We start from the raw sequence: 55,645 nt of genomic DNA, 5'->3' as shown, positions 1-55,645 counted from the left end.
CAAGCATTAGCCAGTGCAACAACATACCTATCACGGGTATAATCGCAATACAATTAACAATGGCACCAATCAATGGGATTAGAACCATTGGGCGAATGGCGCTCTGTTTATCGAAAATAAGAATGAGCACCATAATAACATAGATAGCTATATTAAATGCTAATGGTTGCCAACCTAGCGCTATGACATACCAACCCCCTAAAAAAGGAAAGCCGGCAATGAACTCTGATATCAATGCAATTAAAGTTAGTGTGATTAATGAATTTTTTATTTTTTTGGTCATATATGCACCTCTTATTATAGGAAGAATAAACTCATGGCTTTTTTCTATTATAATCAATTTGATAAGAAAGAACAAAAGGAAGCAGTAAGATTAAAAAAATGATATAAATGGTTGAACTCATTGCTTATATACAGTAAAATGACATGGTATGTAATTAGACATAAAAATTTGCAAGAACGGGTTGCCAAATCGCACTTTTTCTTGTAAAATGTCTAATGTTGGACTTTTTAATGCGATGAAGCGAAAGGTTACTGACACACCCGGCCGCTTTGCCATGGCATTGTGCCAGATAGTTTTCGTGGAGAAGTCTATCACTTTTATGAAGACGAATTAAGGAGGGTAAATAATGGCAAAACAAAAAATCAGAATCAGATTAAAAGCTTATGACCACCGTGTCATCGATCAATCAGCAGAAAAGATTGTTGAAACTGCTAAACGTTCTGGAGCGGATGTATCAGGTCCAATTCCATTACCAACTGAGAAATCAGTATACACAATCATTCGTGCGGTACATAAGTACAAAGATTCACGTGAACAATTCGAACAACGTACACACAAACGTTTAATCGACATTGTTAACCCTACACCAAAAACAGTTGACGCTTTAATGGGCTTAAACTTACCATCAGGTGTAGACATCGAAATCAAATTATAATTAAAATTTAGGAGGTGGACTTTCGATGACCAAAGGAATCTTAGGAAGAAAAATTGGTATGACTCAAGTATTCGGTGAAAATGGAGACTTAATTCCTGTAACAGTAATCGAAGCGAAAGAAAATGTAGTATTACAAAAGAAAACTGAAGAAGTTGATGGCTACAATGCGGTCCAAATCGGTTTTGAAAACAAAGAAGCATATAAAAAAGGTAGCAAAACGAATAAATATGCAAACAAGCCAGCTGAAGGTCACGCTAAAAAAGCGGGCACAGCACCTAAGCGCTTCATTCGTGAATTCAGAAACATCAATGTTGACGAATACGAAGTAGGTCAAGAAGTCTCAGTAGATACATTCGAAGTAGGCGACGTAATTGACGTAACAGGAACTTCAAAAGGTAAAGGTTTCCAAGGTGCGATCAAGCGTCACAATCAATCACGTGGACCAATGTCACACGGTTCTCATTTCCACAGAGCACCTGGTTCAATTGGTATGGCGTCAGATGCATCACGTGTATTCAAAGGACAAAAATTACCAGGTCGTATGGGTGGTAATACAGTAACTGTTCAAAACTTAGAAGTTGTTCAAGTAGATACGGAAAACAGCGTAATTTTAGTAAAAGGTAATGTACCTGGTCCTAAAAAAGGTTTTGTACAAATCCAATCAGCAATCAAAGCTAATAAATAATTAGAAGTGAAAGGAGGAAATGCATAATGGCAAGTTATGATGTTTTAAAAGTTGACGGAACTAAAGCAGGTTCAGTTGAACTTAGCGATGCGGTATTCGCAATCGAACCAAACAATGCGGTTTTATTTGAAGCAATTCAATTACAACGTGCGTCATTACGCCAAGGAACACATGCGGTTAAGAACCGTTCTGCAGTTCGTGGTGGTGGACGTAAACCATGGAGACAAAAAGGTACAGGTCGTGCGCGTCAAGGTACTATCCGTGCTCCACAATGGCGTGGTGGTGGTGTTGTATTCGGACCAACACCAAGAAGCTATGCATACAAAATGCCTAAGAAAATGCGTCGTTTAGCATTAAAATCAGCACTTTCATTCAAAGTACAAGAAAATGAATTCAAAATTGTTGACAGCTTCAACTTAGAGGCGCCAAAAACAAAAGAATTCAAAACAACATTAGCTAACTTAGAATTACCTAAGAAAGTTTTAGTTGTAACACTTGAGGATGTTAATGTTGAATTATCAGCACGCAACATTCCAGGCGTTCAAATCACAACACCTGAAGGCTTAAATGTATTAGATTTAACACATGCTGACAGTGTTTTAATCACTGAAGAAGCAGCTAAAAAAGTTGAGGAGGTGCTCGCATAATGGAAGCAAGAGACATTTTAAAGCGCCCCGTAATCACTGAGAAATCATCTGAAGCAATGGCTGAAGATAAATACACTTTTGACGTTGATGTTCGTGCAAACAAAACACAAGTCAAAACAGCTGTAGAAGAAATTTTTGATGTAAAAGTTGCAAAAGTCAACATCATCAACTACAAACCTAAGAAAAAACGTATGGGCCGTTACCAAGGCTATACAAACAAACGCCGTAAAGCGATTGTTACATTAAAAGAAGGTCAAATCGACTTATTCAACTAAAATTTAATTACCATTAAGGAGGTAAACGACAATGGCGCTTAAACATTATAAGCCAATTACTAATGGTCGTCGTAATATGACTACATTAGATTTCTCTGAGATTACAGAGTCAAAACCTGAAAAGTCATTATTACAACCGCTACCGAAAAAAGCGGGTCGTAACAACCAAGGTAAATTGACAGTACGCCATCACGGTGGTGGACATAAACGTCAATACCGTGTGATTGATTTCAAACGTAATAAAGACGGAATCGCTGGTAAAGTAGATTCTATTCAATATGATCCAAACAGATCAGCAAACATTGCTTTAATCGTATATGCAGATGGTGAAAAACGTTACATCATCGCACCTAAAGGATTACAAGTAGGTCAAATTATTGAAAGTGGTTCAGAAGCTGACATCAAAGTTGGTAATGCACTTCAATTAAAAGACATCCCTGTAGGTACAGTAATTCATAATATCGAATTAAAACCTGGCCGTGGTGGTCAAATCGCACGTTCTGCTGGTGCAAGTGCGCAAGTATTAGGTAAAGAAGGTAAATATGTACTTGTAAGACTTCGTTCTGGTGAAGTACGTATGATTCTTTCAACTTGCCGTGCAACAGTTGGACAAGTTGGTAACCTCCAACACGAACTTGTTAACATCGGTAAAGCTGGTAAATCAAGATGGTTAGGTAAGAGACCAACAGTTCGTGGTTCTGTAATGAACCCTAACGATCACCCACATGGTGGTGGTGAAGGTCGTGCCCCTATCGGTCGCCCATCTCCAATGTCACCATGGGGTAAACCAACGCTTGGTAAGAAAACACGTCGTGGTAAGAAACGTTCAGACAAACTTATCGTACGTGGACGTAAGAAAAAATAAAAATAGCTTATTTGGGTGTGCGGCGTAATCGCTGCACGCACATAATAAGAAAGGAGGCGCCATTATGGCTCGTAGTATTAAAAAGGGACCTTTCGTCGATGAGCATTTAATGAAAAAAGTTGAAGCTCAAGGTGATAGCCAAAAGAAACAAGTAATTAAAACTTGGTCACGTCGTTCAACAATTTTCCCAAATTTTATCGGACACACATTCGCTGTCTACGATGGACGTAAACATGTACCTGTATATGTAACTGAAGATATGGTTGGTCACAAATTAGGTGAATTTGCTCCAACTCGTACTTTCAAAGGACATGCTGCAGACGATAAGAAAACAAGAAGATAAATCATTTCTAGTAAGTAGAGGAGGAAATACGAATGGAAGCAAAAGCGGTTGCTAGAACTATCAGAATCGCACCTCGTAAAGTTCGATTAGTATTAGACCTAATCCGAGGTAAAGACGTAAGAGAAGCAGTAGCTATTTTAAAATTAACAAATAAAGCTTCTTCTCCAGTAGTAGAAAAATTATTAATGTCCGCTTTAGCTAACGCTGAACACAACTATGGTATGAACACAGACGAATTAGTTGTTAAAGAAGCTTATGCTAACGAAGGACCAACATTAAAACGTTTCCGTCCACGTGCTCAAGGACGCGCAAGTGCTATTAACAAAAGAACAAGCCATATTACTATCGTAGTAAGTGATGGTAAAGAAGAAGCTCAAGAAGCTTAATCAAATCATTAAGGAGGGAACATTGTGGGTCAAAAAATTAATCCAATCGGACTTCGTGTTGGTGTAATTCGTGACTGGGAAGCTAAATGGTATGCTGAAAAAGACTTCGCATCACTTTTACACGAAGACTTAAAAATTCGTAAATTTATTGATAAAGCATTGAAAGACGCATCAGTATCTCACGTTGAGATTGAGCGTGCTGCTAACCGCATCAACATTGCAATTCACACTGGTAAACCAGGTATGGTAATTGGTAAAGGCGGTTCAGAAATCGAAAAACTTCGCAACAAATTAAACCAATTGACTGATAAAAAAGTTCACATCAACGTAGTTGAAATCAAGAAAGTTGATCTTGATGCACGCTTAGTTGCTGAAAACATTGCACGTCAATTAGAAAACCGTGCATCATTCCGTCGTGTTCAAAAACAAGCAATTAGCAGAGCAATGAAACTTGGTGCTAAAGGTATCAAAACTCAAGTTTCAGGTCGTTTAGGTGGCGCTGATATCGCGCGTGCTGAACAATATTCAGAAGGAACTGTACCACTTCATACGTTACGTGCTGACATTGATTATGCACATGCAGAAGCAGACACTACTTATGGTAAGTTAGGTGTTAAAGTATGGATCTATCGTGGTGAAGTTCTTCCTACTAAGAAAAATAGTGAAGGAGGAAAATAATTATGTTACTACCAAAGCGTGTAAAATATCGTCGTCAACATCGTCCTGATACAAAAGGTCGTTCAAAAGGCGGTAACTTTGTAACATTTGGTGAGTTTGGTCTTCAAGCAACTACAACTTCTTGGATTACATCTCGTCAAATCGAATCAGCTCGTATCGCTATGACACGTTACATGAAACGTGGCGGGAAAGTTTGGATTAAAATCTTCCCTCATACACCATATACACAAAAACCTTTAGAAGTACGTATGGGTGCTGGTAAAGGTGCGGTTGAAGGCTGGATCGCAGTTGTTAAACCAGGTAGAGTATTATTTGAAGTTGCAGGCGTATCTGAAGAAGTTGCGCGTGAAGCACTACGTTTAGCAAGCCACAAACTTCCAGTTAAAACGAAGTTTGTAAAACGTGAAGAATTGGGTGGTGAATTAAATGAAAGCTAAGGAAATTAGAGACTTAATCACTTCAGAAATCGAAGAACAAATCAAAGCTTCAAAAGAAGAGCTTTTTAACCTACGCTTTCAATTAGCTACAGGTCAATTAGAAGAGACAGCACGCATCAAAACAGTAAGAAAAACGATCGCGCGTCTAAAAACTGTTGCACGTGAAAGAGAATTAGAACAAGGTAAAGCAAACCAATAATAGTTGAAAGAGGAGGTTACTAAAGTGAGCGAAAGAAATGATCGTAAAGTTTACGTTGGTAAAGTTGTTTCAGATAAAATGGATAAAACAATCACTGTTTTAGTTGAAACTTACAAAACACACAAACTATATGGTAAACGTGTTAAATACTCAAAAAAATATAAAACACATGATGAAAACAATTCAGCTAAATTAGGAGATATTGTTAAAATTCAAGAAACGCGTCCTTTATCAGCAACAAAACGTTTCCGTTTAGTAGAAATTGTCGAAGAATCAGTAATCATTTAATGACTATTTAAAGATAAGGGAGGTATAATCATGATCCAACAAGAAACACGCTTAAAAGTAGCAGACAACTCTGGTGCTCGTGAAGTTCTTACAATCAAAGTATTAGGTGGATCTGGCCGTAAAACAGCTAACATCGGTGATGTCATCGTAGCAACTGTTAAAAATGCTACACCTGGTGGCGTTGTTAAGAAGGGTGATGTTGTTAAAGCTGTTGTAGTACGTACTAAATCTGGCGTACGTCGTAAAGACGGTTCATACATCAAATTTGACGAAAATGCATGTGTTGTAATCCGTGATGACAAAGGGCCACGTGGTACACGTATCTTTGGACCTGTTGCACGTGAATTACGTGATGGAAACTTTATGAAAATCGTTTCCCTTGCACCAGAAGTACTTTAATTAGTAATCATTTATAAACAAATTCAAGGAGGTGCCCACATGCATATTAAAAAAGGTGATAATGTTATCGTTATTGCAGGAAAAGATAAAGGTAAAACAGGGAAAGTTGTAGAAACTCAACCTAAAAAAGACCGTGTAGTTGTTGAAGGTGTGAACATGATTAAAAAGCACCAAAAACCAACACAATTCAATCCTGAAGGTGGAATCTTAGAAACAGAAGCTGCTATTCATGTTTCTAACGTACAAGTATTAGACCCTAAAACAAACGAACCTACTCGTGTAGGCTACAAATTTGTTGACGGTAAAAAAGTTCGTATCGCAAAAAAATCTGGCGAAGAAATTAAGTCTAATAATTAATAACAGGTGAAAGGAGGATCCACTTTGAATCGTTTGAAAGAAAAGTTTAACTCAGAAGTTACAGAGAACTTAGTTAAAAAATTCAATTACAGTTCAGTAATGCAAGTACCTAAAATTGACAAAATCGTTGTGAACATGGGTGTTGGTGACGCTGTTCAAAACTCAAAAGTATTGGACACAGCTGTTGAAGAATTAACAGCAATCACTGGTCAAAAACCATTAATCACAAAAGCTAAAAAATCAGTTGCGACATTCCGCTTACGTGAAGGTATGCCAATTGGTGCCAAAGTAACATTACGTGGTGAAAGAATGTATGAATTCTTAGATAAATTAATTTCTGTATCACTTCCACGTGTACGTGACTTCCGCGGTGTATCTAAAAATGCATTTGACGGTCGTGGTAACTACACATTAGGTGTTAAAGAACAATTAATTTTCCCTGAGATTGACTATGATAAAGTATCAAAAGTACGTGGAATGGATATCGTTATCGTAACAACTGCTAACACTGACGAGGAAGCTCGTGAATTGTTAACACAATTCGGTATGCCATTTCAAAAATAATCTCTGAAGGAGGCTAATTAAGTGGCTAAAAAATCAATGGTTGCAAAGCAACAACGTAAACAAAAGTTCCAAGTCCGTGAATATACACGCTGTGAACGCTGTGGTCGTCCGCACTCAGTATATCGTAAATTCAAACTTTGCCGTATTTGTTTCCGTGAATTAGCTTACAAAGGTCAAATTCCTGGCGTTCGTAAAGCTAGCTGGTAAAAATTTAACTCTTGAAAGGAGGCAACAAACTATGACATTGTCAGATCCAATTGCAGATATGCTAACTCGTGTAAGAAATGCAAACATGGTGCGCCATGAAAAATTAGAGTTACCTGCATCAAACATTAAAAAAGAAATTGCTGAAATCCTTAAAAGTGAAGGTTTCATCAAAAATGTAGAATATATCGAAGATGATAAACAAGGTGTTATCCGTATCTTCTTGAAATATGGTTCAAACAATGAGCGTGTTATTACAGGCTTAAAACGTATTTCTAAACCAGGTTTACGTGTTTATGCTAAAGCAAGCGAAATGCCTAAAGTATTAAATGGTCTTGGTATTGCATTAGTATCTACTTCTGAAGGTGTAATCACTGACAGAGAAGCTAGAAAACGTAACGTTGGTGGAGAAGTATTAGCATACATTTGGTAAGATTAAATAAATAAGGAGGTGCCATAACATGAGCCGTGTTGGTAAAAAAATTATTGAGATCCCTAGCGATGTAACTGTTACTATCGAAGGTAGTACAGTTTCTGTTAAAGGACCAAAAGGTGAATTATCACGTACTTTAAACCCAGAAATGACTTATAAACAAGAAGAAAACACACTTGAAGTTGTAAGACCATCAGATTCTAAAGAGCACAGAACTGTTCATGGTACAACTCGTGCGTTAATCAATAATATGGTACAAGGTGTATCTAAAGGATACGAAAAAACTTTAGAACTTATCGGTGTAGGTTACCGTGCACAAGTTCAAGGTTCTAAGCTTGTATTAAATGTTGGTTATTCTCATCCAGTTGAAATGGAAGCTGCTGAAGGTATTACTTTCTCAGTAGAAAAAAATACGACTGTCAAAGTTGAAGGTATCGATAAAGAATTAGTAGGTGCAACTGCATCAAAAATTCGTGACGTTCGTCCACCAGAACCTTACAAAGGTAAAGGTATCCGTTACCAAGGTGAATATGTTCGCCGTAAAGAAGGTAAAACTGGTAAATAATAAATAAACTCTATAGAAAGGAGTATTGACATGATCAGCAAAATTGATAAAAACAAAGTACGTTTAAAAAGACATGCACGTGTTCGTACGAAATTGTCAGGTACTAGCGAAAGACCACGTCTTAACGTATATCGTTCAAATAAACACATCTATGCACAAATCATTGATGACTCAAAAGGCATTACATTAGCGCAAGCATCAACTAAAGATAGTGGCGTAGACGCATCAGCGACAAAAGTTGAAATGGCAACTAAAGTTGGTGAAGCAATCGCTAAAAAGGCGAATGAAAAAGGCATCGAAGCAGTTGTATTTGATCGTGGAGGATACTTATTCCACGGACGTGTGAAAGCATTAGCAGATGCAGCTCGCGAAAATGGACTTCAATTTTAATTTAAAGGAGGGACAACTCAATGGCTCGTAGAGAAGAAGAAGTTAAAGAATTTGAAGAACGCGTTGTTACGATTAACCGTGTTGCGAAAGTTGTTAAAGGTGGACGTCGTTTCCGTTTCACAGCATTAGTAGTAGTAGGTGACAAAAATGGTCGCGTTGGTTTCGGTACTGGTAAAGCACAAGAGGTACCTGAAGCTATCAAAAAAGCAGTTGAAGCTGCGAAAAAAGAACTTATCACTGTTCATCGTGTTGACGGAACAACTCCTCACACAATTACTGGACGTTTCGGTTCAGGAAGTGTTTTAATGAAACCAGCAGCACCTGGTACTGGTGTTATTGCAGGTGGACCAGTTCGTGCCGTGCTTGAGCTTGCAGGTATCACTGATATCTTAAGTAAATCATTAGGTTCTAACACACCTATTAACATGGTTCGTGCGACTATCGACGGTTTACAAAACTTAAAAAATGCTGAAGAAGTTGCCCGTTTACGTGGTAAATCAGTAGAAGAATTATACAATTAAGGAGGGAAACAGATAAATGGCTAAAATTCAAATCACCCTCACTCGAAGCGTTATTGGTCGTCCAGAGACACAACGTAAAACTGTAGAAGCTTTAGGTCTTAAAAAAATGCATTCTTCAGTAGTTGTTGAAGACAATGATGCAATTCGTGGACAAATTAACAAAGTAAGTCACTTAGTAACAGTAGAAGAAAAATAATTAAGGAGGTGCCGAAATGAAATTACATGAATTAAAACCATCAGAAGGTTCACGTAAAGTACGTAACCGTGTCGGCCGTGGTGCGGGTACTGGTAACGGTAAAACAAGTGGTCGCGGTCAAAAAGGTCAAAAAGCACGTTCAGGTGGTAGTGTAAGACCAGGTTTCGAAGGTGGTCAATTACCATTATTCCGTCGTATACCAAAACGCGGTTTCACAAACATTAACCGTAAAGAATATGCGATTGTTAATTTAGATCAACTTAACAAATTTGAAGATGGTACTGAGGTAACACCTGAATTATTAATCGAAACAGGCGTTGTTAAAACCGAAAAATCTGGCATTAAAGTTTTAGGTAATGGTTCATTAGAAAAGAAATTAACTGTTAAAGCACATAAATTCTCAGCTGCAGCCAAAGAAGCAATTGAAGCGAAAGGCGGAGCACACGAGGTGATCTAATGTTTCATACGCTTGTTAACTTCTTCAAAACGAAAGAAGTAAGAAACAAGATACTTTTTACTCTTGCAATGTTAATAATTTTCAAAATAGGTACGTATATTCCAGCACCTGGTGTTGATCCAGCAGCTTTTGATAATCAACGAGGTTCTCAAGGCGTCACTGACTTGTTAAACACATTTGGTGGCGGTGCCTTGAAGAACTTTTCCATCTTTGCAATGGGAATTATGCCTTATATCACAGCTTCCATTGTTATGCAATTGCTTCAAATGGATATAGTACCTAAGTTTACTGAATGGGCAAAACAAGGCGAAACAGGACGTAAAAAACTGAGCACTTTTACACGGTATTTTACGATTATCCTTGCCTTCATTCAATCAATAGGTATGTCATTCCAGTTTAATACTTATCTGGATGGGGCATTAATTAAGAACCAAAATGTTTGGTCATATTTATTAATTGCAATTGTTTTAACTACAGGAACTGCATTTTTAATGTGGTTGGGTGAACAAATTACGCAATTTGGTGTTGGTAATGGTATTTCAATCATTATCTTTGCAGGTATTTTATCATCTTTACCATCAGCGTTGATTCAATTCTATCAACAAGAGTTTATTGGTCAAGATGATGTAACATTAGCTTGGTTGAAAGTCGCAGGACTCGTTATCGGTATGATACTTCTTACTGTAGGAGCCGTGTACGTTTTACAAGCGATTCGTAAAATACCGATTCAATATGCAAAGAAACAATCCAAGATGCAATTAGGTTCACAAGCAACGTATTTACCTTTAAAAGTAAACTCTGCAGGTGTTATTCCTGTCATTTTTGCAATGGCATTTTTCTTGCTTCCAAGAACTTTGACATTGTTCTTCCCTAAAGCAGATTGGGCGAAGGCGATTGGAACTTACGCAAACCCTTCTCATAATGTGGGAATGATTGTGTATGTTGTCTTGATCATTGCATTCACTTATTTTTATGCGTTTGTTCAAGTTAATCCAGAGAAGATGGCAGAAAACCTAAAGAAACAAGGTAGTTATGTACCGGGAATTAGACCGGGCATTAATACTAAAAAATATATTACTAAAGTCCTTTATCGATTGACGTTTGTAGGTTCAATCTTTTTAGCAGTTATTGCGATTTTGCCAATTATTGCGACGAAGTTTATGAACTTACCACAGTCCATTCAAGTAGGTGGTACAAGCTTGCTTATCGTTATCGGTGTTGCAATTGAGACGATGAAGAGTTTGGAAGCCCAAGTGAATGAAAAAGAATATAGAGGTTTTGGTAGACGATAATTTTTAGGAGGGCATATATGAACATTATCTTAATGGGATTACCTGGTGCTGGTAAAGGAACTCAAGCGAGTGAGATTGTAAAAAAATACCCAATCCCTCACATTTCAACAGGGGATATGTTCAGAAAAGCGATTAAAGAGCAAACTGAACTAGGTAAAGAAGCAAAATCTTACATGGATCGCGGAGAACTTGTACCGGATGAAGTTACAGTAGGAATTGTAAAAGAACGTATCTCAGAAGATGACGCAAAAAAAGGATTCTTGTTAGACGGATTTCCTCGAACAATTGATCAAGCTGAAGCGCTTAATTCAATTCTAAAAGAGTTAGGCAGAGAAATCGACGCTGTGGTTAATATCGAGGTTCCAGAAGAGGAATTGATGAATCGTCTTACAGGACGTCGCATTTGCGAAACTTGTGGGACAACATATCATCTTGTTTTCAATCCTCCAAAGGTTGAAGGTGTTTGTGATCTTGATGGTGGTAAGCTATATCAACGTGAAGATGATAACCCAGAAACAGTTGCTAATCGCTTGAATGTTAACATCAAGCAATCTAAACCAATTTTAGACTTCTACAGTCAAGAAGGGGTTTTGAAAAATATTGATGGTTCAAAAGAGATAAATGCTGTTTCAGAGGATGTAATTCAAATTTTAGAATCACTCAAATAGAGCGACTTGGATGTGGTTCGCTTTTCATAAAGTCGTTAATATTGAGTTTGTCTGTAATAAAATTTGTGACATTAATGATAATGATGATTTTGAAGTGAGATCCAGGCTACTATGATCGAGTTGATGTTCTATAATCCTTACAACTGAAAAGGAGGAGTTAATCAATGGCGAAACAAGATGTAATCGAACTTGAAGGTACAGTACTTGATACTTTACCTAATGCAATGTTTAAAGTAGAATTAGAAAATGGTCATGAGATTTTAGCGCACGTTAGTGGTAAAATTCGTATGAACTATATTCGCATTCTACCAGGCGATAAAGTAACAGTTGAAATGTCTCCGTACGATTTGACACGCGGCAGAATCACATATCGTTATAAATAATTGTCACTCCAACATTGAAGGAGGTATAAAAATGAAAGTCAGACCATCTGTGAAACCAATTTGCGAAAAATGCAAAGTCATTAAACGTAAAGGTAAAGTAATGGTAATTTGTGAAAATCCTAAGCACAAACAAAAACAAGGTTAATTAAAAGAGAGGTGTAAATATAATGGCACGTATTGCAGGAATTGATATCCCACGTGATAAGCGCGTAGTAATTTCATTAACTTATATCTACGGTATCGGTAAAGCAACAGCACAAAAAATTCTTTCAGAAGCGAACGTTTCAGAAGACACACGTGTAAAAGATTTAACTGATGATGAGTTAGGTCGTATTCGTGAAGTTGTTGATGGCTATAAAGTTGAAGGTGACTTACGCCGTGAAACTAACTTAAACATCAAACGCTTAATGGAAATCTCATCATACCGTGGTATTCGTCACCGTCGTGGCTTACCAGTAAATGGTCAAAAAACAAAAAACAATGCGCGTACGCGTAAAGGCCCAGTTAAAACTGTTGCTAACAAGAAAAAATAATAGGTAAAGGAGGCAAATACTACTATGGCACGTAAACAAGTATCACGTAAACGTAGAGTGAAAAAGAATATTGAAAACGGTGTTGCACATATCCGTTCTACATTCAACAATACAATTGTAACTATTACAGATGAGTTTGGTAATGCTTTATCATGGTCATCAGCAGGTGCGCTTGGTTTTAAAGGTTCTAAAAAATCTACACCATTCGCAGCACAAATGGCTTCAGAAACAGCTTCAAAAGCTGCTATGGAACATGGTTTGAAATCAGTTGAAGTAACTGTAAAAGGTCCTGGTCCAGGTCGTGAATCAGCGATCCGTGCGTTACAATCAGCAGGTTTAGAAGTAACAGCGATCAAAGACGTTACTCCAGTACCACATAATGGTTGCCGTCCGCCAAAACGTCGTCGCGTATAATTTTAAATTTTTTCTTTGTCACATGTAAATAAATTTATAGTTTATGCAAATCGACGTATTTAAGGAGGATATGTAAATGATTGAAATTGAAAAACCTAGAATTGAAACAATTGAAGTTAGTGATGATGCTAAGTTCGGTAAGTTCGTTGTTGAACCACTTGAACGTGGTTACGGTACTACACTAGGAAACTCCTTACGTCGTATCCTACTATCATCATTACCAGGTGCGGCTGTTAAATATATTGAAATCGAGGGTGTTTTACACGAATTCTCTGCGATTGACAATGTTGTAGAAGATGTTTCTACTATCGTTATGAATATCAAAAAGCTTGCGCTTAAGATTTATTCAGAAGAAGATAAAACACTAGAAATCGATGTTAAAGAAGAAGGCGAAGTTACTGCAAGAGATATTACACATGACAGTGATGTTGAAATCTTAAATCCAGACCTTAAAATTGCTACAGTATCTAAGGGTGGTCATTTTAAACTACGTTTAGTTGCAAACACAGGTCGCGGTTATGCTTTAGCGGATCAAAACAATTCAAGTGATATGCCAATCGGTGTAATTCCTGTTGATTCTCTATACTCACCAGTTGAACGTGTGAATTATACAGTTGAAAACACACGTGTTGGTCAAAGTTCAGACTTTGATAAGTTAACATTAGATGTTTGGACAGATGGTTCTATCACACCACAAGAATCTGTTTCTTTAGCTGCCAAAATTATGACTGAGCATTTGAATATCTTTGTTGGTTTAACTGACGAAGCGCAAAATGCAGAAATCATGATTGAAAAAGAAGAAGATCAAAAAGAAAAAGTATTAGAAATGTCTATTGAAGAATTAGACTTATCTGTACGTTCTTATAACTGTTTAAAACGTGCTGGTATCAATTCAGTACAAGAACTCGCTGACAAATCAGAGGCTGATATGATGAAAGTTCGTAACTTAGGTCGTAAGTCTCTTGAAGAAGTAAAACACAAATTAGAAGACTTAGGTTTAGGTCTTAGAAAAGAAGATTGATAAAGGAGGTTAACTCATGGGTTACAGAAAATTAGGTCGTACGTCAGATCAACGTAAAGCAATGTTACGCGATTTAGCAACTTCATTAATCGTAAGCGAACGTATCGAAACTACTGAAGCGCGTGCGAAAGAACTTCGCAGTGTTGTTGAAAAATTAATTACTTTAGGTAAAAAAGGTGACTTAGCTTCTCGTCGTAATGCAGCTAAAACATTACGTAATGTTGAAATCTTGAATGAAGATGAAACAACACAAACAGCGTTACAAAAGTTGTTTGGTGAGATTGCTGAGCGTTACCAAGACCGCCAAGGTGGTTACACACGTATCGTTAAAGTTGCACCTCGTAAAGGTGACGGTGCTTTAACAGTAATTATTGAATTAGTATAATTAATACACACTACTACATTTAAAGCAAATGAGTGCAACGATAATGTCTGCCACATACAGATATTGTCTAGCTCAGGAGCATCCCATCCAATTAAATATTGATGATAAAGCGTGATCTCAATAGGGTGGGGTGCGCGCTTTTTTATGCAAATACTTAGCATCATATGATAAGGCCTGCGATTGTGCAGGTCTTATTTGTTTTGACCGTTTTCAAAAGCGTTGTGCCGTTGTATGGTTTTATGTAAAATGAAGAGGTATTCTAAAACAGACATTGAAGCAATAGTTTGAACGTCAAAGAGAAACACTAAATATAATTTATCCTTATATGCAGTTTTTAATAGTTTGATTAAAAAAGGATAATGTGTTTAATCAATTAAGGGAGTCAAAGTTATGTCGAAGAAGCCATTGTTACAGTTTCAAAATGTATCATTCCAATATAATGAAAATAATGACTATGTGTTGAAAGATATTAATTTTACGTTAAATCAAGGTGAATGGGTTTCTATTGTAGGACATAATGGTTCTGGAAAGTCCACTTTGGCAAAATTAATTGCAGGGATTGAGCATGATTTTGAAGGTGATATTTTAATTGAACAATCATCAATCAAAAACACTGAGTTTACCGCTTTTCGTCATCATATAGGCATTGTTTTTCAGAATCCAGATAATCAATTTGTCGGGTCTACGGTTAAGTATGATGTGGCATTTGGTTTGGAGAATAAGTGTGTATCTTATGAAGAAATGCATGCCATTGTCCCAGATGTGTTAAAAGACGTTGACATGCATGATAAACAGAACCACGAACCTACTGCGTTATCAGGAGGACAGAAGCAGCGTGTGGCAATTGCAGGTGTATTAGCATTAAAGCCAAAGTTAATTATTTTAGATGAAGCGACATCGATGTTGGATCCTGAAGGGAAAAAAGAGATACTTTCGATGATTCAAAAGCTTAATCAAGTGCACGGTGTAACAGTACTGTCTATTACCCATGATTTATCAGAAGTTGTTTCATCCGATCGCGTGATTGTCTTGAATAAGGGAGCTGTAGCGCTATCTGGTACGGTAAATGATATTTTTACCCATGCCGAGACGTTGACGGCATATGGTCTAGATATGCCTTTTGAGATGCGTATAGCAAAGTTACTGGGCTTGCAAAAAGGATTTTTAACATATGATGAATTATTGGAGTGTTTATCATGATTAAATTTGAAGATGTGTCGTTTACTTATCAGCAGCATACCCCATATGAATATAAGGCATTGAATCTTATTACAACACAATTTGAGCAAGGCAAGTATTATGCGATTATTGGAAAAACAGGATCAGGGAAGTCTACACTCATTCAACATTTCAACGGCTTGCTGAAACCAAGTCGTGGTGAATTACAAGTATTAGATGTACAGATTACTCGCAAAACAAAAGATAAAGTATTACAAAAGATTAGAAAACGTATTGGCATGGTTTTTCAATTTCCAGAATCACAGCTATTTGAACAAACGGTTGAACATGAAATTTTGTTTGGACCGAAAAATTATGGTTTAGACCTTAATAAGGCACGTCAACGGGCAGTGATGTTGTTGGAGCAGCTTGGATTTGATGCAGAAAAGGTTATGCAGCAATCCCCGTTTTTGCTATCAGGAGGGCAGATGCGCAAAGTAGCGCTTGTTGCGATTCTTGCAATGGAGCCAGATGTATTAGTGTTAGATGAGCCTACTGCAGGACTTGATCCGAAGAGTAAGCGACAAGTGATGCAACTGTTTAAAGAAATACAGGACAAAGAAAAAAAGACGGTTATTCTAGTGACGCATGATATGAATGATGTTGCATTGTATGCTGATGAAGTTAAAGTGATGAAACAAGGGCGTGTTATCAGCAGTCAGACACCAGAGGAACTTTTCTCTGATAAGGAATACGTACAGCTGTTACATTTGGATTTACCCGATATTGTTCAGCTACAAAGAGACGTTGAAGCGCGTTTAGATATGCGTTTTGAGCGACTAGCTATGACAGAAGTTGAATTTGTGAAGATGTATGAAGTATGGAGGCAGCAACATGAAAGATAAGTTAATTATTGGACGCTATTTGCCAATTGATTCGATCATACATCGCTTAGATCCACGCAGCAAGTTCTTATTCGTATTTTTATTTATCATTGTTATTTTCTTTAGTCACGCTTGGCTAGCATATCTATGGCTTGGACTTGTTCTTTATACATTGTTGAAGTTAGGCCGTATTCCACTCTGGTTTTTACTAAAAGGGTTGTTGCCACTCTTTTTCTTTTTAAGTTTAACCTTTATGATGCATATGTTTTTGACGAAAGGCGGCACACGGCTGTTTGAGTGGGGAATTATCTCAATTGATACTTACGGTCTGCAAGAAGGAACTTTGATTGTGTTGCGCTTGTCATACATTATGATTATCTCAACTATTTTAACGTTAACAACAAGTCCTTTAGGTCTGACAGATGCCTTTGAGCGTCTATTTAAACCATTGCGCTATCTTAAAATTCCGGTATCCGAACTGAGCATGATGATGGCGATTGCATTGCGTTTTATTCCAACACTAATGGAAGAGTTGGATAAGATTATAAATGCACAAAAATCACGTGGTGCAGCATTGTCAAGCGGTTCCATAATGGCACGCATTCAAGCGTTTATTCCATTGTTTATCCCATTATTTATCTCAGCATTCCAACGTGCTGAGGAATTAGCGATTGCGATGGAAGTACGAGGTTATGATGCGAGTGCACAACGCACTAGTTATCGTCGTTTACAATGGCTGATGCGAGATACCTTTGCCTTGTTGTGCATCATTCCAATTGGTGCCATTGCATTTGTGATACGTTACATTATATAGAGAGGATTTGCTGAGATGCCACGAGTTTTAGTCAAGATTAGTTATCATGGGGGACAATTTTTAGGTTTTCAAATTCAAAATCAGGGGCGTACGGTTCAAGGATATTTTGAAAAGATATTGAAGCGTATGCATAAGCGATCTGTGCGTATACATCCATCAAGTCGTACAGATAGAGGGGTGCATGCGAAAGCGCAATATTTCCACTTTGATACAGATTTGAATATTGAGCCGACACAATGGCAGTATGCGATGAATAGATCTTTACCAGATGATATTTATGTACACGATGTACAATTTATTGATGAAGACTTTCATTGTCGTTATGACTGTGTGGGTAAGACATATCGCTATTCGGTGTATCAAGCGGAACATCGCAATCCTTTTTTATCACAATTGATGACGTTTGAATCAGCCTCTTTAGACATAAAGTTGATGAATGAGGCAGCACAACAATTTGTTGGAACGCACGATTTTACATCATTTTGTTCACAGAAAACGGAAGTTGAGAGTAAAGAACGGACAATTTATGAGAGTCGAGTAGTTTCAACAGCTGAAGGATTAGATTTTATTATTACAGGATCTGGTTTTTTGTATAATATGGTACGCGTTATTATGGCGTTTTTATTAGAAGTAGGAAAAGGAAAACGAATGGCGACTGATGTGCCAGAGATACTTGCAGCTCAAGATAGAAACCTCGTTCCTCATACTGCACCGGCAGAAGGATTATATTTAGAAAAAGTGTATTTGAGTCCGGAATCCTTACGAGAAGACTTTGGAGAAGAGATTAAAATTCATTATAAAAAGTCAGCGCAAAATTCGTAAAAGCATTGACATTTCAGCTTATAAATTATATCATAGTTAACGGTATTGTTTTATATCCACCCCACGATAAGCCCCGGAAACTTATTGTGTTGCAAGATATAGAAGCAGGAAGATCAATAGTTAACGGAATAAATAATCGTTTTAGGTTGTTTAATACAACTGATTGAAAATTAAACAGAAACATCTATTCATTAGGAGGACTCAATTATGCGTCAAACATTTATGGCTAACGAATCAAATATTGAACGCAAATGGTATGTTGTTGATGCTGAAGGACAGACTTTAGGTCGTTTATCTTCAGAAGTAGCATCTATCCTACGCGGTAAAAATAAAGTAACTTACACACCACACGTTGATACAGGTGATTATGTTATCATCATCAACGCTTCAAAAATCCAGTTCACTGGTAAAAAAGAAACTGACAAAATTTACTATCGTCACTCAAATCATCCAGGTGGTTTAAAATCAATCACTGCTGGTGAATTAAGAGCGACTAACCCAGAACGTTTATTAGAGAAATCTATCAAAGGTATGTTACCAAGTTCACGTTTAGGTGAAAAACAAGGTAAAAAATTATTTGTCTATGGTGGCGCTGAACATCCACACGCTGCACAACAACCAGAAAACTACGAGTTACGTGGTTAATTAGAAGGAGGAAATTACATTGGCACAAGTTGAATATAAAGGCACAGGCCGTCGTAAACACTCAGTAGCACGTGTACGTTTAGTACCAGGTGAAGGTAATATCACAGTTAACGGTAAAGACGTACGTGAATATTTACCATTTGAATCATTAATCTTAGACTTAAACCAACCATTTGATGTAACTGAAACTAAAGGTAACTATGACGTTTTAGTTAACGTTCACGGTGGTGGCTTCACTGGTCAAGCGCAAGCTATCCGTCACGGTATCGCACGTGCATTATTAGAAGCTGATCCTGAGTACAGAGGTTCATTAAAACGCGCTGGTCTCTTAACACGTGACCCACGTATGAAAGAACGTAAAAAACCAGGTCTTAAAGCTGCACGTCGTTCACCACAATTCTCAAAACGTTAATATATTGTTTATACAAGCACTTTCCAATATTATGTTGGAGGGTGCTTTTTTTGGTTGTTCAGCTTTTGTGGTGGAAAGACATTAATAAGCACCTCGTTTTATTGATCATAGAGTTCCAGCTAAGTTGAAATTGTTAGTGTACAGTCCATGGTGATTGTGCGCTTCACTCTAAGTAAGTTCGGCTAATTTTTGAAGTGATTTTAATGGGATATTAATCTGTTTGCAGGACATAGAATAATGAGACCTTATACGAATTATTTTAGTTCTGTTTTAATGAAGTAATTATATGAATGATAGATAGCGTACAAGTTTTTGTCATTGACAGTAGCGGATTTTCAGTCTAAACTATATTTAATCCGATTGAAAAACTAAGAATAGAGGGATATTCGTATGAAAAAAGGTTTATTTTTAATTATGGCACTAATAGTCACATTAGCTGCATGTGGCACTAATAGTGATTCTCAAAAAAGTAACAGTAGTAATGATAATAAGAAAATTGTTGTGGGAACTGAAGGGACATACGCACCGTTTACTTTCCACGATAAAAACGACAAGTTAACAGGTTACGATGTTGAAGTAACAAAAGCAGTTGCAAAAGAAATGGGCTATGATGTGGAATTCAAAGAAACACAATGGGACTCAATGTTTGCAGGTTTAGATGCAGGACGTTTTGATGTTATTGCGAACCAAGTAGGTATTAACGATGAACGTAAAGCAAAATATAAATTCTCAGACCCTTACACTTATTCGAACGGTGTATTAGTTGTTAATGAAAACAACAATGATATTAAATCATTCGATGACGTTAAAGGTAAAAAATTAGCACAAACTTTGACTTCAAACTACGGTAAGCTCGCACAATCTAAAGGTGCAGAAATTACAAAAGTAGATGGTTTTAACCAAGCAATGGATTTATTACAATCTAACCGTGTTGAAGGTACTTTCAACGATAACATCTCATATTTGGATTATAAAAAACAAAAACCTAATGCTAAGATTAAAGCAATTGAAGGCGATGCAGAACAAAGTCAATCGGCATTTGCATTTAGTAAGAAAACCGATGATAAAGTCGTTGAGGATTTTAACAAAGGCTTGAAAAAAATAAAAGATAATGGCGAATTAGAAAAAATAAGTAAGAAATGGTTTGGCGAAAATGTTTCAGAACCTAAATGATGAACAACTTCATGCGTTAAATGCTGCCAAACAAGCATTTTTACCTATGCTCGAAGGTTTGGTGAAATATTCGATACCAATCACATTAGTCACTTTTGTGATTGGTTTGATTTTGGCTTTGCTTACTGCTTTGATGCGTATTTCTAGCAGTAAAGTATTAAGAGGAATTGCACGTTTTTATGTATCAATCATTCGGGGCACACCGATGATTGTTCAGTTATTCATTATCTTTTACGGGATTCCTGAAATAGGTAGATTGGTAACAGGTAACGCAGACAATCAACTTACGTTATCACCAGTCGTTGCAGCGATTATTGGTTTGTCTTTTAACGTTGGCGCATATGCTTCTGAAATTCTAAGAGGCGGTATTATGTCGATTCCTAAAGGACAAACGGAAGCAGCGTATTCTATTGGTATGAATTATAAGCAGACGATTCAACGTATTATATTACCTCAAGCGATTAGAGTATCTATTCCTGCTTTAGGGAATACGTTTTTAAGCTTAATTAAGGATACGTCACTTTTAGGGTTTATATTAGTGGCAGAGATGTTTAGAAAAGCTCAGGAAGTCGCATCGACAACGTATGAATTTTTAACAATTTATTTACTCGTGGCGCTATTATATTGGATTGTATGTTTCATCATTTCTGTAGCGCAATCACATTATGAAGCTTATATTGAAAGAGGGTATCACTCATGATTGAACTTCAAAATATTAAAAAGTCTTTTAATGATAAAGAGGTTATCAAAGGGATTAATCTTTCGGTAGCACAAGGTGAAGTGATTACGCTCATCGGTCGATCTGGCTCGGGTAAAACAACTCTGCTTAGAATGATAAATGCATTGGAGATACCAACAGAAGGTGTTGTGTATGTAAACGGAGAAACCTATACAGCAGATGACAAAAAATCACAAATCAAAGTGAGAAAACAGTCGGGAATGGTTTTTCAAAATTATAACTTGTTTCCACATAAAAGTGCGATTGAAAATGTGATGGAAGGCTTGGTTACTGTTAAAAAAATTAACAAGCAACAGGCACATGAAGAAGCATTACAATTGCTTAGAAAAGTCGGTCTTGAAAGTGTGAAAGATCAAAGACCCCATGCTTTATCAGGCGGTCAGCAGCAACGTGTGGCTATTGCGCGTGCGTTAGCGATGAACCCGAAAGTGATGTTGTTTGATGAGCCAACATCAGCATTAGATCCAGAACTTGTGAATGATGTATTAGCGGTTATTAAAGACCTTGCTAATGAAGGGATGACAATGGTTATTGTGACACACGAGATGCGTTTTGCGCGAGAAGTATCGGATCGCATCGTCTTTATCCATGAAGGTTTGATTGGTGAAGAGGGGATACCTGAGACATTGTTCACGCAACCGAAGACAGAAGCATTGAAAAAATTCTTAAATGTGATAGAAGTATAGAATGATATAAAAGTATTGAGGAGTGGGACAGGCATCTCATTTTGCTAAAAAAGATGCCGTTGTTCTACTCCTGATTTTTATGCAACACGCTAACTTTGCATGACAGAGCGTTTCATAGCTATGTACGTATCATTGATTTCGAGACATTGGCTTATCGCTTGAGTCAGTTCAAAAGTGTATAAAAAATAAAGGCAGTCACAAAATGGAAATGAACGCCATATGTGACTGCTTTTTGTATTTATATTGGGAAATGTAATGTAATTGTTGTACCTTTGCCATATTCGCTATCAAGTGTGATGTGTCCGCCTATCTGATGGGCAAGTGTCTGTGCAATATACAGACCTAGACCAGATCCGCCGTGTTCAAGATTGCGTGAAACATCCACACGGAAGGTGCGTTCAAAAACACGTTTCAAATATTTCGATTCAATACCAGCGCCTTCATCGCTCACTGAAATCGCCAATTGCTGTGCATTTTCTTGTTTGATCTGTACGGTAATCGGTGTTCCTACTTCAGAGAACTTTAAAGCGTTGTCCAAGAAATTGGAAATAATGCGTTCAATCGCAATCTTATCTTGTACGAAGCGTGGAATGGATTCATCTACATCGACGTGTAAGATCCGCTGTTCATGTTCGAGTTGCTGCTGGTAGGGATCCAATATTGTAATCAATAGTTGGTCGACTTGTAGTGCTACTTTATCTTGAGCATGTGTTGTCACACTGACCATTGATGTTAAGTCATCAAACATATGACTTAACCTGTCTGCTTGATTGATCAGTACTTTATACGCATGCTGTTGTGCTTCATCACTATCAATAATGCCATCTCGTAATGCTTCAGAATATGATTTAATACTTGCAAGTGGTGTTTTCAAGTCATGGGCTAAATTCTGTACCATGTACATTTTTTCTGCTTCTTCGTCTTTAATCTGCACCATCTGTTGTTCAACACGCAATACCATCATTTTGAATGATTCATTAAGTTCTTTCACTTCAAGCGGCGATGCAATATCGAGAAAATCAATGTTGAAATCACCTTCTGATACGCTTTGTGTCGCGCGATTTAAGCGTTCAATTTTATGAATTGTTGGGACTGAAAAGGTCATGGCAATCATCATCGTCATCATACTGGATATCAGTGAAAAGAGGGTGAGTATCAAAGTTTGTTGTCCGTCGAACCACATCATTTTATATAAAACAAATAAAAAGAGTGTTGTAATGGCAATGGAAGTAACAAAAGATATAAAAAGTTGTTTGCGTATTGTCATCTAATGCCTCCTCTGGAACTTATAACCCAGTCCCCAAACGGTTGTAATTGCGTAATCTTCATAGTGATATTGTTCGAGCTTTTCACGCAGACGATGAATATGGACGTTTAGCGTGTTCATATCTTCATAATAGTCATAGCCCCAAACTTGTTCGAGTAAATCTGTTTTTGATAATGCAACATTTTCATGCGTTGCGAAATACCACAATAATTCAAACTCTTTGACTCTCAAGTTGACAGTTTCATCATTAATCGTCACTGTTTTGGTTAAGTTATCTAATGTGAGAGCGCCAAAAGTGACTGTATCTTGTACGTGGGCACTATGATTAACCCGCTTCAAGATATTTTTAGCACGTATCACAAGTTCACGTGGACTAAAAGGTTTTTTCACGTAATCATCAGCGCCGAGCATTAAGCCGTATATTGCGTCAGATTCGGTTGTTTTGGCTGTGAGATAAATATATGGAATATCTAACTGACGTGTACGCATTTCTTTAATAACTGCATAGCCATCTTTCTTAGGCATCATAATGTCTAAGATTATCAAATCAATCGACGCATCTAACATCTCCAGAGCTTCTTGACCGTTTGAAGCTGTTGATACTTTATAACCTTCAAATTCAAAATATGTTTGACAGATATCACGAATATCTGGTTCGTCATCCACTATGAGTATGTGTTCCATTTGCATCATTCCCTAGCTTTTTTCTTTTAAAGAAGTTTAATAAATTAAGTAATTCTAATGTTTTTGGGTTCATTAATAATATTATAAAGAAAAACAACTGCAATGGATACGTAAAAATCATATCTGCTAAAATATAGTTCAGCATAACAAATGCACCGAAGAAACTAGCGGTATAAGACAAAATACCTAAGATTAAGCCAAGACCAATGGCAATTTCACCAAGTGGGATTAGCCATTGAAAGATATCAGTCTGTGTGTTAACAACAGTACTGAAAAAAGCTTTATACCATTCTGGCACATCCGGGCTCTTCTGCACGACAGGAATGAGTCCATTAATCGCAAACCCACCTGTTAATTTTTCAAAACCTTGCATTAACATAACGATACCTGACCCTATTCGGATGAGTAAAATCATTATTTTCCATATCATATTCATTTTTCTGTCTCCCTTGTTGTTGATAAAAAGAGATAGAACTCTTTAGTAGCAGAATCCTATCTCACTGAATTTGAGTATATTTTCAAATGTGTATCAGACTTATTTTAATTTTGCATTGCCGAATACAACGTGTGCTTTGTCACAGTAAATAGTGACTGTGTCGTAATCTTCAACTTTTGCACCTTTAAGGTCGAAAGTTTGTTCTTTTTCATCATATTTAACTTTGTCGATTTTCATGCCCTTTTCAACATCGCCATTTTTAGTTAAGTACACATGTAAGTCTGGACCTTTGTCTGATTTGAAGTCAGTAAGCATTAATTTGCCGTCTTTAATCATTGCTTTACCTTCAACCATTTGTTTATTTTCACCTTTGAACATGCCTTCTTTCATCATGCTCTTGTCGTCCGTTTTACTTTCCATCATTTTGTCGTCTTTCTTCATATTGTCATCGTTCATGTTACCACATGCACCTAAAAGTAATGATGTTGCAACTGTAGTTGATAATAATAATGATTTGATTTTCATGTTAATTTCCCACTTTCATTTGTTTTTTGTGATTGTTTTGACACTCCTAATACTACAGAGGAATTATCTTAATTCACATTAACTAAGGGTTAACAATTCTTAACTAATTCTTAAAAGCTATAATAGAAATGCATTTACTTTGTATTAGATGTGAAGCGATAGAGATGATCAAAGAAGTAATGAATGTGATAATCCTGCAAAGCTTGAATATTGGGGAATGCCTACTGAAGATGAAGCGGTTAACACGTATGAAAAGTTAAAAACACAATTAAAAGTGCCTAAAATGTGGTGAACTTAGATCTGATTTTGATTATTTATCTGTTTTATTCCAGACAGTCATGTGGTTTTAATCGGCTGCCTGATAGTAAAGGCAGACAAAAACAAGTGTTAAAAGATAGAAATTTATTAGCGGCAATGGTCGATTAATTTCAAATGTTTTAGAGAAATTAGCAGTTAATGAAATGTTAGCATATATTAGAAATAAATAGTGAATGGTAGAAGCTGCAACGTTTTCAGGGGATAGTATCTGTTATTAGCGGTATATCTTTTATATACAATTTCAATATACAGGTTTAATAAGTGAGGGAATGGGTAAATTAAGAGAGCTTGACATTCTATCCAACATAATTATTTTTTTGAATTTAGGTTTTTTAAAATGAGATATGGGTATATAAGAGTGTGAGACAAATGAACAACAAATAGGAGGTGTGCGTAAGGTGAGACGACTTAAAAATTTTTGTTTGGGATTGTTAATGGTTGTCATTGTAGGTTTTCTACTATTTATGTATTTAGATTACCAACCAATCACAGAATATCAAAATTATTTTTACCAATTTAACTGGTTTGAACCATTGTTAATCGGCTTATCTGCGTTTTTAATTTTATTAGGTTTTATTCTATTCTTCAGTGCATTTAAACCAACGCACCGTAAACCGGGATTATACAAAGACTATCAAGATGGGCATATTTATATCTCAAGAAAATCAATTGAGAATACGGCGTTAGATACACTTAAGAAATATGATGCAATTCGTCAACCGAATGTTGTAGCAAAACTATACAACAAAAAGAATAACAACTTTGTAGATATTAAGGCAGACTTTTTAGTACCGACAACAGCAGTGAATATTCAAAGTTTAACAGAACAAGTGAGAGCAGACATTAAAGAAAATGTTGAACGTTTTTCAGAAATGCCTGTACGAAAACTAGAAATCAATGTTCGTGACCAACGTCAAAGCGGCGATCCACGCGTTGTGTAAAGGAGGGGTCCTATGGCTAATCAAAATCAAAATGGTCAAGGTGAACAAGTAACGAATGAACAGGTTATTGCTATGTTGCGTAACTATAAATGGCGTATCACAGGGTTCTTCTTTTTCCTTATCATCGCAATCTTGTTTTTGACACTTGGCTTTTGGAAAACAATTTTAATTGTCGTTTTATGTTTAATCGGTGTCGGTGTTGGGTATATTAAAGACCGAACACAAGATTTCTTAAATTTACTGAATCGATTAAGCTAGCATTAGCAAGTAGCAGTTTTTAAGAAAAGTGTATAAACTATTATATAATAAAGGAGTTTTTATCATGACAGTAGATAACAACAAAGCAAAAGAAGCATACAATAACAAAACAGGTGTTAACGAAAAAGAACAAGAGCAACGTGAAAAGAACGAACCACAATTCTCTAACAGCTTAACTTTCTCAGATGAAGTTGTTGAAAAAATCGCTGGTATTGCAGCACGTGAAGTAAAAGGTATCTTAGACATGAAAGGCGGTTTTGTGGACAGCATTAGCGGTTCATTCACAAGCGGTAATAACGTAACACAAGGTGTATCAGCTGAAGTTGGTGAAAAACAAGCAGCAATCGACTTAAAAGTTATTTTAGAATACGGTGAATCAGCACCAAAAATCTTCCGCAAAGTAACTGAACTTATTAAAGAACAAGTGAAACATATGACAGGTTTAGAAGTTGTTGAAGTAAACATGCAAGTTGATGATGTGATGACACGTAAAGAATGGCAACAAAAAAACGAAAAAAATAGCAACAACGATCAAAAAGGCTTACAATAAGTCATTCGTTGATGAAATAGAGAACTGAGTACATGGGTACTCGGTTCTTTTTTTACTGTTCATCTTCTGTGATGGGAGTGGGAATTTAATAGAAACATGCAATTTAAGTTTGAGATTATGTTGAAAGCAGTAACTGGTTTCATTTAGCATATAGTCCATTATGATTGTAAAATATGATTGTAAAAAAGGCGGAATGGCTCATCACGCTATCCCCAACAAAAGATATAGAACAAAATGAAACGCTACGGCTCGTTTTTGAAAAATAAAACGAATCGGTAGCGTTTTATACTAATGTGAGACAGATTGATTTGATGATGGGTTTTGAAGTGTAATAACAATTAAAAATGCGATAAACCCTGTGGCAGCTGCAATATAGACGGTCGCATGTAGACTCAGATGTGTCACAATGACACCACCAATCATTGCACCTAGTCCGATACCGGCATTTAATGCGGACATATTCCAGCTCATGACTTGACTATGGTCACCGTCTACTTGACTAATCAGACCGGATTGAACGGCGGGGTTGGTACTCCACTCTACAATATGCCATATAAACAGTACAATAAGTAGCATGATAGATGTTGCCCATAATTGATTAAGGAGCAGTAGAATGGCAGAAAGGGCAAAGCTACTCACGAATAACCATGTTTTGAATGATAACTTATCTGTAAAGAAACCGCCCATAGATGTGCCTAACATGCCTGCCACACCAATCACTAATAATGCGAGGGATAAGAATTGTAACGTATGCCCGCTGGATAGAATTAATGGATTGATATAAATATATGCGATAGAGTTTGCAGTTAATAAAATAAAGGTAACGGCAAGTAATTTAGTGACTTCTCTTTTATTACGTACGCGACTTGCACGATTTTTACTTGTATTTATATTTGTATTTACATTCATACGCAGGTCTTGTGGTAAATAATACATTAATAATAGGCTGACGATAAGACCAACAAAGCTGATTAAACCAAATGTAAAGCGCCAGCCGAACCAATCACCAATTAATGTACCGATGGGAACGCCAAATACATTAGCGGCGCTGAAGCCTGTATAAACAATACCAAGCATGCGACCTCTTTTATGTGGCGCTGATAGAAAAACGGTAATGGCAAGTATTTTCACAACAATCAGTGCTGCGGCTGCCGATGATAAGATACGTCCAATGACTAAGATTACAAAGTTTGGAGAAAATGCGATGATGCTATTACCGATAATAAATACGATAACAGTTACAAGCAAGACGGGTTTTGGTGCATAACGTTCTGTAAGTTTCACTAAAATAGGACCTGTTAATGCGAAGGTAAAGGCATAAATTGTGACGAGTTGCCCAATCCAAGCTTCTGAAATTTGAAGGTCGGCACTCATCAAACTCATGATGCCTGCTACAACCATTTCAACCATGCCAACAATGAAGATACTAAGCATGAATGTAAGTGTGCGTATTATTGTCATTTGCATCATGACTCCTTTGAAGTAATTTTATCTCTGTGCTCTATTGTAATATATTTTCAGTGGGAACAATAGTGTTTGAAAAAGTATCAAAAAAATCGACACATCTTTGTCAGGGGGAACAGGAATCTCATGTTTCTAAAATGATTCCGTTGTCCCACTTCGGTCAAGCTGAGTAGCAGGTTAGGATACCGTTTATTGGTTTCCCAGTATTACAAATTAAAAATGTCTCAACCTGCGTAAATGAAATCTTGAACTTAAATCACATGATTTTTCCAATATCTCAGCAACCATCGATGTATCGATTTTTAGTTTTTATTTATTCGTCGCTAAAGGATTATCTACCTTTATATACGTATATGCATGTGCTTCGTCTAATAAACGCATCGTTGTGACGCATTTGTAGTCAATGACAGGATTGAAGAAAATCGTTTCGATGTCTTGTAGACGTTGTGGATCCATATCACTATTACGAAAGGTGTTGAACAATGCTTGAATTTGTTCACGAACGATATACCATAAGTCTGCTTCAAGTCCATCTATTTTATAATGGTCACTTAACGCAACGACAAGCTCACCAAGATGATTTTGCACGGTTGCATAAAAAGCTTTATTGAAGACGGATTTTTGGCTGTTTGTTAAAACACGTGATTTTTCATGGAAATGTACTGTATCATATCCCATCTGATTGAGTTGTGCAGTGTCAATGCGTAGACCTTCAAAGTCACGAATATACATGCGTTTAAGCAGACCATCTTGTTTGTCAAAAACAGCAATTGTATTTTGCAGGTGTGCTTCTAAGGCAATACCGTATTTAATTAATAATGGCATAACATAGTCAATGAGTGCCCCTGCATAACGAGAAAACCATTGTTGGATAGCGGTGTGTTGTTCTATTTCTGGCTGTTGCTGTGCATAACGATTCACAAGTTCCACTATGAGGGATGTCCCTTGTTGAGGCATCCTAACGATTAAGCTGGATGGAATCAGCGGTAAATCTGTCTCATCAAGATTGTGATAAATATTATGGCGCAATAGTGTACCGAGCTGTTCGCTTCGACGTTCTTGAACATCTGCCGTGTCAGTTGGACTGAAGAAATGTACGCCTGCCAGTTCAGCAACAGCATGTGTTGGAACATGTGCAAACCACGTATCTTTTGCGGTAATATCTTGCAGTATTTGTGTTATCAATGGTCCATTATGTGTCGTCTGTTCAGATAACGTGCGTATTTCCCCGGTAATATGTACATTGGTTGAAAGTTTAATGTGCGGTGAAACATCAGGGAATGATGGCATTAATGTACGGAATGACAAGCCAGCATAATAGTCATATGTATAGTCGACAGGAATCATAATCTGCTGTGCCAATTCAGCCTCATAATCGGTTGTTAAAATATGCGTATACTGCCATGGATGAACTACCATTAAATGATAATCTGCTGGTGCTAATTGATATGTATTTAAGACCGTTTGACAAGCATCTTGTAAGCCCTCAAATGTTTCAAATAAAATCGTATCAAATGATTTGTCTAATTGTTGTGTACGCACATGATCACGACGGATTAATACAAAGCGTAATGGAATGGCATGTCCATACTCGGATGAATAGGCAATCGTTTCTGTTGGTGACATACCCTTGCGCAACTTGGCACCTGGATGAAGTGGATGTCCTTCAACAACTGCTTGTTCCGAAGCGAGGTATGAATCATTTTGATGTTCAATGGTTGTTAAAAGTGTGTCGGTACTATTATGGTACGTCATTTGTTGATAACTGACGGCTAACGCCATATAGCATGCGCTATTATTTAAGTCATCACGAAATTGCTCAGCTGCAGAACCTTGATAGTTGTTATCCTCGGCAATGATGACATCAAGTACATCATTTGGATGCATAACCCGTTCGTAATGATCCGCTTGTTGCCAATAAAAGGGGCCAGCAACATCAATACGGTTAAACGCATGATGTCCTTTAACAGGCGCACATAATACTTGGGAAGTCTGCTTAAAATGAATAGTTAGTACATCGACGTGTTGTATCGGCGATGTTGGTACTTGTATATGATCAATAAAGTGACTATGTGTATAGCCTTCTACCAGGTTTTCACGATAAATAGACGCAATGAGTCTTGCAGTAACAAGGTCTCTTCCTTGCATCAGATATTGTTCAAATGCCTTGGCCCATTGTGTATTTGTTTCACACAGTGTCGCGTAGCATGCCTGTTCGTCCGATGTCATATGTATTATTGCATTGTGTGTTTGTTTATTTTCATCAATCATTTGAGCACCTCAATTATCATAATATCTTTTTAATTTACAAATGTTGCATTAATTCGTATAATCCATAATATCGGAAATGAGAACGGTTATCAATTAAAGGGAGTGGATAACGTGGCGAAATGGTTCTATTCCGGTACTTTTTTACTTTTTCTTGGTAATTGGATTGGTCAAATTGCATTGAATTGGTACGCATATCAGCTCTATCATCGAGCATTTGATCTTGCGTGGATTAATTTCTTCCGCCTTGCACCTATTTTTTTATTGAGCATATGGGCGGGGAGTATTGCAGACCGTTATAGACGTTGTACGTTGATTAAACTGACTACGATGAGTTCGCTTATCATTACGGCAACATTAATGATAATGGTTATAGCAATGGGTGATGTGCCAATGTACGTGCTTTATAGTTATGCATTGTTGCGCGGATGTATGAGTGCGATTGAAACGCCTGTAAGACAAGCAGTACTACCAGATTTGTCGGCAACGTTGTCGATTTCAAAAGCGGTGTCGTATCAATCATTTCTATTAAATACATGCCGTTCTATAGGGCCGGCAATTTCAGGCTTTTTAATTGCATCAACAGGGGTACAAAGTGCGTTCATAGTTCAATCGATTTGTTATTTATTAGCATTAGTAGCAAGTATACCACTACGATTTGATAATGCAGCACAAACAGCTAAAAAAGGTCTTTCATTAGCTGTGACGTGGCATTATTTTAAGATACATACTCAAGGACGACATATTTTTGTGACAGCACTGTTAATGATGGCGACAGGATATTGTTATGCAACACTCTTACCGATTTTGACAGACGCACAGTATCCGAATAATGCCCAATTGTTTGGAACAGCCATGGCAGTCAGTGCGATAGGGGGCATTCTTGCGACGTTATGTTTGCCAACAATCCTTAAATATATTCCAACGCAACATCTCTATTATATCAGTTCCGTGCTATTTGGGCTCAGTTTGATCTGTATCTTTCCATTTGGCATGTATGGTTTACTAGTGTTCATTTTTTTCGTCGGTCTATTTGGACAAATTGCACGAACAACTAATCGCATTTATTTTCAAAAAGATGTAGAACCAGAACATCGTGGTAAAATATTAAGTGTTATTATGATGGATCGAGGGATGATTCCACTCGGGGCATTGTTAATGAGCTTATTGGCAGAAACGTTTGGAATTGTTATGACGTTTCTGATGATGGGCATTACAACGGTAATAATAGCGGTAATCAGTTATATTATAATGATTAAGTTTAATGGAGGCATATCTCATGACAGCAACACATCAATATAAAGCGGACCAAATGATTCAGTACCGTGTATTATTAGCATGTATGAAAGAAGCGTTATTTCCAGCAGCAACACATATAACAGTGGAAAAGGGCGACGTAAGAATTCGCTATCGGCAACATATGCTTTACGTACGTTATACAATAAAAAGTGCATTTTACCAAATAACGATGGATGGGCCGATTACATATTCGGTAGCCAATGAAGTACAAGAGATTCAGAGTTTGCGTACATTAATCGATGTATTGATGAGGCATTTTGACATTGGCTTCCACGAGCGTTTAATTGAAGAATTAGAACATAGCGTGTTGGGATTGTCATTGAGTTATCGTCAGTATGAACATCGAGAAACTGCCATGCGCCATGCATTGAAGTTTTCTAGAATGCCAAGTGAATTGAATTTTATTGCTTGGTTAACACATATGGGGGAAGATCATCATTTCTCAGCATTAGGCTACACAGAAGGAATGGTATGGCACGGACACCCTTCACACCCGTTAACGAAAACCAAATTGCCATTAACGTCTGATGATATTCAAGCATATGCACCGGAGTTTATGCGTGTTGTGCCGTTAAATATTGTGTTGGTAAAAGAAACAGTATTGCATGAAACAGCTATGAACGGTGACTCGAATTTTGTGTTGAATAAGGTGGTTCCAGATATGAAGCGCAAGTTACAGCAATATTTAGAACCGTATGAAGCAGAGTTAGAAGCCTATCGTGTTTTGTTTGTACATCCGTGGCAATATGAGCATGTCGTTGTGCAGCAATTTAAAGACAACATTCAAGCACATACAGTGATTCCGACACCGTTTACGGTAGAGGCAAAAGCAACATTGTCATTTAGAACGATGTATTTGTTAAATCGTCCGTATCACATCAAATTACCAGTTAATGTGCAAGCAACGAGTGCTGTGCGAACAGTTTCGACAGTAACAACGGTTGATGGGCCTAACTTGAGTTATCAATTGCAACCATTACTGAATGAATTTCCGACATTACAGGTCGCACTGGAGCCATATGGTGCCTATATTGATGCACCGGCTGATGTGGCACGACAATTTGCGATGATTGTACGCCAATCACCTGAGAAGGATGTAACTGAGATGACGCAACTTGTGACGGCATGTTTAATCGAACGCAACCCTGTAGACAAACAGGTCGTTGTGGATAGTTTGATTGAATATGTCTATGGCGATGTGAATGCAACAACGATTGCGACGTTTATTCGCGAATATAGTCGTGCGTTAGTGATCCCACTCATCGCGTATATTCAGCGTTATGGCATTGCTTTAGAAGCACATCAACAGAATACGGTTTTAGAAGTGAACAAAGCGGACCAAACGTTTTCATTTATTGTTAGAGACTTAGGAGGTGCACGCATTGACTTACCAACATTACAGCGTGCCATTCCGAATGTTGTCGTTACGAACACGAGCTTAATCGCTGAAAATATTGAAGCAGTGATAGCAAAGTTCCAACATGCAGTCATTCAAAACCAATTAGGGACACTCATTCATCATTTTAAACATGTCTACAAAAGTGATGAACAGGCGTTATATGATATTGTGAGTGATGTTATTCATGAAGCGATAGACGATACACAATCCCATGCTGTTGCATTAAAGCGTGTGCTGTTTGGCGAACGAGTTATTGTAAAGGCGTTATTGAATATGCGTATGAATCAACAAGTCAAGCAATATATGAATGTTGCCCTTGATAATCCATTATATGAAAAGAAGGTGTATTAATGGGTATTATCAATATTCATTTGAGCAAAATTAAATACAATGCTGTGTTGCTACAACAAATGCTACATCATCGAGGGATTCGAATGATTCCTGTAACGAAATGTATGGCGGGAGACGCTAAAGTGCATAATATGTTACGTGACTTAGGGTTTGATTTGTTAGCAGAATCGCGTTTGAAACATATACCAAATGAACAGTCACTGCGCAAAGACTTCATGTTAATCAGGGGGAGTTTACCAGAAGAAGCAATGCAAACAGTTCAGTGCACACGTATCAGCTTGCAAACTGAGATGGAAACGATTCGAGCATTGAGTGAAGCAGCAGTTCAACAACGAACGAAGCATCAACTTTTATTGATGGTTGACTGGAAAGATGGTCGAGAAGGGGTGCTGACTTATGAAGTGGTCTTATACATTCGACAGATTATGAAACTGAAAGGGATTGCTTTGAGGGGCTTGGCTTTTAATTTTATGTGTTATCGACAAATGCCACCGACTGAAGAAGATTTGCCGTACATGCATCGTTTTATTGAAGCGGTAGAAAAAGATACAGGACTGCATCTACAAACGATTTCTGGTGGTAATTCTAGCATGTTGACGCTAGCGATGTATCAAGACTTAGGACGCATCAATGAACTGCGAGTAGGAGAAGCTATTTTTAGAGGTTATGAAACAGCATATAATATGCGTCTACCACAACTATATAGTGATGCCATTACGATTACGGGGCGTATTCTTGAGATTAAACCTTGTTTAGATTTGGGGACACATCAGTCTTATTTACAAGCGATTGTCGATGTTGGTCAATTAGATACAGCGGTAAACGATATGATGCCACTTGATGAACAGCTTTCAATTGTCGGTTATACAAGTGACGTACTCCTGCTTAATTTAGGTCTTGCAGATTATTATCAGATTGGAGATAAAGTCACGTTTAATCTTGGATATGACGCAATTGCACACAGTATGCACAGCCAACAACTTGTCAAAAATTATATAGAAGATGAGGGCGTTGAATTATTGATACAAGGCCTTGTAGATAAGAAGAATGAAAAATTTACTTCCTGCTATTGACATTGATAATCATTATCAATTATATTGTTGATAAGGCTTTCAATTTCTAACATAAAGGAAGTGTTAAATTGTGAATAAAAATAAGTGGATAGGGTTCATCGTAATGATGTCTATCTTGCTGTTTGTTGCAGCATGTGGGAATACGAATGACTCAAAAAAAGATAACTCATCTAGCTCAAAGGACAAAGCCGTTGAAGTGAAGCATGATGGTGGTACGACTAAAATTGATAAAGAGCCTAAAAAAGTCGTAGCGCTTGAGTACTCATTCGTCGATGCACTTGTTGCATTAGGCGTGAAACCAGTAGGTATTGCGGACGATGGTGACAAAGAGAATATCATCGAGCCGATTCGTGATAAAGTAGGCGATTACAAGTCAGTTGGTGACCGTAAACAGCCTAACCTAGAAGTGATTAGTCAATTGAAGCCGGACTTAATTATTGCAGATAGTAACCGTCATAAAGGTAACTATGAGCAATTAAGCAAGATTGCACCAACGATTTTATTACCAAGTTTGGACTCAGATTATAAACAAAATCTAGAAGCATTCAAAACAATTGGTAAAGCATTATCTAAAGAAGACGAAGCAGATAAACGCCTTAAAGAACATAAAGAAAAAATCGAGAAGTACGAAAAAGAGATTACAATGGATAAAAACAAAAAAGTGTTACCAGTCGTTATCTCTCAATCAGGTTTATTAGCGCACTCTGACAAATCTTATGTAGGTCAATTCTTACATGAACTTGGCTTTAAAGAGGCATTAACGAAAGAATTAGCAGATCAATTACCTGAATATTTGAACGCACCATATTTGAATATGAACTCTGAACAACTTGCAGAGGTAAACCCTGAGCGTATGTTCATTATGGTGAATGGTGAAAATGATCCATTCTACGTTAAAATGAAAGAAGATAAAGTTTGGAATGATTTAGATGCTGTGAAAAACAAACGTGTACACGTTGTAGATCGTTTAACGTGGGCGAAATTCCGTGGCTTAATTTCTTCTGAAGAAATTGCCAAAGAATTAGCAGAAATCTCTAAATCAGACAAATAAGTCACTTCAAAGACTTGAATAAAGGTGATTGGCTATGTCGAAACAAACAACAAACACATACACTGGACATCACCAACAGAAACGCACTACGCTCGCATTTATTGTGAGCGTGTGCTTTCTTGTTTTTGCAACATATTTAAATCTTGCAATCGGATCGTCCAAAATTAATTTTCAATCGTTCTTAGACTATTTTTTCTCTGTCAAAGAAACGAAAGCGACGTTTATTATACATAATGTACGCATGCCAAGAATGGTTGCTGCAGTATTAATTGGGGCAGCATTAGGCGTTGCAGGGGTATTGATGCAAGCTATTACACGTAACCCGCTTGCTTCACCACAAATCTTTGGGGTCAATGCGGGTGCATCTTTTTTCGTTGTATTGATTACTGTGCTCATACCTTCATCAGCAGGTTATAATATTATCTTTGCTTTTGTTGGTGCCTTTATCGGTGGCTTGGCTGTTTATTTGTTAGCCGATACGACGAAAGGGATGACGCCGATTAAGTTGGCACTCGCTGGGATGACGATACACTTGTTTTTTACGAGTTTAACGCAAGGTATTATTTTGTTACATGATGATGCGACAACAACCGTCATGTTCTGGCTCGTTGGTGCATTACATACGATTAAATGGATGCATATTGTAAAAGTCGCACCATTTTTAATTGCGGGTTTTATCGGCGCATTATTGTTGGCCAAACAGCTTGCAGTACTCGACCTTGGCGATCAGATTGCGACGGGACTTGGACAGAATACGCAACTTGTGCGTGCGCTTGCAGGATTTTTAGTTGTCATTCTAGCAGGTTCTTGTGTGGCAATTGCCGGACCGATTGGCTTTATTGGTTTGATTATTCCGCATATCGTAAAACACTATTTAAATCGTAATTACTTTTTAATTATTACACTGTCGATGATTATGGGTGCAGACTTACTGTTAATCTCAGATGTATTAAGTCGGCTCATTGCCTTCCCATTTGAATCGCCAGTGGGTATCGTAACATCATTCGTCGGTGCCTTTTACTTCTTGTGGATTACACTGAAAGGGGTGCGTTCACGATGAAACGACAGTTAAAAGGACGTTATATCATTATTACGCTACTACTCGTGATTGGTGCCTTTTTAGGATTGAGTGCCGGTGCAGTTTGGATTCCACCCGCACAAGTGTTACAAGAAGTATGGACGGACAGCAACTTTATATTGAGTGAATATCGGGTGCCTCGCATGTTGCTTGCGATCCTAGTCGGTGCCGCATTGGCGATTTCAGGTGCGGTCATACAAGGCGTTGTACGTAACCCACTCGCATCCCCAGACGTCATCGGTATTACAAAAGGTGCAAGTTTAGCAGCAGTGATGGTAATCATTGTTTTTCCAACAGCACCATTATTTATTTTACCCGTCGCATCATTTGCTGGTGCATTGGTTATTAGTTTGGTTTTATCGTTACTGATTAGTTATAAAAATGTGAAAGGCTCACAGCTCGCCTTAATCGGGATGGCGATTGGTGCCATTGCAATGGCGGTCGTACAATATTTATTAATCCGTCATCCAATGGAAGCGAACATCGCATTAGTATGGTTAACGGGTAGTTTATTTGGACGTTCGATGCAACATGTATGGACCATCTTACCTTGGTTATGTGTCGGAATTCCTTTGATTCTTTATTATAGCTACAAATTAGACATCTTACATTTAGGTGATGAAGTAGCAACTGCACTCGGTACAGAAGTCAATAAAGTTAAAATGATTCTGTTGTTGGCGGCAGTCATGTTAGCTGGTTCGGCGATTTCAGTTGTCGGCGGTTTAAGCTTTCTCGGCTTAATTGCGCCACATATTGCACGGAGTATTGTGGGACATCGACATATACATATTGTGTTGATGTCAGGTTTAATCGGAGGCTTATTGATGGTTGTTGCTGATGCAGCTGCACGTGCGATTGCGCCACCGATAGATATTCCAGTAGGGGTGTTAATTGCGATTATCGGTGCGCCATATTTCTTATTTGTATTGAGAAAAATGTAAACAAATTTAAATATGCATTATATTGTATCAATATTCAATTGCGTATTGCATATCGCTTTTGTCCTATGTATAATTTATTATGTTAGGATAGAGGCGATTTTTTGTGAGATATTATGTGTTGAATAGGGAACACAGCGCCGCACACTACTCCAAATAAAACCAACGAAAAAAGAAGGATGGATTAAATGGATAAATTATCGAAACAGCAACAGCGTATCGGTATGTGGAAATTTATTTTATTATCTTTAATTGGGATTATCTTATTTTTAGTACCAGTCCCAATTGTTGAAGATGGACAAAGTAAAACAACACTACCTGTCGCATTTTTGGCTGGGGTCTTTAAAGATATGATTGGCGGTGTGATGCCGTATTTAATTATTACGATTATTACAATTTCAGGTGTCTTAACAATTCTTTTTAGTACTGTATGGCGCAACAAAGTCGCACATTCACAATTTTTAACGAATACATTTATCGTTACATGGCCATGGTTAATTGTGCGTATCGTTGCCGTTATTTTTGCTTGGATAACATTCTTGAAAATTGGACCAGAATGGATTTTTTCAGAAGATACAGGGGACTTAATTTTTACGGGTCTTCTTCCAACATTAGTTGCTGTATTTTTCTTTGCGGCTATCTTTTTACCATTATTATTAGAATACGGACTACTGGAATTTTTAGGGCCGATATTCAGACCGATTATGCGTCCACTCTTTACCTTACCGGGACGTTCAACAGTTGATAACTTAGCATCATTTATCGGTGATGGCACTGTCGGGGTCATGATTACGAGTAAGCAATATGAACAGGGCTACTACACACGTCGTGAAGCAACCGTTATTGCGACAACATTCAGCGTTGTATCATTAACATTTGCGATTGTTATTGCAGAAACAATCGGTTTAATCGATCGTTTCGCAGCATTCTACTTCACAGTTATTGTTGCATGTTTTGTCGCAGCATTAATCATGCCACGTATTTGGCCATTGCGTTCAGTAGCAGATAACTATGTAGATGGCGTGTCAGCAAAAGAGCGTCCAGAAAAGCGCTACTCATACAAAGAAGCATTAGCAAAAGGTTATGAAGATGCTGTAGAGACTGGGTATAAAGCACCAGGTATTAAATTGTATGTTCATACAGCTGTGCGCACAGTCATGGACATGTGGTTGGTCGTGATTCCAGTTGTCATGACCATCGGGACAGCAGCGACAATCCTTGCGACATACACACCTATTTTTGAAATTGTCGGCAAGCCATTTGTGCCATTCTTAGAGTTATTACAAATACCAGAAGCGGCTGAAGCGTCTAAAACAATGATTATCGGTTTTGCAGACATGTTCTTACCGTCTATTTTAATTGATGGTGTTCAAAGTGACTTAACACGTTTCGTTGTCGGCGCATTAAGTGTATGCCAATTGATTTATTTATCAGAAGTCGGCGGTGTGATCTTAGGTTCAAAAATCCCAGTGAGCTTATGGAAACTCTTTGTGATTTTCTTAATTCGTACGATTATCACATTACCAGTCATCGCACTCTTTGCGCATATCTTTTTCTAATACAATATATCGATGGAATGGCTATGGCTGTTCCATTTTTTATTTGTGAAAAGTAAAAAGTGTAGAGTGCATTTATAGTATAATAAAACAAAAAATAGAGGTTAGACATGAACTATTTCGTGACAAAAGAATGGGAAGGTCCAGGGCCAGTAGTAGATTTTATTTTTCATGTGAATGACGAAAAGATTAAGTATTATTTATATATTGATTACATGGAACAAATAGAATACCTTTTTTATGATATTAACAAGAAATATTTTATTGCAGCTGAAAGTGAGTATAAGACAAGTGATTTAGTGAAGATGTTAAAAGTTTTATATACAAAACAATTTAAGGATGAAGAACCGATTATGAGAGAATGGCGGTATATCCTTAAAGAGATTCTATCAAAAGATTCTAATGCAGTATTAAAGTTTGAAGGGGTTTAATTCTTTTTCTAATACAATATGTCAATGGAATGGCTACGGCTGTTCCATTTTTTATTTGTGAAAAGTAAAAAGTGTAGAGTGCATTTATAGTATAATAAAACAAAAAATAGAGGTTAGACATGAACTATTTTGTAACAAAAGAATGGGAAGGACCGGGACCAGTAGTGGATTTTATCTTTCATGTAAACGGTGAAAAGATTAAGTATTATTTATACTTAGACTATATGGAAGAAATATCGTATTTATTTCTCAAGTATAATAAGAATTATTTTTTTGCAGGTGTTAGTGATTATACTACAGAAGATTTAATTGGTATGTTGAAATATACGTACAGTAAGCCATTAGGAAATGAAGAACCAATTATGCGAGAGTGGCGATATATTCTTAAAGAAGTGTTGTCGAAGGATCCGAATGCGAGATTAGATTTTGAAGGGGTTTAAAATTTTGTATAGGTGGTGGCAATCATATTAGATTATCTAAAAGTATTTGAACATATTAGAAATACACAAGATTATAAGCGATATGTTATAGAGACAGATAATGATATGGCTGTCTATTTAAATCTTATCCGTTCACTACTGAATATCAAACAAGGCAGGCGTTCAAAATTTAAAATGAAATTTTCGTCAGACTTAATAAACAAGCCTTACCATTCTAATAAAGAAGTGGTGAAGGATATTGAATCGACAGTAGATATTTTTTACGAAGATAACGGTAATCTTTATTTACATGACTTACTCGAAGATTGCTACTATATCTATGACAAATGTGAGAATACAGTGGTACTTCTGTGGGATCCTGTTACACAAACGTTATATTTGTCAAAAGAATATAACGTTGATTTGAAACAACAAGAAGGTACGTGTCAACGATATTGGTATTTAATTGCACAGACTAGAGTCAGTCCCCAATGGTTATATCAACAAATGCAATATTTTATAACAGAATTTAATATGCTTGATGATACAGAAATGACGTATAGCTACTTGGCTTATCATTATGACGATGTTGTATTTCAACGATTAATACGGACAAAGACGATTAGACATGCCATTTATCCAATATCTTCTGACAAATACCATATGGAAAAAGCGTTAATGCGTTTAAATCTCGATGTAGAGATAATAGTTTACGATACATTTATTGTGTTAAAGGATGTGAATGGTATTTCACTTGATACAATTTATACGGTACTTGATATGGTTTTAATGGACGATTTTGAAGATATTCCATTGATTTTAATAGAAGATGCCTACATCGCTGATTATCATCAATTCACACATGCAAATTCTATTTTCTATACATTCAGTGAACAACCGTTTGTGATATGGCAACATCAAAAGAAGAGAAGTTAATGCTATGACATTACATTATGCATTGAAAAAGTTAGATTCAACGGTGGTAAGTCAGTACTTTGACGGCATTCAGTTACCTGCAGACTATTTGAAATTATTTCAAGAAGGCAACCTATTTTCAGTCGGGAAATGGCGATTTTACCTTGTACAAGACAAAGATAATTTTAAAAAGACAGCACTTCATTTTAAAGCAATGAATGCACGTTCTGAGCAGAAAGATTATTGGGAGATTACGACAGATAGAGATGCATATAGCCTTGGTTACAAAAAGAATAATTCTTGTCATAGATTTATTTATCCTTTTAGAGCAATGGCTCATAAAAAATATAAAGGTAAAAATAGAACATACAAACAATGGAGGTGGAGAGGATTTTTAAAGAAAAACATATTCAGCACTTATCGTGTACTAATGATCAAGGGATAATAATTAAGGATGACGATGTCTTTAATTTAAAATGCCCTAAAATTGATATAAAAGAAATAGTAGAGAATTTTCTTGTTTCGTATGATAAGAAAATATATATGACTAACTATTTCAGATATATCACTAGACTATATCCAAATGAATATCAGTCTTCTTCATTTATTAATAACTTAGAGTATAATGATATTCTAATCTTTCTAGACGCAAAGTATCATCCACTATTAGTGTGGGAACCGTTAAGAAGTAATTTAATAAAGCTAGAGGGAAATAGTTATATTAAATATGTATCAAATGAACATTTTAGAATAGAGAATGTTCTATTTGAAGATGATTATGATGATTGCAGAAAATTAGTGCTAGATGATTTAATAAGTTGTAGTCTAGACAACATGAAATTGGTAGAAACATATATAGGTAGCGTTAAAGATTTCACTGAAAACTCAGTAGCTTCATTAATCGATAAGTTTGAAATATATGGGGCATTTTTAGAACATAATACGGATATAATCGAATATCTCGATAATAAAGAATTAAGTTACAATCGCTACGGAGATATTATTTATTTATACAGTGACATCAAGCTACCTAAAGATTTGTGTATGGATATCATTTACTTTTCTATTCAAGGTGGTAACCATAACGCTGCATACTTCTTGATGGATAAAACAATTTTAAGTGAAAAAGACTTTATCAATAATAGTTTTGGAGTTCATAATGAGCGACTTTTAGTGGTAAATCATGAATTAGATGTTAGTGTTTTGATCAACATCTGAATACAATCACTGAGCCATTGACGGTTTCTCGAGTTTTAGAGGTAATCTGATGCTAGACTAAGAAACGGACACGGTAAATTGATAATAAATTAAGTTATAATAAAGAAATCAATTTATGGGAGTGTCAGTTATATCAAAAAGAAAGTATGACCACAATTTTAAAATGGAAGCCATTCAGTTGGTAGAATCTGTCTGGTAGATGTGCTACAGATGTTTCAAGAGATTTAGATATCCCTATCCAAACATTAACAAAGTGGTTAAGTACATATCGTAAAGACGGTGAAAAAGCATTTGTAGGTAGTGGTAAGCGTACACCGCAGAAACAGTCTGAAGCTGACTTACAAAAAAGTTAAGAGAGCTAGAAGAAGAGAATAAAATCTTAAAAAAGGCTATGCACATCTTTGCCAAAGACCAGAAGTAATCTACAGGTTTATAGATGAACATCGACATGAATTTCGTGTTATAAAAATGTGCCAAGTACTAGGTGTCTCGAAAAGCGGCTATTATGGTTGGAAAAATCACAAACCAAGTAATCATACCAATAAGCGTAATATATTAAAAAAGCTTATTTATCAAATTTATATCCAGAGTCAAAAGCGATACGGGAGTCCTAAAATTACTCAAATATTAAGAAGTAAAGGCTACACAGTCACACAAAGAACTGTAAGCAGAATGATGAAAGAATTAGGTATTAGGTCTATTACCAAAAAGAAATACAAAGCTACAACGAACTCAAAACACAATTTACCTGTCTATCCCAATATATTGAATCAGGCATTTAAAGTGTCGCAGCTAGGCGTGTTTGGGTCGCAGATATAACGTATATGTATACAAGAGAAGGCTGGCTGTATTTGGCAACAATCATAGGTTTATTTTCATGAAGAATTATTGGTTGGGCGATGTCATCACGCATGACCAAAGACCTTGTGATATCGGCTTTTGAAAAAGCTTGTACGATACAAGAACCAAAACAAGGATTAATTCATCACTCAGATCGAGGAAGTCAGTACGCTTCTAAAGAATATCAGACATTATTACGTGAAAAAGGGATTCAAACAAGTATGAGCTGTAGAGGAAACTGTTACGATAATGCATGTATAGAATCATTTCATAGTATTATCAAAAAAGAACTGATTCATCACTGTGATTATCAAAACAGGAATGAGGCAATGTTTAGTATTTTAGAATATATCCTTACTTTTTATAGTTCTAAAAGGATTCATTCAACGCTAAATTATATGAGTCCCATAGAATTTGAGAAGAAATATGCATAATAATAACCTATATAGTTATGTGCTTTTTGATTTTTAAAAGTACATAACTAGATAGGCAATCAAGCGAAGCGCGGTAGAATTCTCTTTTTACTGTGTCAGTAATCTTGACATAGATCCAGAGCAACAAGGCAAGTTAATAGCTGGGGTAGAAATATGTATGGCAACAAGTTATCAGAAAGAATATAAGAGGTAGGGCAAGAGCAAAGATTTGGGAACAAGCAGCAGTTAATCATTTTTACAGAAAAGGACGTTTAAGTATGGCAGCTGGAAAACATAAACTACCTAGACATAGACATAGACGTTAATAAGGGAGAGCGGTAATTTTGATGATAGAAGGATTAAATATAGGAGATGTCATAGTTGAGGAGTTACCTGAAGGTTATTATGGATGCATGGTGGTGTTAGAAGTAGATAAAAAAGGAAAAGAATGCTTAGTTATGATTAGTAAATATTTTTCTTTAAGTTATCCTTCTCTTGAGGACCCAGAGATAATGGAGTCAGCGGTAGATAAATCAGGGACCAGAGATATAGATTACCACTCTTGGGGAGGTCATTTTCAACAAAGCGAAAAAAAGTATAGAATCATAGGTAATCTAGATGTGAGGGGAATAATCCCTATCAATTCACCATTTTATGGAGTTTTAACAACTATGTCTTTATACTATGAATGGTTATCTCAAGAGAGACCGGAAGAGTTTGAAAAAATGATACAGGAAGAGGAGCATGGTCATCTACATCCTCCAGAATATTACAAATATATGGAGGAAGGTGTATTTTGGAGTATAATAGATAAGTATTTAAAGGGCAAAGATACCACAGAATTTTTGGTGAAAAAACTATCGAAGCTAAAGAAAAAAGAAATTATCGAATTTCATAATACTTTTGCAGATAGGGTTAATAATCTGTCCAAACTAAAGGTGTATGATCCATCAGTTAGCTACGAAAATTATCTATCTGAGGATACAATTCTGTATACGAAATGTTACGTGATTGCGCAAGGGAGAATATATTATGATAAGGTGTTATCTTCCGGTACCCTTGATTTAAGTGACGACCGCCATGACTTTGAGGAATTATTATATGTGACAGAAGAGGCATTAGAACTACGTGGTGTCCAAATTGACTATGATAAGTTAAGAGAAGTAGAATAGTTGATGAAAATATAAATAACAAAATTCCAAGTTTAGAACATGCCACTTAGAGTGAAAGGAAGGGGCTGGTACATAATTCCTTCCTAGCTTCTTTTATAAAAAGCCCTGATTAGACGTCAAAAAACATTTAATCAGGGCTCATTATGGATATTAGTAAAAAAATAAAGCACTTCCTAATGATGCTAGACTAAGAAACGGACATGGTAAATTGATAACAACTATATAGGCAAGCAAGCGAAGCGTGGTAGAATTCTCTTTTTACTGTGTCCGTAATCTTGACATAGATCCAGATTCTGCAGAATAAGATAACTATGAGGGATATATAATGAAGCATTATGACATAACATATAAATTTTCAAAATTACGGTGGAAAAAATTCAAAAGAAAATACGTTAGATTCGCGATATTTACGTGGAAAAAAGACAGTGAAAATTGGGATGAGTTATTTATTGATTATGATAAATATCAAATATTACCTTTAAAAATTGAAGATTTAGTAGAGGCTGAGCGTGAAATAGATGGTTATTTAGACTTTATTACTAATGAATTAGTAAATAACTTTGAAGAATTATATCTATTAGAGAGGGATATAGATAGTTTTTATATCAATCTAAGACAAGGAAAAGAAAGCTTTGAATATCCTCCATACCCTCATGGAGATTATGTACTCTTTGATTTTAGCGATGGAAACTATATATTTGGAGAGAGAATGAAAGAAATATTCACAGAGATAAGTAGGGGGAGATTTTTAGAAAAGCAGTGATAAAGAAATGGAGATGGTTTTAATAAAAAAACAGCATATAGAATTTATTGTTGAGAGAGAGATTTTTGATTTATCTAGAAGTGTGATATACAAGGGTAATGATATATTGTCGGCAGATATTAAATTTAATGAAATGCTTTTGGATTCATTCAATTTTAACTTAGCAATATTTGATTCTACCAAAGAATTGAAAGAATATCTGAATAAAAATGGTATAGGTTTTAGAATTGAATCAAAATTCATTATTTTGGAAAATGAAAGTGTTGATTTGTACAGACAACTCCTATCTGTTCTAGTGAATAGAAGCTATAATTATATTTTTGCAGGCATCTTTATTTTGAACCATGAATTTAGTAAGCCAAGTTTTAAAAAGTCGAAAGTATATATAGATAATGAGTTTGCTATCATACCATACTTTGAAGATGAAAGTGTCTATCTCCTTAACGGGAGTAAGTATATAAAAGCATTTAAAAGATAGGAAGAAGGGGCTAAAGCTTATCAAATTGAGCTATGGGAAAATTTTGCGTTAAGAACAATGTCTGTCGAGGATTTTTATAATGAGCTTTTAGGAGACTTAGCAGAATGCGGTGATGTTGTGGGTATTGATTGGGGAAATGATGGCGGTGAAGAATTTTTTGCAGAAGAACTACTTGATATGTAGGTGATTAAAAGACGCAAGCAATCGATTTTATTTTCTATCTATAGAATGCTTTTAGACTAAAGGTGGTGGTGTATATTTTAAAACAAAAGTACATCCAAAATTTGAAGGTGGAACATGGTGTGATACATGCCAAAGATAAAGAAATGTATGCGTGTCAGCCTAAAAAGCTAAAATCTGCAATTCAAAAAGTATTACAACAAGCAACGACACAATTATACTTCACAGATTATTACACATATGTGTATCGTGAAAAGAAGTCGGTTTATCAAAAGGCATCATTTATTGAGCAACTTGATTTTGAAGTAATTCTTATTATTTTGAATGCAAAGTATGAGCCGTTATTAATATGGCAACCTATCATTTGTCGGTTAGATGTTTCATGGTATGAAGAACCTTTTGAACCATCAAATCGTAAAGTGCTCCCTTTGATAGAAGTGGAAGTGGCAAATAGACCGCAATTTGATGTGATTGAATATGGAGTCGATGCAACTGTCAAATGGATAGAGACGCATATTTCGAGTCTCAACAGTTTTTATGACAATACAATTGAACCTATTATTGCAGATTACAATATGCAGGCAATTTTGATTCCAAAAGAAAAAGGGCTTGATGAGGAATTGAAGGTACTTGGTATTCCTTATATAGAAACAACATCTGGTTTTTTAATCACTGAACCATTGACGGTTTCTCAAGTTTTAGAGTTGATCTATACGTCAATTATTGCAGGGAACTATTTATATACCTGCTATTGCTTTGTTGAATGTGATGTTGAAACTTTAATCAAAAAAGCGTGTAATCCTACTATTTTTATCAAAGACGAAGCATTATTTGTTGTGTTATTCGAGCAGCACGAGCCCTATTTTATAAATATTTAGTTAAGAGACTAGGATATGAGTAAATATATTCAATCCTAGTCATAGGTCTCATATAGAAGTGAGTAGCTGATTGAAGTGACAAGCTATCCACACTTTTTCTCTCTTTACTACTACATGAAAGTCCTATAATACTCTCACAAAAAAGACGACGCTCTCCCGAAAGAGAACGCCGTCTTTTATTATAAACTCACTTATTTCGTGACTTCGTTATAAACTTTTTTATCATTAAATGTGTAGATAATGTATTGATGATCTTCAGTATCGATAATGACACGGTTCGTTTTACCAAATGTTGAACCGATACGAGAAACGTGCTTGTTGTCTAACTCAGGTACTGCATGGATATCTCTGTCTTCTGAAACATTTTTGATTGCTTCATTAGGAATACGGATATCAGCAACTCTCCATTGAATTTGTACTTCCTTGTCGTTTTTCTTAACTGTCATAGCCATTCGACTGACACATCCTTTAACTAATTTGTAAATACATGATAACGCATTCATATCAATTTTGCAAGTGAATGTGTGATACTTTTTAAATTAATGTGACATACTAATAAATAAGCGAAAATACGTTCGTGTTTTTATGTGTTTTATGCTATAATTTTTGTGTTGTATAGAAAGGAGTGCCTTCATGACAGGTAAAACACATGCGGCTGCGGGTTTATTAGTTGGTACAGCCGTTGCGCTACATTTTGAATTAGATATTTTTGAAACCGTGACAAGTATGGTCATAGCAGGCATTGCGAGTATATTTCCAGATATTTGCCATACACGAAGTAAGATAGGAAGAAAATTATGGTTACTTAGCTGGATAGTCAAACATTTGTTTGGACATCGAACGCTGACACATTCAATACTATTTATTATGATGACATATGGGTTATTATATTTTATCCAAACACCGATATACTACATGATTTCAATAATCTGTGGTATGCTTTCACATGTAATATTAGATATGCTCACGCCAAGAGGTGTGCATTTATTATTTCCAGTACCAATAAGGGTAAGATTCCCCATTCACTTTAAAACAGGGGGACTTGTTGATTTATCATTGGCAACGACATTTAGTATTTTGACAATTTATATGCTGTTTGATGAGGGGTTTAAGTACGTTTTAGAATCGATGCTACATTATAAGTAATTTGCAGGAGATTGAGAGACGATTTACTAGTTTCTTATCACTTTATCTCAAGCCTTGCATACGAATTACCTATTCAAAAGGAGCGAAAAAAGAAGTTATGTTAGAGAAGAATAAATTAGAAAAGGTTAATCAAGCGCATTTGTGTGAATATGAAAAAATGATGAGCACAAATGAAAAAGAACGCCTTAGTGAAAAGGTTGCGTCATTAGATTTAGCAGAGATTCAGGCATTATATAATGATGTGTATGTGAACAGACAAACAATCAAAGACGTATCAGGTGTTCAAGAAGTTAACTTTGAACAACGTGTAACATTTGATGATGACACTATTACAATGTATACAAGTGAAGGATTAGAAGCGATTAAAAACAGTAAGTTTGCGGTGTTATTGTTGGCTGGTGGACAAGGTACACGCCTTGGACATAAAGGCCCTAAAGGAACATTTACAATTGGCAATAAAAGCCTTTTTGAACTACAAGCGGATCAATTGTTAGAACTACAAGAAAAAACGGGGACGTTCGTTGACTGGTATATTATGACGAGCGATATTAATGACGAAGCAACACGTGCCTTTTTTGAAGCGCATCGCTATTTTAACTATCCAGAAGCACATATTTATTTCTTTAAACAAGATAATATGGTGGCGTTGAACGAAGCGGGGCAATTAATTTTTGATAAAACGAGTCAAATTATGGAAACACCGAATGGAAATGGCGGGGTATTCAAGTCTTTAAAATCAGCGGGTTATTTGGCACAGATGATTGAAAACGGTAATGAGTACGTGTTCATGAATAATATTGATAATGTGCTTGTTCGTGTACTCGATCCGTTGTTTGCAGGCTTTACAGTACATCACCATAAAGATGTGACTTCTAAGTCAATTGCACCGAAACCAGGGGAATCTGTTGGGCGCCTCGTTGTACAAGATGGTAAAGATGTTGTCTTAGAATATTCAGAGCTGGAAGATGGTGCTGCTGACACATTCAACAATGCAAATATTGGTATTCATGCATTCCGTCTAGCATTTATTAATCAAGCAGTGGACAAAGCATTGCCATATCATCTTGCTATCAAACAACTGGAACAACTAGATGAAGATTTTGGCGTTGTAACTCGGCCAACACTTAAGTTTGAACTATTTTATTTTGATATTTTCAAGTATGCAAATTCTTTCATTACATTACAAGTACCACGTGAAGAAGAGTTCAGTCCATTGAAAAATAAAGAAGGCAAGGATAGTGTTGAAACCGCAACTGCGGACTTAAAACGCATGAATATCATTGAATAAGGGTGATGAAATGACAAAAGTAGGCGCAACAAATGCGAAAGCCAAGAAAAAGACAGCACTTGAAACATTTAGAGATATTAATCCGTTAACATTTGGTGAAGAGATAGGAAACTCTGTATCGCACGGCGTGGCTGCGCTGCTTATGTTAATCGCTTTACCTTATGCGGCCGTTTATAGCTATGCAACGTCGGGCGTACTCATGTCAGTGGGTGTCTCTATCTTTGTCATTAGCTTGTTTTTAATGTTTATATCTTCTACGGTTTATCATACGATGCAACAGAACTCCCCGCATAAGTATGTGATGCGTATCATTGATCACAGTATGATTTATGTGGCGATTACAGGAACATATACACCGGTGTCACTCGTGCTAGTAGGCGGATGGCTTGGTTGGTCGATTATGATTATTTTATGGGGTGCAACGATTTGGGGTATTTTGTATAAGGCGATTGCAACAAAAGTAAACTCTAAACTCAGCTTGCTCATTTATTTATTGATGGGATGGGTAGGTATTATCTACTTGCCGATTATTATTAGCAAAGGTTTATGGTGGTTCCTTATCTTCATCTTACTAGGCGGTATCTCATATACTATTGGTGCATGGTTCTATGCGCAAAAGAATCGCCCATACTTCCATATGATTTGGCATATTTTTATTTTGATTGCATCAATGTTCCATTTTGTAGGAATTCTTTATTTTATGTAACACTGACCCCATTATATAGGTTAGGTAGGCTAGCACTTCATAAATTGAGGTTCTAGCCTTAGTTATGTGTATCAAATGACGTATTGTTTTTATGGATATGACACATGATAATAACTTGAAAGGAGTGTCAACAATGAATCTAAAAAGAACATGCATTATTATATCGCTCGTGCTTATTATGTTTATGTCAGCTATAGAATCTTCAATTGTTTCATTGGCGTTACCTACCATTCGAGATGATCTTAACGCACAGTCATCTATATCACTTGTTATTACAATGTATTTCATTGGGATTATTATGGTGATCCCTTTGTTGAGTGAGTTGATGTCACGCGTCAAAGTATTGTACGTCACTATTGGAGGCCTCATATTATTTATTGGTGGTAGTTTGCTATCGGGTATGAGTACAAGTTTTGACATGCTGATTATTGCACGTCTAATTCAAGGGATTGGTGCGGGTATGAATATGTCTTTAGTTCAGATAGTACCCAAGTTAGCATTTGAAATTCCATTTCGTTATAAAGTGATGGGGATTGTCGGAAGTGTCTGGGGAATATCGAGTATTTTAGGACCATTTCTCGGTGGCTTTATTTTAGAAATTGCGACATGGCATTGGTTATTTTATATCAATGTTCCAATCGGTGTGATTGCATTTTTATTCGTTATATATAGCTATCACTTTGAAAATGAATCGATTGTGCGACAAGCGATAGATTATTTAGGTATCTCATTGATGTATTTACTGATTCTTGCATTGATTGTAGCGCTTGTCATACCGACAACTGGCTTTATAACAGTTAGTGCATTTATCATCTTAATAGGTTTTGGTATAACTATTTGGTATGATTCTAAGCGACGCACTACATCATTTTTCCCAATTAATGAATTCAAGCCACAGATTGTACGTGCATTCTTTACAGATTTTTTTGTAGCTTTTATATTGATTGGTTTTAACGTCTTTATTCCAACATACGTACAAGACAATTTACACCTAAGCCCATTACAAAGTGGTCTGCTCATTTTTCCACTTTCTATTGCATGGTTGGTCATTAATTTCACATTAGATAAAATTGAAATGCGCTTATCATTAAAAGGGAGTTATCTGTTGGCGTTTGGTTTATTATTGATAGGTAGCATTAGTATGTATATCGGTGCAACTAATATTTGGGCGATTGCTATTGTTATGTTTATTGTAGGGTTAAGCTTTGGTATGATTTATACGAAGGACAGTGTCACTGTTCAAGAGACGTCGACACAGCCGAATATGAAGAAGATGATGTCTTTATTTACATTGACACGTAATATGGGAAGTGCGTCTGGATCAGCAGTTATTGGCACAATATATTTGCTGCAAGTGTCATTTACGCAATGGCCAATTCAAAATGTCATGCTCGTAGCAATTACGATTGTCTTGTTATTAGTCTTAATTTGGTTTAGAAGTATACATGATATAGCATAATAGAATAGATCATTTTTAAAAAATTGGAGGGATGAACGATGAAAGGTAGATTTAATGTATTTTCCTTATTCGTGATTCTTTCCATTTTTGCAATTTCAGGCATGATTTTTCTTACATTGTTGGCATTTGGACTTTACGGTGTGAGTCGAATTCTTATCATTTTAGGTTTAGGTGAATTTTCATTTAATGAGGGATTCTACGATAATTTAATATATTATGGCAGTTATATCTTATTGAGTTATTTTGTTATATTTTGTATTGAATATACGATGGATTTATTGCGGAAAAAGTTATATTTCAGTCCATATTTTCAGGGTTTTTGCTTTCATCTAATAACATACACATTTATGGTGTTAATGTTTTATTATATGATACACATTCACTATACGAAGATCCATATAGATTATTGGGTGTTGATGATTATTATTGCACTGTTATATGTATGCAAAGAAGTTTTTTATCCTGACTCTAAAGATTTGAACAGACGAGGATAGAGAAGATTTGTGACAAATGATTTGCCAAGCTAACCATTTGGTCGTAAAATATAGGAATGACCAAAAGAGAGGAGAATTTTTATGACATCTAGCGTTCAAGTTAGTCGAGAGCAGCGTAACATTATTGTTGCCGTCATGCTCATTAGTGCATTCATTGCGATCTTGAACCAGACATTATTAAACACAGCGTTGCCTGTTATTATGGAAGGGCTCAATATTGATGAAAGCACCTCACAGTGGCTTGTAACTGGATTTATGTTAGTTAATGGTATTATGATACCTTTAACAGCTTATTTTATGGATCGTATCCCCACGCGTAATTTGTACTTACTAGCGATGGGGGCATTTTTAATTGGTTCTATAACAGCTGCTTTAGCCCCTAGTTTTTCTGTATTAATGATTGCTCGTGTCATCCAAGCGGTGGGAGCGGGGATTATTATGCCACTCAGTCAATTTACAATGTTTTCGTTATTCCCAAAAGATCGTCGTGGTTTTGCGATGGGTCTTTCTGGACTTGTCATACAGTTTGCCCCAGCGATAGGTCCAACACTCTCAGGCGTATTAGTAGACCATTTCTCATGGCGAGCACCACTTTATGTTGTCGTCGTTGTAGCAATCATTGGCTATATTTTTGGTATGGTCTACATGCGTAACTTTAGTTCAATAAAAGAAGTAACGCTCGATAAGTTCTCAGTTGTGTTATCGACACTTGGATTCGGACTTATGTTGTATTCTTTCAGTATTGCTGGCTCTCAAGGGTTCCATCACCCGATTGTTTTTCTCACATTAATCATTAGTTTTGTTATCATTGCAATTTTTATTTTGCGACAACTTAAAATTGATAATCCAATATTGAATCTGTATGCATTTGAGACACGCACTTTCACATTAACTTCTATTGCGTCTATGATTGCATTCACTTCAATGGTAGGACCTGCACTGTTGATCCCACTTTATGTACAAAGTTCATTAGGTTTATCAGCGATGCTCTCAGGACTCGTTGTCTTACCGGGCGCAGTTATCAATGGTATTATGTCAGTTGTAACAGGCCGTTTGTACGATAAAGTAGGAGCTCGTGTGCTCGTGATCCCTGGTTTTGCTATCTTGTTAATCTCAACAGTCATGATGGCACAATTAACTGCCAATACAGCATATTGGTATGTAATCACTGTTTATACAGTAAGACTGTTCTCTATCTCCTTATTGATGATGCCGTTGAATACAGCGGGCATTAACTCATTATCAAATGAGATGGTATCACATGGTACAGCTATTATGAATACATTGCGTACGATTGCAGGATCAATGGGAACAGCATTAATGGTAACGCTTATGTCAATTGGTGCGTCAAAATATTTTGCACCAACTGGTATGTCATCTGCACTTGCCCAACGTGAGGCAATGGCATCGGGTATCAACCTTGCCTTTTATGTTACATCAGGTTTTGTACTAGTAGGTTTTATTTTAAGTTTCTTTATTTATGATCGTGGAAAAAAGGGAAAAATACCCAAGCATAAAAATGTAAGACGTGCATAATCTCAATTAACTGAAGTTGGGGTGGGACAGCAGAATCAAGTTGGAAAATACGATTCCTGTTCCACGTACAAGTCAGTTATTTTTGTATGGGAAACTTTTTTAACAAATCAAGGGTTTATACCTTATGCAATCGCTTTATATTTTGTTAAACTAGAATCAAATGTGTACAAAGGAGAGGGCATTCGTGTTAACAGTAGAACAAGTCAAAAAACTCGTTGGAGAAATCAATGATCCGATTATTAACGTACCACTTAGTGAAACGGGTGGTGTTATAGAAGCATCAGTTAAAGAAGAGAAAGAACATGTCAGCATCAAAGTAGCCATGGCACAACTTGGTGGTCAAACGCAACTGGATTTGCAAATGGCAATAGTAGAAAAATTAAAAGAGAATGGTGCCAAAACTGTGGGCATTCGTTTTGAGGAACTTCCGGAAGAAACAGTTGAAAAATATCGTGGAAGTAAAGAGAAAGAACAACAAACCATTGAACAGTTCATCGCTCAAGGCAATGATTTAGAGTTTATTGCAGTGGCTTCTGGTAAAGGTGGCGTTGGGAAATCAACAGTTGCAGTCAACTTAGCAGTCGCACTTGCACGTGCAGGTAAGCGTGTTGGATTAATTGATTCGGATATTTATGGTTTTAGTGTACCTGATATGATGGGGATCGATGAAAAACCTGGTATTGAAGGAAAGACCGTTGTACCGGTTGAACGTTATGGTGTCAAAGTCATTTCAATGGCATTTTTTGTGGAAGAAAATGCACCTGTGATTTGGCGCGGACCTATGCTTGGGAAAATGTTGACGAATTTCTTTACAGAGGTGAAGTGGGGAGACTTAGATTATCTTGTTTTAGATTTACCACCTGGCACTGGCGATGTTGCACTAGATGTACATACGATGTTGCCGTCTAGTAAAGAAATCATAGTTACAACACCACACCCAACAGCAGCATTTGTAGCAGCGAGAGCGGGAGCGATGGCGAAACATACAGAACACTCTATCCTAGGTGTTATCGAAAACATGTCATATTTTGAAAGCAAAGAAACGGGCAACAAAGAATATGTGTTTGGTAAAGGTGGCGGTCAGAAGTTAGCAGAAGAATTAGGGACAGAACTTTTAGGTCAATTACCACTTGAACAGCCATCATGGAAACCAGTTGATTTTGCACCATCAATCTATCAGCCTGAAGACAAATTAGGTGGTATTTACCAGTCAATCGCACAGAAAATCATTAACAAAACAGCAAAGTAGTTGATATATAGGGAGGAATGGACGGAATCAGAACCGTCCATCATTGCTTTTTGAGTAGTTCTTGTATATATATCACAATCAAGTTTAAGATTATGGAGGAAGTTGGGATACCACTTATTAGTTTCCAATGCATAAAATGATTAGGTCTCAGCCCCAATCGGCTAGCACTTTACTATAATTTTTGTTTCGGATTAGTTTTTTCTAGCTGTTTTATTCTCTTTTGATTCAGAAAAACAAATAATTAAAAACTAAAAAAGACTTGATTTTTTGGAAGAGAGCCATTAGAATGATTTCTTGTGAGCGAAAACAAGCAATAAAAATGAAATTAAGTTAATTTCTTGTTGACAACAACGCACACACTTGATATTATGTTAAAGTCGCTTGAACGAAGCGACATGAAATTAAAGTTTCAGTCAAATTCGATGGTGTAAAAGTTACTATTGAAAATTGATGAAAAATGAGTTATTATAGAAAAAGTCTTGAGAAATATTTGATAACGAAGCAATTATGTTATATAATGTTTCAGATGGCTTATATGAACATTGAAAACTGAATGACAATATGTCAACGTTAATTCCGATAATTGAGTACTCAGAGCAGTACTTCAAGAGTGATTGACTTAAACAATCAAACGAGCTAATCAAGCTTACTTCTTTTATGGAGAGTTTGATCCTGGCTCAGGATGAACGCTGGCGGCGTGCCTAATACATGCAAGTCGAGCGAACAGACGAGGTGCTTGCACCTCTGA

The 55,645-nt window shown here is 36.5% G+C and carries 73 protein-coding genes, 1 rRNA gene and 1 pseudogene (1 of these 75 cut by a window edge); 67 read left to right on the top strand and 8 right to left on the bottom strand.

Going from position 1 to position 55,645, the window contains the following annotated elements; translation table 11 throughout:
- Window positions 1-283, bottom strand: partial view of a hypothetical protein gene (locus tag NXS11_RS03720; protein ID WP_259199088.1) — the 5' portion only. 113 nt of this gene lie to the left of the window's left edge; only the first 283 of its 396 coding nucleotides appear in the window; the start codon lies at window positions 281-283; its stop codon lies off the left edge, out of view.
- Window positions 284-629: 346 nt separating this feature from the next.
- Between NXS11_RS03720 and rpsJ the strand changes: the two genes are divergently transcribed.
- The 38 genes from rpsJ to NXS11_RS03530 all read left to right on the top strand — a co-directional run bounded on the left by rpsJ (window position 630) and on the right by NXS11_RS03530 (window position 21,856).
- Entirely contained in the window at window positions 630-938 is a 309-nt protein-coding gene (gene rpsJ / locus NXS11_RS03715; protein WP_001118667.1) for a 30S ribosomal protein S10, read from the top strand.
- Between the two features lie 25 nt (window positions 939-963).
- Window positions 964-1,623 (top strand): 50S ribosomal protein L3, encoded by a 660-nt coding sequence (gene rplC, locus NXS11_RS03710; protein ID WP_259199087.1) that lies wholly within the window; start codon window positions 964-966, stop codon window positions 1,621-1,623.
- A gap of 26 nt (window positions 1,624-1,649) precedes the next feature.
- Complete coding sequence (gene rplD / locus NXS11_RS03705) at window positions 1,650-2,270, top strand: 50S ribosomal protein L4 (RefSeq protein ID WP_259199086.1); 621 nt, start codon at window positions 1,650-1,652, stop codon at window positions 2,268-2,270.
- Window positions 2,270-2,545, top strand: coding sequence for a 50S ribosomal protein L23 (gene rplW, locus NXS11_RS03700; protein WP_259199085.1), 276 nt, complete (start codon window positions 2,270-2,272; stop codon window positions 2,543-2,545). Before rplD ends, rplW begins: the two co-directional genes overlap by 1 nt.
- Window positions 2,546-2,576: 31 nt before the next feature.
- The gene (gene rplB / locus NXS11_RS03695; RefSeq protein WP_259199084.1) at window positions 2,577-3,410 is read left to right on the top strand and encodes a 50S ribosomal protein L2; all 834 of its coding nucleotides are present in this window, start codon (window positions 2,577-2,579) and stop codon (window positions 3,408-3,410) included.
- A gap of 64 nt (window positions 3,411-3,474) precedes the next feature.
- A complete protein-coding gene (gene rpsS, locus NXS11_RS03690; RefSeq protein ID WP_044359572.1) occupies window positions 3,475-3,753 on the top strand; it encodes a 30S ribosomal protein S19 in 279 nt (92 codons plus the stop codon).
- Window positions 3,754-3,785: 32 nt separating this feature from the next.
- A complete protein-coding gene (gene rplV, locus NXS11_RS03685) occupies window positions 3,786-4,139 on the top strand; it encodes a 50S ribosomal protein L22 (protein ID WP_016426354.1) in 354 nt (117 codons plus the stop codon).
- Window positions 4,140-4,163: 24 nt separating this feature from the next.
- Window positions 4,164-4,817: a 30S ribosomal protein S3 gene (gene rpsC / locus NXS11_RS03680; RefSeq protein ID WP_259199083.1), complete on the top strand. Its 654-nt coding sequence runs from the start codon at window positions 4,164-4,166 to the stop codon at window positions 4,815-4,817.
- A 2-nt stretch (window positions 4,818-4,819) separates the two neighbouring features.
- Complete coding sequence (rplP, locus tag NXS11_RS03675; RefSeq protein WP_259199081.1) at window positions 4,820-5,254, top strand: 50S ribosomal protein L16; 435 nt, start codon at window positions 4,820-4,822, stop codon at window positions 5,252-5,254.
- Window positions 5,244-5,453 carry a 50S ribosomal protein L29 gene (rpmC, locus tag NXS11_RS03670; protein WP_259199080.1) on the top strand — a complete coding sequence of 70 codons (210 nt, stop codon included), beginning with the start codon at window positions 5,244-5,246 and terminating at the stop codon, window positions 5,451-5,453. The genes rplP and rpmC overlap by 11 nt, the downstream gene beginning before the upstream one ends.
- Before the next feature lie 24 nt (window positions 5,454-5,477).
- A complete protein-coding gene (rpsQ, locus tag NXS11_RS03665; protein WP_000004086.1) occupies window positions 5,478-5,741 on the top strand; it encodes a 30S ribosomal protein S17 in 264 nt (87 codons plus the stop codon).
- Window positions 5,742-5,771: 30 nt separating this feature from the next.
- Entirely contained in the window at window positions 5,772-6,140 is a 369-nt protein-coding gene (rplN, locus tag NXS11_RS03660; protein WP_044359554.1) for a 50S ribosomal protein L14, read from the top strand.
- A gap of 39 nt (window positions 6,141-6,179) precedes the next feature.
- Window positions 6,180-6,497, top strand: coding sequence for a 50S ribosomal protein L24 (rplX, locus tag NXS11_RS03655; RefSeq protein ID WP_259199077.1), 318 nt, complete (start codon window positions 6,180-6,182; stop codon window positions 6,495-6,497).
- Window positions 6,498-6,521: 24 nt separating this feature from the next.
- Window positions 6,522-7,061 (top strand): 50S ribosomal protein L5, encoded by a 540-nt coding sequence (gene rplE / locus NXS11_RS03650; RefSeq protein WP_044359552.1) that lies wholly within the window; start codon window positions 6,522-6,524, stop codon window positions 7,059-7,061.
- Between the two features lie 21 nt (window positions 7,062-7,082).
- Entirely contained in the window at window positions 7,083-7,268 is a 186-nt protein-coding gene (locus NXS11_RS03645) for a type Z 30S ribosomal protein S14 (protein WP_009382778.1), read from the top strand.
- Window positions 7,269-7,299: 31 nt separating this feature from the next.
- Window positions 7,300-7,698, top strand: coding sequence for a 30S ribosomal protein S8 (gene rpsH / locus NXS11_RS03640; RefSeq protein ID WP_103357395.1), 399 nt, complete (start codon window positions 7,300-7,302; stop codon window positions 7,696-7,698).
- Window positions 7,699-7,726: 28 nt separating this feature from the next.
- Window positions 7,727-8,263 carry a 50S ribosomal protein L6 gene (rplF, locus tag NXS11_RS03635; RefSeq protein ID WP_103357396.1) on the top strand — a complete coding sequence of 179 codons (537 nt, stop codon included), beginning with the start codon at window positions 7,727-7,729 and terminating at the stop codon, window positions 8,261-8,263.
- Window positions 8,264-8,293: 30 nt separating this feature from the next.
- Window positions 8,294-8,653, top strand: coding sequence for a 50S ribosomal protein L18 (rplR, locus tag NXS11_RS03630; RefSeq protein WP_259199076.1), 360 nt, complete (start codon window positions 8,294-8,296; stop codon window positions 8,651-8,653).
- Between the two features lie 20 nt (window positions 8,654-8,673).
- Window positions 8,674-9,174, top strand: coding sequence for a 30S ribosomal protein S5 (rpsE, locus tag NXS11_RS03625; RefSeq protein WP_044359547.1), 501 nt, complete (start codon window positions 8,674-8,676; stop codon window positions 9,172-9,174).
- A gap of 16 nt (window positions 9,175-9,190) precedes the next feature.
- The gene (gene rpmD, locus NXS11_RS03620) at window positions 9,191-9,370 is read left to right on the top strand and encodes a 50S ribosomal protein L30 (protein ID WP_044359546.1); all 180 of its coding nucleotides are present in this window, start codon (window positions 9,191-9,193) and stop codon (window positions 9,368-9,370) included.
- A 16-nt stretch (window positions 9,371-9,386) separates the two neighbouring features.
- Window positions 9,387-9,827: a 50S ribosomal protein L15 gene (gene rplO, locus NXS11_RS03615; RefSeq protein WP_259199074.1), complete on the top strand. Its 441-nt coding sequence runs from the start codon at window positions 9,387-9,389 to the stop codon at window positions 9,825-9,827.
- On the top strand, window positions 9,827-11,119 hold the full coding sequence (gene secY, locus NXS11_RS03610) for a preprotein translocase subunit SecY (RefSeq protein ID WP_259199073.1): 1,293 nt from the start codon (window positions 9,827-9,829) through the stop codon (window positions 11,117-11,119). Before rplO ends, secY begins: the two co-directional genes overlap by 1 nt.
- Before the next feature lie 17 nt (window positions 11,120-11,136).
- Window positions 11,137-11,787, top strand: a complete 651-nt coding sequence (locus NXS11_RS03605; RefSeq protein WP_259199072.1) for an adenylate kinase — start codon at window positions 11,137-11,139, stop codon at window positions 11,785-11,787.
- A 164-nt stretch (window positions 11,788-11,951) separates the two neighbouring features.
- The gene (infA, locus tag NXS11_RS03600) at window positions 11,952-12,170 is read left to right on the top strand and encodes a translation initiation factor IF-1 (protein ID WP_001118443.1); all 219 of its coding nucleotides are present in this window, start codon (window positions 11,952-11,954) and stop codon (window positions 12,168-12,170) included.
- 31 nt (window positions 12,171-12,201) lie between these two features.
- On the top strand, window positions 12,202-12,315 hold the full coding sequence (gene rpmJ, locus NXS11_RS03595) for a 50S ribosomal protein L36 (RefSeq protein ID WP_002509257.1): 114 nt from the start codon (window positions 12,202-12,204) through the stop codon (window positions 12,313-12,315).
- A 22-nt stretch (window positions 12,316-12,337) separates the two neighbouring features.
- Window positions 12,338-12,703: a 30S ribosomal protein S13 gene (gene rpsM / locus NXS11_RS03590; RefSeq protein WP_044359405.1), complete on the top strand. Its 366-nt coding sequence runs from the start codon at window positions 12,338-12,340 to the stop codon at window positions 12,701-12,703.
- A 24-nt stretch (window positions 12,704-12,727) separates the two neighbouring features.
- Complete coding sequence (gene rpsK / locus NXS11_RS03585; protein ID WP_014613235.1) at window positions 12,728-13,117, top strand: 30S ribosomal protein S11; 390 nt, start codon at window positions 12,728-12,730, stop codon at window positions 13,115-13,117.
- A gap of 76 nt (window positions 13,118-13,193) precedes the next feature.
- Complete coding sequence (locus NXS11_RS03580; protein ID WP_259198708.1) at window positions 13,194-14,138, top strand: DNA-directed RNA polymerase subunit alpha; 945 nt, start codon at window positions 13,194-13,196, stop codon at window positions 14,136-14,138.
- A 16-nt stretch (window positions 14,139-14,154) separates the two neighbouring features.
- Window positions 14,155-14,523 carry a 50S ribosomal protein L17 gene (gene rplQ, locus NXS11_RS03575; RefSeq protein WP_044359403.1) on the top strand — a complete coding sequence of 123 codons (369 nt, stop codon included), beginning with the start codon at window positions 14,155-14,157 and terminating at the stop codon, window positions 14,521-14,523.
- A gap of 390 nt (window positions 14,524-14,913) precedes the next feature.
- Window positions 14,914-15,723, top strand: coding sequence for an energy-coupling factor transporter ATPase (locus NXS11_RS03570; RefSeq protein WP_259198707.1), 810 nt, complete (start codon window positions 14,914-14,916; stop codon window positions 15,721-15,723).
- Window positions 15,720-16,586: an energy-coupling factor transporter ATPase gene (locus NXS11_RS03565; protein ID WP_259198706.1), complete on the top strand. Its 867-nt coding sequence runs from the start codon at window positions 15,720-15,722 to the stop codon at window positions 16,584-16,586. Before NXS11_RS03570 ends, NXS11_RS03565 begins: the two co-directional genes overlap by 4 nt.
- Complete coding sequence (locus tag NXS11_RS03560) at window positions 16,576-17,379, top strand: energy-coupling factor transporter transmembrane component T family protein (RefSeq protein ID WP_259198705.1); 804 nt, start codon at window positions 16,576-16,578, stop codon at window positions 17,377-17,379. Before NXS11_RS03565 ends, NXS11_RS03560 begins: the two co-directional genes overlap by 11 nt.
- A gap of 15 nt (window positions 17,380-17,394) precedes the next feature.
- Window positions 17,395-18,201 (top strand): tRNA pseudouridine(38-40) synthase TruA, encoded by an 807-nt coding sequence (gene truA, locus NXS11_RS03555; RefSeq protein WP_259198704.1) that lies wholly within the window; start codon window positions 17,395-17,397, stop codon window positions 18,199-18,201.
- A gap of 207 nt (window positions 18,202-18,408) precedes the next feature.
- Window positions 18,409-18,846: a 50S ribosomal protein L13 gene (gene rplM, locus NXS11_RS03550; protein WP_044359398.1), complete on the top strand. Its 438-nt coding sequence runs from the start codon at window positions 18,409-18,411 to the stop codon at window positions 18,844-18,846.
- A 19-nt stretch (window positions 18,847-18,865) separates the two neighbouring features.
- On the top strand, window positions 18,866-19,258 hold the full coding sequence (rpsI, locus tag NXS11_RS03545; protein WP_044359397.1) for a 30S ribosomal protein S9: 393 nt from the start codon (window positions 18,866-18,868) through the stop codon (window positions 19,256-19,258).
- Window positions 19,259-19,648: 390 nt separating this feature from the next.
- The gene (locus tag NXS11_RS03540) at window positions 19,649-20,431 is read left to right on the top strand and encodes an amino acid ABC transporter substrate-binding protein (RefSeq protein WP_259198702.1); all 783 of its coding nucleotides are present in this window, start codon (window positions 19,649-19,651) and stop codon (window positions 20,429-20,431) included.
- The gene (locus NXS11_RS03535; RefSeq protein WP_259198701.1) at window positions 20,412-21,131 is read left to right on the top strand and encodes an amino acid ABC transporter permease; all 720 of its coding nucleotides are present in this window, start codon (window positions 20,412-20,414) and stop codon (window positions 21,129-21,131) included. The genes NXS11_RS03540 and NXS11_RS03535 overlap by 20 nt, the downstream gene beginning before the upstream one ends.
- Complete coding sequence (locus NXS11_RS03530; protein ID WP_259198700.1) at window positions 21,128-21,856, top strand: amino acid ABC transporter ATP-binding protein; 729 nt, start codon at window positions 21,128-21,130, stop codon at window positions 21,854-21,856. Before NXS11_RS03535 ends, NXS11_RS03530 begins: the two co-directional genes overlap by 4 nt.
- Window positions 21,857-22,094: 238 nt before the next feature.
- On the opposite strand, the gene NXS11_RS03525 is transcribed toward NXS11_RS03530, so the two are convergent.
- The 4 genes from NXS11_RS03525 to NXS11_RS03510 form a co-directional block, all read right to left on the bottom strand.
- Window positions 22,095-23,123, bottom strand: a complete 1,029-nt coding sequence (locus tag NXS11_RS03525) for a sensor histidine kinase (RefSeq protein ID WP_259198699.1) — start codon at window positions 23,121-23,123, stop codon at window positions 22,095-22,097.
- Window positions 23,124-23,807, bottom strand: coding sequence for a response regulator transcription factor (locus NXS11_RS03520; RefSeq protein WP_259199348.1), 684 nt, complete (start codon window positions 23,805-23,807; stop codon window positions 23,124-23,126). It abuts the gene before it with no gap.
- The gene (locus tag NXS11_RS03515; protein WP_259198698.1) at window positions 23,782-24,243 is read right to left on the bottom strand and encodes a DoxX family membrane protein; all 462 of its coding nucleotides are present in this window, start codon (window positions 24,241-24,243) and stop codon (window positions 23,782-23,784) included. The genes NXS11_RS03520 and NXS11_RS03515 overlap by 26 nt, the downstream gene beginning before the upstream one ends.
- A 99-nt stretch (window positions 24,244-24,342) precedes the next feature.
- Entirely contained in the window at window positions 24,343-24,768 is a 426-nt protein-coding gene (locus tag NXS11_RS03510; RefSeq protein WP_259198697.1) for a DM13 domain-containing protein, read from the bottom strand.
- Between the two features lie 716 nt (window positions 24,769-25,484).
- On the opposite strand from NXS11_RS03510, the gene amaP reads away from it, so the two are divergent.
- The 3 genes from amaP to NXS11_RS03490 all read left to right on the top strand — a co-directional run bounded on the left by amaP (window position 25,485) and on the right by NXS11_RS03490 (window position 26,835).
- Window positions 25,485-26,027, top strand: a complete 543-nt coding sequence (amaP, locus tag NXS11_RS03500) for an alkaline shock response membrane anchor protein AmaP (protein WP_259198696.1) — start codon at window positions 25,485-25,487, stop codon at window positions 26,025-26,027.
- 12 nt (window positions 26,028-26,039) lie between these two features.
- Window positions 26,040-26,285: a DUF2273 domain-containing protein gene (locus NXS11_RS03495; RefSeq protein ID WP_259198694.1), complete on the top strand. Its 246-nt coding sequence runs from the start codon at window positions 26,040-26,042 to the stop codon at window positions 26,283-26,285.
- A 64-nt stretch (window positions 26,286-26,349) separates the two neighbouring features.
- Window positions 26,350-26,835: an Asp23/Gls24 family envelope stress response protein gene (locus NXS11_RS03490; RefSeq protein ID WP_259198693.1), complete on the top strand. Its 486-nt coding sequence runs from the start codon at window positions 26,350-26,352 to the stop codon at window positions 26,833-26,835.
- 288 nt (window positions 26,836-27,123) lie between these two features.
- Here the strand turns inward: NXS11_RS03490 and NXS11_RS03485 are convergent, their stop codons facing one another.
- Together NXS11_RS03485 and NXS11_RS03480 are read right to left on the bottom strand one after the other, a co-directional pair.
- Window positions 27,124-28,296 (bottom strand): MFS transporter, encoded by a 1,173-nt coding sequence (locus tag NXS11_RS03485; RefSeq protein WP_259198692.1) that lies wholly within the window; start codon window positions 28,294-28,296, stop codon window positions 27,124-27,126.
- 312 nt (window positions 28,297-28,608) lie between these two features.
- Window positions 28,609-30,570 (bottom strand): IucA/IucC family protein, encoded by a 1,962-nt coding sequence (locus NXS11_RS03480; RefSeq protein ID WP_259198690.1) that lies wholly within the window; start codon window positions 30,568-30,570, stop codon window positions 28,609-28,611.
- Window positions 30,571-30,681: 111 nt separating this feature from the next.
- Between NXS11_RS03480 and NXS11_RS03475 the strand changes: the two genes are divergently transcribed.
- The 18 genes and pseudogenes from NXS11_RS03475 to NXS11_RS03390 all read left to right on the top strand — a co-directional run bounded on the left by NXS11_RS03475 (window position 30,682) and on the right by NXS11_RS03390 (window position 47,019).
- Window positions 30,682-31,869 carry an MFS transporter gene (locus NXS11_RS03475; RefSeq protein WP_259198688.1) on the top strand — a complete coding sequence of 396 codons (1,188 nt, stop codon included), beginning with the start codon at window positions 30,682-30,684 and terminating at the stop codon, window positions 31,867-31,869.
- On the top strand, window positions 31,847-33,616 hold the full coding sequence (locus NXS11_RS03470; protein WP_259198687.1) for an IucA/IucC family protein: 1,770 nt from the start codon (window positions 31,847-31,849) through the stop codon (window positions 33,614-33,616). The genes NXS11_RS03475 and NXS11_RS03470 overlap by 23 nt, the downstream gene beginning before the upstream one ends.
- Window positions 33,616-34,689 carry an alanine racemase gene (locus NXS11_RS03465; protein WP_259198686.1) on the top strand — a complete coding sequence of 358 codons (1,074 nt, stop codon included), beginning with the start codon at window positions 33,616-33,618 and terminating at the stop codon, window positions 34,687-34,689. Before NXS11_RS03470 ends, NXS11_RS03465 begins: the two co-directional genes overlap by 1 nt.
- A gap of 103 nt (window positions 34,690-34,792) precedes the next feature.
- Complete coding sequence (locus NXS11_RS03460) at window positions 34,793-35,740, top strand: ABC transporter substrate-binding protein (RefSeq protein WP_263009909.1); 948 nt, start codon at window positions 34,793-34,795, stop codon at window positions 35,738-35,740.
- 28 nt (window positions 35,741-35,768) lie between these two features.
- Window positions 35,769-36,800, top strand: a complete 1,032-nt coding sequence (locus NXS11_RS03455; protein ID WP_373319373.1) for a FecCD family ABC transporter permease — start codon at window positions 35,769-35,771, stop codon at window positions 36,798-36,800.
- Window positions 36,797-37,759, top strand: coding sequence for a FecCD family ABC transporter permease (locus NXS11_RS03450; RefSeq protein WP_259198677.1), 963 nt, complete (start codon window positions 36,797-36,799; stop codon window positions 37,757-37,759). Before NXS11_RS03455 ends, NXS11_RS03450 begins: the two co-directional genes overlap by 4 nt.
- A 185-nt stretch (window positions 37,760-37,944) precedes the next feature.
- The gene (locus NXS11_RS03445; protein ID WP_259198675.1) at window positions 37,945-39,315 is read left to right on the top strand and encodes a YjiH family protein; all 1,371 of its coding nucleotides are present in this window, start codon (window positions 37,945-37,947) and stop codon (window positions 39,313-39,315) included.
- A 107-nt stretch (window positions 39,316-39,422) separates the two neighbouring features.
- A complete protein-coding gene (locus NXS11_RS03440) occupies window positions 39,423-39,743 on the top strand; it encodes a hypothetical protein (RefSeq protein ID WP_259198673.1) in 321 nt (106 codons plus the stop codon).
- A gap of 119 nt (window positions 39,744-39,862) precedes the next feature.
- The gene (locus tag NXS11_RS03435) at window positions 39,863-40,183 is read left to right on the top strand and encodes a hypothetical protein (protein WP_259198671.1); all 321 of its coding nucleotides are present in this window, start codon (window positions 39,863-39,865) and stop codon (window positions 40,181-40,183) included.
- Window positions 40,184-40,198: 15 nt separating this feature from the next.
- The gene (locus NXS11_RS03430; protein ID WP_259198669.1) at window positions 40,199-41,098 is read left to right on the top strand and encodes a hypothetical protein; all 900 of its coding nucleotides are present in this window, start codon (window positions 40,199-40,201) and stop codon (window positions 41,096-41,098) included.
- Window positions 41,099-41,102: 4 nt separating this feature from the next.
- Window positions 41,103-41,522: a hypothetical protein gene (locus NXS11_RS03425; RefSeq protein WP_259198667.1), complete on the top strand. Its 420-nt coding sequence runs from the start codon at window positions 41,103-41,105 to the stop codon at window positions 41,520-41,522.
- Between the two features lie 224 nt (window positions 41,523-41,746).
- Window positions 41,747-42,295, top strand: coding sequence for a hypothetical protein (locus tag NXS11_RS03420; protein ID WP_259198666.1), 549 nt, complete (start codon window positions 41,747-41,749; stop codon window positions 42,293-42,295).
- Window positions 42,296-42,410: 115 nt separating this feature from the next.
- Window positions 42,411-43,569, top strand: a pseudogene (locus NXS11_RS11140) (IS3 family transposase).
- A gap of 326 nt (window positions 43,570-43,895) precedes the next feature.
- The gene (locus tag NXS11_RS03410; protein WP_259198664.1) at window positions 43,896-44,720 is read left to right on the top strand and encodes a DUF4240 domain-containing protein; all 825 of its coding nucleotides are present in this window, start codon (window positions 43,896-43,898) and stop codon (window positions 44,718-44,720) included.
- 325 nt (window positions 44,721-45,045) lie between these two features.
- Window positions 45,046-45,483, top strand: a complete 438-nt coding sequence (locus NXS11_RS03405; RefSeq protein ID WP_259198663.1) for a hypothetical protein — start codon at window positions 45,046-45,048, stop codon at window positions 45,481-45,483.
- A gap of 7 nt (window positions 45,484-45,490) precedes the next feature.
- Window positions 45,491-45,961, top strand: a complete 471-nt coding sequence (locus NXS11_RS03400) for a hypothetical protein (RefSeq protein ID WP_259198662.1) — start codon at window positions 45,491-45,493, stop codon at window positions 45,959-45,961.
- A gap of 57 nt (window positions 45,962-46,018) precedes the next feature.
- Entirely contained in the window at window positions 46,019-46,144 is a 126-nt protein-coding gene (locus tag NXS11_RS03395; RefSeq protein ID WP_373319371.1) for a hypothetical protein, read from the top strand.
- Between the two features lie 119 nt (window positions 46,145-46,263).
- Window positions 46,264-47,019 carry a hypothetical protein gene (locus NXS11_RS03390; RefSeq protein ID WP_259198661.1) on the top strand — a complete coding sequence of 252 codons (756 nt, stop codon included), beginning with the start codon at window positions 46,264-46,266 and terminating at the stop codon, window positions 47,017-47,019.
- A 191-nt stretch (window positions 47,020-47,210) separates the two neighbouring features.
- Here the strand turns inward: NXS11_RS03390 and NXS11_RS03385 are convergent, their stop codons facing one another.
- Window positions 47,211-47,471, bottom strand: coding sequence for a SunI/YnzG family protein (locus NXS11_RS03385; protein WP_103357442.1), 261 nt, complete (start codon window positions 47,469-47,471; stop codon window positions 47,211-47,213).
- Between the two features lie 181 nt (window positions 47,472-47,652).
- Between NXS11_RS03385 and NXS11_RS03380 the strand changes: the two genes are divergently transcribed.
- From NXS11_RS03380 to NXS11_RS03345, 8 genes are all read left to right on the top strand, one after another.
- Window positions 47,653-48,165, top strand: a complete 513-nt coding sequence (locus NXS11_RS03380; RefSeq protein ID WP_259198657.1) for a metal-dependent hydrolase — start codon at window positions 47,653-47,655, stop codon at window positions 48,163-48,165.
- 97 nt (window positions 48,166-48,262) lie between these two features.
- On the top strand, window positions 48,263-49,453 hold the full coding sequence (locus NXS11_RS03375) for a UTP--glucose-1-phosphate uridylyltransferase (RefSeq protein ID WP_259198656.1): 1,191 nt from the start codon (window positions 48,263-48,265) through the stop codon (window positions 49,451-49,453).
- 10 nt (window positions 49,454-49,463) lie between these two features.
- Entirely contained in the window at window positions 49,464-50,159 is a 696-nt protein-coding gene (gene trhA, locus NXS11_RS03370; protein ID WP_259198655.1) for a PAQR family membrane homeostasis protein TrhA, read from the top strand.
- A 133-nt stretch (window positions 50,160-50,292) separates the two neighbouring features.
- Window positions 50,293-51,618: a multidrug efflux MFS transporter SdrM gene (sdrM, locus tag NXS11_RS03365; protein ID WP_259198654.1), complete on the top strand. Its 1,326-nt coding sequence runs from the start codon at window positions 50,293-50,295 to the stop codon at window positions 51,616-51,618.
- A 38-nt stretch (window positions 51,619-51,656) separates the two neighbouring features.
- Window positions 51,657-52,112 (top strand): SepA family multidrug efflux transporter, encoded by a 456-nt coding sequence (locus tag NXS11_RS03360; RefSeq protein WP_259198652.1) that lies wholly within the window; start codon window positions 51,657-51,659, stop codon window positions 52,110-52,112.
- Between the two features lie 81 nt (window positions 52,113-52,193).
- Window positions 52,194-53,648, top strand: a complete 1,455-nt coding sequence (locus tag NXS11_RS03355) for an MDR family MFS transporter (RefSeq protein ID WP_259198650.1) — start codon at window positions 52,194-52,196, stop codon at window positions 53,646-53,648.
- A gap of 184 nt (window positions 53,649-53,832) precedes the next feature.
- Window positions 53,833-54,897, top strand: coding sequence for an iron-sulfur carrier protein/transcriptional regulator SalA (gene salA, locus NXS11_RS03350; protein ID WP_259198648.1), 1,065 nt, complete (start codon window positions 53,833-53,835; stop codon window positions 54,895-54,897).
- A 654-nt stretch (window positions 54,898-55,551) separates the two neighbouring features.
- A 16S ribosomal RNA gene (locus tag NXS11_RS03345) occupies window positions 55,552-55,645 on the top strand; the annotation flags it as partial.

The organism is Staphylococcus americanisciuri (assembly GCF_024814435.1).
Taxonomy (GTDB): domain Bacteria; phylum Bacillota; class Bacilli; order Staphylococcales; family Staphylococcaceae; genus Staphylococcus; species Staphylococcus americanisciuri.
This window is presented reverse-complemented; position numbering and strand designations above follow the sequence as displayed.

What these genes read in the sequence shown, in the direction of transcription:
- rpmC (WP_259199080.1), top strand. Translation starts at nt 5,244, where the DNA reads ATGAAAGCTAAGGAAATTAGAGACTTAATCACTTCAGAAATCGAAGAA.
- NXS11_RS03380 (WP_259198657.1), top strand. Translation starts at nt 47,653, where the DNA reads ATGACAGGTAAAACACATGCGGCTGCGGGTTTATTAGTTGGTACAGCC.
- NXS11_RS03360 (WP_259198652.1), top strand. Translation starts at nt 51,657, where the DNA reads ATGAAAGGTAGATTTAATGTATTTTCCTTATTCGTGATTCTTTCCATT.
- rplF (WP_103357396.1), top strand. Translation starts at nt 7,727, where the DNA reads ATGAGCCGTGTTGGTAAAAAAATTATTGAGATCCCTAGCGATGTAACT.
- rplV (WP_016426354.1), top strand. Translation starts at nt 3,786, where the DNA reads ATGGAAGCAAAAGCGGTTGCTAGAACTATCAGAATCGCACCTCGTAAA.
- NXS11_RS03580 (WP_259198708.1), top strand. Translation starts at nt 13,194, where the DNA reads ATGATTGAAATTGAAAAACCTAGAATTGAAACAATTGAAGTTAGTGAT.
- NXS11_RS03395 (WP_373319371.1), top strand. Translation starts at nt 46,019, where the DNA reads ATGTCTGTCGAGGATTTTTATAATGAGCTTTTAGGAGACTTAGCAGAA.
- rpsJ (WP_001118667.1), top strand. Translation starts at nt 630, where the DNA reads ATGGCAAAACAAAAAATCAGAATCAGATTAAAAGCTTATGACCACCGT.
- rpsS (WP_044359572.1), top strand. Translation starts at nt 3,475, where the DNA reads ATGGCTCGTAGTATTAAAAAGGGACCTTTCGTCGATGAGCATTTAATG.
- rplW (WP_259199085.1), top strand. Translation starts at nt 2,270, where the DNA reads ATGGAAGCAAGAGACATTTTAAAGCGCCCCGTAATCACTGAGAAATCA.
- rplQ (WP_044359403.1), top strand. Translation starts at nt 14,155, where the DNA reads ATGGGTTACAGAAAATTAGGTCGTACGTCAGATCAACGTAAAGCAATG.
- NXS11_RS03400 (WP_259198662.1), top strand. Translation starts at nt 45,491, where the DNA reads ATGGAGATGGTTTTAATAAAAAAACAGCATATAGAATTTATTGTTGAG.
- NXS11_RS03450 (WP_259198677.1), top strand. Translation starts at nt 36,797, where the DNA reads ATGAAACGACAGTTAAAAGGACGTTATATCATTATTACGCTACTACTC.
- rpsH (WP_103357395.1), top strand. Translation starts at nt 7,300, where the DNA reads ATGACATTGTCAGATCCAATTGCAGATATGCTAACTCGTGTAAGAAAT.
- rplB (WP_259199084.1), top strand. Translation starts at nt 2,577, where the DNA reads ATGGCGCTTAAACATTATAAGCCAATTACTAATGGTCGTCGTAATATG.
- rpmD (WP_044359546.1), top strand. Translation starts at nt 9,191, where the DNA reads ATGGCTAAAATTCAAATCACCCTCACTCGAAGCGTTATTGGTCGTCCA.
- NXS11_RS03570 (WP_259198707.1), top strand. Translation starts at nt 14,914, where the DNA reads ATGTCGAAGAAGCCATTGTTACAGTTTCAAAATGTATCATTCCAATAT.
- rplR (WP_259199076.1), top strand. Translation starts at nt 8,294, where the DNA reads ATGATCAGCAAAATTGATAAAAACAAAGTACGTTTAAAAAGACATGCA.
- NXS11_RS03530 (WP_259198700.1), top strand. Translation starts at nt 21,128, where the DNA reads ATGATTGAACTTCAAAATATTAAAAAGTCTTTTAATGATAAAGAGGTT.
- rpsK (WP_014613235.1), top strand. Translation starts at nt 12,728, where the DNA reads ATGGCACGTAAACAAGTATCACGTAAACGTAGAGTGAAAAAGAATATT.
- rplO (WP_259199074.1), top strand. Translation starts at nt 9,387, where the DNA reads ATGAAATTACATGAATTAAAACCATCAGAAGGTTCACGTAAAGTACGT.
- NXS11_RS03525 (WP_259198699.1), bottom strand. Translation starts at nt 23,123, where the DNA reads ATGACAATACGCAAACAACTTTTTATATCTTTTGTTACTTCCATTGCC.
- rplD (WP_259199086.1), top strand. Translation starts at nt 1,650, where the DNA reads ATGGCAAGTTATGATGTTTTAAAAGTTGACGGAACTAAAGCAGGTTCA.
- NXS11_RS03485 (WP_259198692.1), bottom strand. Translation starts at nt 28,296, where the DNA reads ATGACAATAATACGCACACTTACATTCATGCTTAGTATCTTCATTGTT.
- infA (WP_001118443.1), top strand. Translation starts at nt 11,952, where the DNA reads ATGGCGAAACAAGATGTAATCGAACTTGAAGGTACAGTACTTGATACT.
- rpsE (WP_044359547.1), top strand. Translation starts at nt 8,674, where the DNA reads ATGGCTCGTAGAGAAGAAGAAGTTAAAGAATTTGAAGAACGCGTTGTT.
- rplM (WP_044359398.1), top strand. Translation starts at nt 18,409, where the DNA reads ATGCGTCAAACATTTATGGCTAACGAATCAAATATTGAACGCAAATGG.
- trhA (WP_259198655.1), top strand. Translation starts at nt 49,464, where the DNA reads ATGACAAAAGTAGGCGCAACAAATGCGAAAGCCAAGAAAAAGACAGCA.
- NXS11_RS03470 (WP_259198687.1), top strand. Translation starts at nt 31,847, where the DNA reads ATGACAGCAACACATCAATATAAAGCGGACCAAATGATTCAGTACCGT.
- NXS11_RS03465 (WP_259198686.1), top strand. Translation starts at nt 33,616, where the DNA reads ATGGGTATTATCAATATTCATTTGAGCAAAATTAAATACAATGCTGTG.
- secY (WP_259199073.1), top strand. Translation starts at nt 9,827, where the DNA reads ATGTTTCATACGCTTGTTAACTTCTTCAAAACGAAAGAAGTAAGAAAC.
- NXS11_RS03435 (WP_259198671.1), top strand. Translation starts at nt 39,863, where the DNA reads ATGAACTATTTTGTAACAAAAGAATGGGAAGGACCGGGACCAGTAGTG.
- NXS11_RS03445 (WP_259198675.1), top strand. Translation starts at nt 37,945, where the DNA reads ATGGATAAATTATCGAAACAGCAACAGCGTATCGGTATGTGGAAATTT.
- NXS11_RS03355 (WP_259198650.1), top strand. Translation starts at nt 52,194, where the DNA reads ATGACATCTAGCGTTCAAGTTAGTCGAGAGCAGCGTAACATTATTGTT.
- NXS11_RS03560 (WP_259198705.1), top strand. Translation starts at nt 16,576, where the DNA reads ATGAAAGATAAGTTAATTATTGGACGCTATTTGCCAATTGATTCGATC.
- rplC (WP_259199087.1), top strand. Translation starts at nt 964, where the DNA reads ATGACCAAAGGAATCTTAGGAAGAAAAATTGGTATGACTCAAGTATTC.
- sdrM (WP_259198654.1), top strand. Translation starts at nt 50,293, where the DNA reads ATGAATCTAAAAAGAACATGCATTATTATATCGCTCGTGCTTATTATG.
- NXS11_RS03440 (WP_259198673.1), top strand. Translation starts at nt 39,423, where the DNA reads ATGAACTATTTCGTGACAAAAGAATGGGAAGGTCCAGGGCCAGTAGTA.
- NXS11_RS03540 (WP_259198702.1), top strand. Translation starts at nt 19,649, where the DNA reads ATGAAAAAAGGTTTATTTTTAATTATGGCACTAATAGTCACATTAGCT.
- rplX (WP_259199077.1), top strand. Translation starts at nt 6,180, where the DNA reads ATGCATATTAAAAAAGGTGATAATGTTATCGTTATTGCAGGAAAAGAT.
- NXS11_RS03495 (WP_259198694.1), top strand. Translation starts at nt 26,040, where the DNA reads ATGGCTAATCAAAATCAAAATGGTCAAGGTGAACAAGTAACGAATGAA.
- NXS11_RS03385 (WP_103357442.1), bottom strand. Translation starts at nt 47,471, where the DNA reads ATGGCTATGACAGTTAAGAAAAACGACAAGGAAGTACAAATTCAATGG.
- truA (WP_259198704.1), top strand. Translation starts at nt 17,395, where the DNA reads ATGCCACGAGTTTTAGTCAAGATTAGTTATCATGGGGGACAATTTTTA.
- NXS11_RS03510 (WP_259198697.1), bottom strand. Translation starts at nt 24,768, where the DNA reads ATGAAAATCAAATCATTATTATTATCAACTACAGTTGCAACATCATTA.
- NXS11_RS03410 (WP_259198664.1), top strand. Translation starts at nt 43,896, where the DNA reads ATGATAGAAGGATTAAATATAGGAGATGTCATAGTTGAGGAGTTACCT.
- NXS11_RS03490 (WP_259198693.1), top strand. Translation starts at nt 26,350, where the DNA reads ATGACAGTAGATAACAACAAAGCAAAAGAAGCATACAATAACAAAACA.
- NXS11_RS03425 (WP_259198667.1), top strand. Translation starts at nt 41,103, where the DNA reads ATGACATTACATTATGCATTGAAAAAGTTAGATTCAACGGTGGTAAGT.
- NXS11_RS03520 (WP_259199348.1), bottom strand. Translation starts at nt 23,807, where the DNA reads ATGGAACACATACTCATAGTGGATGACGAACCAGATATTCGTGATATC.
- rplN (WP_044359554.1), top strand. Translation starts at nt 5,772, where the DNA reads ATGATCCAACAAGAAACACGCTTAAAAGTAGCAGACAACTCTGGTGCT.
- NXS11_RS03565 (WP_259198706.1), top strand. Translation starts at nt 15,720, where the DNA reads ATGATTAAATTTGAAGATGTGTCGTTTACTTATCAGCAGCATACCCCA.
- NXS11_RS03375 (WP_259198656.1), top strand. Translation starts at nt 48,263, where the DNA reads ATGTTAGAGAAGAATAAATTAGAAAAGGTTAATCAAGCGCATTTGTGT.
- NXS11_RS03605 (WP_259199072.1), top strand. Translation starts at nt 11,137, where the DNA reads ATGAACATTATCTTAATGGGATTACCTGGTGCTGGTAAAGGAACTCAA.
- NXS11_RS03480 (WP_259198690.1), bottom strand. Translation starts at nt 30,570, where the DNA reads ATGATTGATGAAAATAAACAAACACACAATGCAATAATACATATGACA.
- rpmJ (WP_002509257.1), top strand. Translation starts at nt 12,202, where the DNA reads ATGAAAGTCAGACCATCTGTGAAACCAATTTGCGAAAAATGCAAAGTC.
- NXS11_RS03515 (WP_259198698.1), bottom strand. Translation starts at nt 24,243, where the DNA reads ATGAATATGATATGGAAAATAATGATTTTACTCATCCGAATAGGGTCA.
- NXS11_RS03535 (WP_259198701.1), top strand. Translation starts at nt 20,412, where the DNA reads ATGTTTCAGAACCTAAATGATGAACAACTTCATGCGTTAAATGCTGCC.
- rplP (WP_259199081.1), top strand. Translation starts at nt 4,820, where the DNA reads ATGTTACTACCAAAGCGTGTAAAATATCGTCGTCAACATCGTCCTGAT.
- NXS11_RS03460 (WP_263009909.1), top strand. Translation starts at nt 34,793, where the DNA reads ATGATGTCTATCTTGCTGTTTGTTGCAGCATGTGGGAATACGAATGAC.
- rpsM (WP_044359405.1), top strand. Translation starts at nt 12,338, where the DNA reads ATGGCACGTATTGCAGGAATTGATATCCCACGTGATAAGCGCGTAGTA.
- NXS11_RS03405 (WP_259198663.1), top strand. Translation starts at nt 45,046, where the DNA reads ATGAAGCATTATGACATAACATATAAATTTTCAAAATTACGGTGGAAA.